This is a genomic window from Solidesulfovibrio sp., from assembly GCF_029978005.1.
Taxonomy (GTDB): Bacteria; Desulfobacterota; Desulfovibrionia; order Desulfovibrionales; family Desulfovibrionaceae; genus Solidesulfovibrio.
Genome location: NZ_JARKOZ010000139.1, coordinates 1 through 54,755, shown reverse-complemented (window position 1 = coordinate 54,755; position 54,755 = coordinate 1). Strand labels below are relative to the sequence as shown.

General features: G+C 69.1%; 52 protein-coding genes and 1 pseudogene (1 of these 53 running past the window's edge). 29 read left to right on the top strand and 24 right to left on the bottom strand.

Annotated elements, in window-relative coordinates; translation table 11 throughout:
- The 3 genes from Q1K70_RS15825 to Q1K70_RS15815 all read left to right on the top strand — a co-directional run.
- Positions 1-970: the 3' portion of a tetratricopeptide repeat protein gene (locus Q1K70_RS15825; RefSeq protein WP_300161475.1), read on the top strand. 197 nt of this gene lie to the left of the window's left edge; only the last 970 of its 1,167 coding nucleotides appear in the window; the start codon falls outside the window, past its left edge; the stop codon is at positions 968-970.
- 114 nt (positions 971-1,084) lie between these two features.
- Positions 1,085-1,399, top strand: a complete 315-nt coding sequence (locus tag Q1K70_RS15820; protein WP_300161473.1) for a hypothetical protein — start codon at positions 1,085-1,087, stop codon at positions 1,397-1,399.
- 570 nt (positions 1,400-1,969) lie between these two features.
- On the top strand, positions 1,970-2,689 hold the full coding sequence (locus Q1K70_RS15815; protein WP_300161471.1) for a hypothetical protein: 720 nt from the start codon (positions 1,970-1,972) through the stop codon (positions 2,687-2,689).
- Here Q1K70_RS15815 and Q1K70_RS15810 read toward each other — a convergent pair.
- Together Q1K70_RS15810 and Q1K70_RS15805 are read right to left on the bottom strand one after the other, a co-directional pair.
- Positions 2,625-2,867 carry a hypothetical protein gene (locus Q1K70_RS15810; RefSeq protein ID WP_300161469.1) on the bottom strand — a complete coding sequence of 81 codons (243 nt, stop codon included), beginning with the start codon at positions 2,865-2,867 and terminating at the stop codon, positions 2,625-2,627. The two genes, Q1K70_RS15815 and Q1K70_RS15810, sit on opposite strands and share 65 nt — an antisense overlap.
- On the bottom strand, positions 2,864-4,231 hold the full coding sequence (locus tag Q1K70_RS15805) for an NAD-dependent succinate-semialdehyde dehydrogenase (RefSeq protein ID WP_300161467.1): 1,368 nt from the start codon (positions 4,229-4,231) through the stop codon (positions 2,864-2,866). Before Q1K70_RS15805 ends, Q1K70_RS15810 begins: the two co-directional genes overlap by 4 nt.
- 224 nt (positions 4,232-4,455) lie before the next feature.
- Here Q1K70_RS15805 and Q1K70_RS15800 point away from each other — a divergent pair, with 224 nt between their 5' ends.
- The gene (locus tag Q1K70_RS15800) at positions 4,456-5,382 is read left to right on the top strand and encodes a LysR family transcriptional regulator (protein ID WP_300161465.1); all 927 of its coding nucleotides are present in this window, start codon (positions 4,456-4,458) and stop codon (positions 5,380-5,382) included.
- On the opposite strand, the gene Q1K70_RS15795 is transcribed toward Q1K70_RS15800, so the two are convergent.
- The gene (locus Q1K70_RS15795) at positions 5,379-6,989 is read right to left on the bottom strand and encodes an NAD(P)/FAD-dependent oxidoreductase (RefSeq protein ID WP_300161463.1); all 1,611 of its coding nucleotides are present in this window, start codon (positions 6,987-6,989) and stop codon (positions 5,379-5,381) included. The genes Q1K70_RS15800 and Q1K70_RS15795 overlap by 4 nt on opposite strands.
- Positions 6,990-7,132: 143 nt before the next feature.
- The gene (locus tag Q1K70_RS15790; RefSeq protein ID WP_300161462.1) at positions 7,133-9,061 is read right to left on the bottom strand and encodes a PAS domain-containing sensor histidine kinase; all 1,929 of its coding nucleotides are present in this window, start codon (positions 9,059-9,061) and stop codon (positions 7,133-7,135) included.
- Positions 9,062-9,210: 149 nt separating this feature from the next.
- Here Q1K70_RS15790 and Q1K70_RS15785 point away from each other — a divergent pair, with 149 nt between their 5' ends.
- Positions 9,211-10,746: a YifB family Mg chelatase-like AAA ATPase gene (locus tag Q1K70_RS15785; RefSeq protein ID WP_300161460.1), complete on the top strand. Its 1,536-nt coding sequence runs from the start codon at positions 9,211-9,213 to the stop codon at positions 10,744-10,746.
- Here the strand turns inward: Q1K70_RS15785 and Q1K70_RS15780 are convergent.
- A complete protein-coding gene (locus tag Q1K70_RS15780) occupies positions 10,743-13,328 on the bottom strand; it encodes a response regulator (protein ID WP_300161458.1) in 2,586 nt (861 codons plus the stop codon). The genes Q1K70_RS15785 and Q1K70_RS15780 overlap by 4 nt on opposite strands.
- A 186-nt stretch (positions 13,329-13,514) precedes the next feature.
- Between Q1K70_RS15780 and Q1K70_RS15775 the strand changes: the two genes are divergently transcribed.
- Positions 13,515-13,664, top strand: coding sequence for a hypothetical protein (locus tag Q1K70_RS15775; RefSeq protein ID WP_300161456.1), 150 nt, complete (start codon positions 13,515-13,517; stop codon positions 13,662-13,664).
- Between the two features lie 158 nt (positions 13,665-13,822).
- Here Q1K70_RS15775 and rfbA read toward each other — a convergent pair whose 3' ends face one another.
- Positions 13,823-14,692 (bottom strand): glucose-1-phosphate thymidylyltransferase RfbA, encoded by an 870-nt coding sequence (gene rfbA / locus Q1K70_RS15770; protein ID WP_300161454.1) that lies wholly within the window; start codon positions 14,690-14,692, stop codon positions 13,823-13,825.
- A 97-nt stretch (positions 14,693-14,789) separates the two neighbouring features.
- Here rfbA and Q1K70_RS15765 point away from each other — a divergent pair, with 97 nt between their 5' ends.
- Together Q1K70_RS15765 and Q1K70_RS15760 are read left to right on the top strand one after the other, a co-directional pair.
- On the top strand, positions 14,790-15,587 hold the full coding sequence (locus Q1K70_RS15765; RefSeq protein ID WP_300161452.1) for a MogA/MoaB family molybdenum cofactor biosynthesis protein: 798 nt from the start codon (positions 14,790-14,792) through the stop codon (positions 15,585-15,587).
- Between the two features lie 102 nt (positions 15,588-15,689).
- Positions 15,690-16,838, top strand: a complete 1,149-nt coding sequence (locus Q1K70_RS15760) for an iron-containing alcohol dehydrogenase (RefSeq protein WP_300161451.1) — start codon at positions 15,690-15,692, stop codon at positions 16,836-16,838.
- On the opposite strand, the gene Q1K70_RS15755 is transcribed toward Q1K70_RS15760, so the two are convergent.
- The 3 genes from Q1K70_RS15755 to lepA form a co-directional block, all read right to left on the bottom strand.
- Positions 16,835-17,884 (bottom strand): AbrB family transcriptional regulator, encoded by a 1,050-nt coding sequence (locus tag Q1K70_RS15755; RefSeq protein WP_300161449.1) that lies wholly within the window; start codon positions 17,882-17,884, stop codon positions 16,835-16,837. The two genes, Q1K70_RS15760 and Q1K70_RS15755, sit on opposite strands and share 4 nt — an antisense overlap.
- Before the next feature lie 121 nt (positions 17,885-18,005).
- On the bottom strand, positions 18,006-18,605 hold the full coding sequence (lepB, locus tag Q1K70_RS15750; RefSeq protein ID WP_300161447.1) for a signal peptidase I: 600 nt from the start codon (positions 18,603-18,605) through the stop codon (positions 18,006-18,008).
- Between the two features lie 108 nt (positions 18,606-18,713).
- A complete protein-coding gene (gene lepA / locus Q1K70_RS15745) occupies positions 18,714-20,516 on the bottom strand; it encodes a translation elongation factor 4 (RefSeq protein ID WP_300161445.1) in 1,803 nt (600 codons plus the stop codon).
- A 289-nt stretch (positions 20,517-20,805) separates the two neighbouring features.
- Between lepA and sat the strand changes: the two genes are divergently transcribed.
- Positions 20,806-22,098, top strand: a complete 1,293-nt coding sequence (sat, locus tag Q1K70_RS15740) for a sulfate adenylyltransferase (protein WP_300161443.1) — start codon at positions 20,806-20,808, stop codon at positions 22,096-22,098.
- 114 nt (positions 22,099-22,212) lie between these two features.
- Entirely contained in the window at positions 22,213-25,398 is a 3,186-nt protein-coding gene (locus Q1K70_RS15735) for a UvrD-helicase domain-containing protein (protein WP_300161441.1), read from the top strand.
- Here Q1K70_RS15735 and Q1K70_RS15730 read toward each other — a convergent pair.
- Entirely contained in the window at positions 25,388-25,531 is a 144-nt protein-coding gene (locus tag Q1K70_RS15730; RefSeq protein WP_300161439.1) for a hypothetical protein, read from the bottom strand. The genes Q1K70_RS15735 and Q1K70_RS15730 overlap by 11 nt on opposite strands.
- A gap of 151 nt (positions 25,532-25,682) precedes the next feature.
- Between Q1K70_RS15730 and cbiR the strand changes: the two genes are divergently transcribed.
- From cbiR to Q1K70_RS15715, 3 genes are read left to right on the top strand one after another with little or no spacing between them, the layout of a single operon-like run.
- Entirely contained in the window at positions 25,683-26,468 is a 786-nt protein-coding gene (gene cbiR, locus Q1K70_RS15725; RefSeq protein WP_300161437.1) for a cobamide remodeling phosphodiesterase CbiR, read from the top strand.
- The gene (locus Q1K70_RS15720) at positions 26,465-26,977 is read left to right on the top strand and encodes a bifunctional adenosylcobinamide kinase/adenosylcobinamide-phosphate guanylyltransferase (protein WP_300161435.1); all 513 of its coding nucleotides are present in this window, start codon (positions 26,465-26,467) and stop codon (positions 26,975-26,977) included. Before cbiR ends, Q1K70_RS15720 begins: the two co-directional genes overlap by 4 nt.
- Positions 26,978-26,996: 19 nt before the next feature.
- The gene (locus Q1K70_RS15715; protein ID WP_300161434.1) at positions 26,997-28,001 is read left to right on the top strand and encodes a DHH family phosphoesterase; all 1,005 of its coding nucleotides are present in this window, start codon (positions 26,997-26,999) and stop codon (positions 27,999-28,001) included.
- A gap of 10 nt (positions 28,002-28,011) precedes the next feature.
- Here the strand turns inward: Q1K70_RS15715 and Q1K70_RS15710 are convergent, their stop codons facing one another.
- The 11 genes from Q1K70_RS15710 to Q1K70_RS15660 form a co-directional block, all read right to left on the bottom strand.
- Positions 28,012-29,352: a protein kinase gene (locus Q1K70_RS15710; RefSeq protein WP_300161432.1), complete on the bottom strand. Its 1,341-nt coding sequence runs from the start codon at positions 29,350-29,352 to the stop codon at positions 28,012-28,014.
- A gap of 82 nt (positions 29,353-29,434) precedes the next feature.
- Positions 29,435-29,737: a type II toxin-antitoxin system RelE/ParE family toxin gene (locus tag Q1K70_RS15705; protein ID WP_300161430.1), complete on the bottom strand. Its 303-nt coding sequence runs from the start codon at positions 29,735-29,737 to the stop codon at positions 29,435-29,437.
- A 5-nt stretch (positions 29,738-29,742) separates the two neighbouring features.
- The gene (locus Q1K70_RS15700; RefSeq protein ID WP_300161428.1) at positions 29,743-29,961 is read right to left on the bottom strand and encodes an addiction module protein; all 219 of its coding nucleotides are present in this window, start codon (positions 29,959-29,961) and stop codon (positions 29,743-29,745) included.
- A 60-nt stretch (positions 29,962-30,021) separates the two neighbouring features.
- The gene (locus Q1K70_RS15695; RefSeq protein ID WP_300161426.1) at positions 30,022-30,747 is read right to left on the bottom strand and encodes a metallophosphoesterase family protein; all 726 of its coding nucleotides are present in this window, start codon (positions 30,745-30,747) and stop codon (positions 30,022-30,024) included.
- Positions 30,748-30,890: 143 nt separating this feature from the next.
- Entirely contained in the window at positions 30,891-31,241 is a 351-nt protein-coding gene (locus Q1K70_RS15690; RefSeq protein ID WP_300161424.1) for a DVU0772 family protein, read from the bottom strand.
- A gap of 297 nt (positions 31,242-31,538) precedes the next feature.
- Entirely contained in the window at positions 31,539-31,973 is a 435-nt protein-coding gene (locus Q1K70_RS15685; protein ID WP_300161422.1) for a hypothetical protein, read from the bottom strand.
- Between the two features lie 64 nt (positions 31,974-32,037).
- Complete coding sequence (locus tag Q1K70_RS15680) at positions 32,038-32,742, bottom strand: DVU0298 family protein (protein WP_300161420.1); 705 nt, start codon at positions 32,740-32,742, stop codon at positions 32,038-32,040.
- A 101-nt stretch (positions 32,743-32,843) separates the two neighbouring features.
- The gene (locus Q1K70_RS15675) at positions 32,844-33,473 is read right to left on the bottom strand and encodes a tetratricopeptide repeat protein (RefSeq protein WP_300161418.1); all 630 of its coding nucleotides are present in this window, start codon (positions 33,471-33,473) and stop codon (positions 32,844-32,846) included.
- 16 nt (positions 33,474-33,489) lie between these two features.
- A complete protein-coding gene (locus tag Q1K70_RS15670) occupies positions 33,490-33,849 on the bottom strand; it encodes a hypothetical protein (protein WP_300161416.1) in 360 nt (119 codons plus the stop codon).
- Positions 33,850-33,859: 10 nt separating this feature from the next.
- A complete protein-coding gene (locus Q1K70_RS15665; RefSeq protein ID WP_300161414.1) occupies positions 33,860-34,690 on the bottom strand; it encodes a YkgJ family cysteine cluster protein in 831 nt (276 codons plus the stop codon).
- Positions 34,691-34,825: 135 nt separating this feature from the next.
- Positions 34,826-35,014, bottom strand: a complete 189-nt coding sequence (locus Q1K70_RS15660; protein WP_300161412.1) for a ferredoxin — start codon at positions 35,012-35,014, stop codon at positions 34,826-34,828.
- A gap of 474 nt (positions 35,015-35,488) precedes the next feature.
- Here Q1K70_RS15660 and Q1K70_RS15655 point away from each other — a divergent pair, with 474 nt between their 5' ends.
- Positions 35,489-36,373 carry a glycosyltransferase family 2 protein gene (locus Q1K70_RS15655; RefSeq protein WP_300161410.1) on the top strand — a complete coding sequence of 295 codons (885 nt, stop codon included), beginning with the start codon at positions 35,489-35,491 and terminating at the stop codon, positions 36,371-36,373.
- 89 nt (positions 36,374-36,462) lie between these two features.
- Here the strand turns inward: Q1K70_RS15655 and Q1K70_RS15650 are convergent, their stop codons facing one another.
- From Q1K70_RS15650 to Q1K70_RS15640, 3 genes are all read right to left on the bottom strand, one after another.
- Positions 36,463-37,830 carry a trypsin-like peptidase domain-containing protein gene (locus Q1K70_RS15650; RefSeq protein ID WP_300161408.1) on the bottom strand — a complete coding sequence of 456 codons (1,368 nt, stop codon included), beginning with the start codon at positions 37,828-37,830 and terminating at the stop codon, positions 36,463-36,465.
- A gap of 60 nt (positions 37,831-37,890) precedes the next feature.
- Positions 37,891-38,316 (bottom strand): Hsp20/alpha crystallin family protein, encoded by a 426-nt coding sequence (locus Q1K70_RS15645; protein WP_300161406.1) that lies wholly within the window; start codon positions 38,314-38,316, stop codon positions 37,891-37,893.
- A gap of 82 nt (positions 38,317-38,398) precedes the next feature.
- Entirely contained in the window at positions 38,399-38,602 is a 204-nt protein-coding gene (locus Q1K70_RS15640) for a Trm112 family protein (RefSeq protein WP_300161404.1), read from the bottom strand.
- Between the two features lie 11 nt (positions 38,603-38,613).
- Here Q1K70_RS15640 and Q1K70_RS15635 point away from each other — a divergent pair, with 11 nt between their 5' ends.
- The 15 genes and pseudogenes from Q1K70_RS15635 (at position 38,614) to Q1K70_RS15570 (ending at position 54,624) form a co-directional block, all read left to right on the top strand.
- On the top strand, positions 38,614-39,609 hold the full coding sequence (locus Q1K70_RS15635) for a PHP domain-containing protein (protein ID WP_300161402.1): 996 nt from the start codon (positions 38,614-38,616) through the stop codon (positions 39,607-39,609).
- Between the two features lie 32 nt (positions 39,610-39,641).
- Complete coding sequence (gene rplU / locus Q1K70_RS15630; RefSeq protein WP_300161400.1) at positions 39,642-39,950, top strand: 50S ribosomal protein L21; 309 nt, start codon at positions 39,642-39,644, stop codon at positions 39,948-39,950.
- A gap of 24 nt (positions 39,951-39,974) precedes the next feature.
- Positions 39,975-40,256: a 50S ribosomal protein L27 gene (gene rpmA / locus Q1K70_RS15625; RefSeq protein WP_300161398.1), complete on the top strand. Its 282-nt coding sequence runs from the start codon at positions 39,975-39,977 to the stop codon at positions 40,254-40,256.
- A gap of 209 nt (positions 40,257-40,465) precedes the next feature.
- Positions 40,466-41,503: a flagellar motor protein MotB gene (locus tag Q1K70_RS15620; RefSeq protein ID WP_300161396.1), complete on the top strand. Its 1,038-nt coding sequence runs from the start codon at positions 40,466-40,468 to the stop codon at positions 41,501-41,503.
- Positions 41,504-41,527: 24 nt separating this feature from the next.
- Positions 41,528-42,394, top strand: coding sequence for a flagellar motor stator protein MotA (gene motA / locus Q1K70_RS15615; protein WP_300161394.1), 867 nt, complete (start codon positions 41,528-41,530; stop codon positions 42,392-42,394).
- 448 nt (positions 42,395-42,842) lie between these two features.
- Positions 42,843-43,043 (top strand): annotated as a pseudogene (locus Q1K70_RS22180) (SPASM domain-containing protein); the annotation flags it as partial.
- 27 nt (positions 43,044-43,070) lie between these two features.
- Positions 43,071-43,856, top strand: a complete 786-nt coding sequence (locus Q1K70_RS15610; RefSeq protein WP_300161392.1) for a radical SAM protein — start codon at positions 43,071-43,073, stop codon at positions 43,854-43,856.
- Between the two features lie 1,024 nt (positions 43,857-44,880).
- Complete coding sequence (locus tag Q1K70_RS15605; protein WP_300161390.1) at positions 44,881-48,192, top strand: PAS domain S-box protein; 3,312 nt, start codon at positions 44,881-44,883, stop codon at positions 48,190-48,192.
- Positions 48,193-48,252: 60 nt separating this feature from the next.
- Positions 48,253-49,413 (top strand): aminoacetone oxidase family FAD-binding enzyme, encoded by a 1,161-nt coding sequence (locus Q1K70_RS15600; protein WP_300161388.1) that lies wholly within the window; start codon positions 48,253-48,255, stop codon positions 49,411-49,413.
- A gap of 197 nt (positions 49,414-49,610) precedes the next feature.
- Positions 49,611-50,426, top strand: a complete 816-nt coding sequence (locus tag Q1K70_RS15595; RefSeq protein ID WP_300161386.1) for a transporter substrate-binding domain-containing protein — start codon at positions 49,611-49,613, stop codon at positions 50,424-50,426.
- 109 nt (positions 50,427-50,535) lie between these two features.
- Positions 50,536-50,919, top strand: a complete 384-nt coding sequence (locus Q1K70_RS15590) for a hypothetical protein (protein WP_300161384.1) — start codon at positions 50,536-50,538, stop codon at positions 50,917-50,919.
- The gene (locus Q1K70_RS15585) at positions 50,916-51,677 is read left to right on the top strand and encodes an amino acid ABC transporter permease (protein WP_300161382.1); all 762 of its coding nucleotides are present in this window, start codon (positions 50,916-50,918) and stop codon (positions 51,675-51,677) included. The genes Q1K70_RS15590 and Q1K70_RS15585 overlap by 4 nt, the downstream gene beginning before the upstream one ends.
- Before the next feature lie 19 nt (positions 51,678-51,696).
- Positions 51,697-51,960 carry a glutaredoxin family protein gene (locus Q1K70_RS15580; RefSeq protein WP_300161380.1) on the top strand — a complete coding sequence of 88 codons (264 nt, stop codon included), beginning with the start codon at positions 51,697-51,699 and terminating at the stop codon, positions 51,958-51,960.
- Positions 51,957-52,298, top strand: a complete 342-nt coding sequence (locus tag Q1K70_RS15575) for a ferredoxin-thioredoxin reductase catalytic domain-containing protein (protein ID WP_300161378.1) — start codon at positions 51,957-51,959, stop codon at positions 52,296-52,298. The genes Q1K70_RS15580 and Q1K70_RS15575 overlap by 4 nt, the downstream gene beginning before the upstream one ends.
- 229 nt (positions 52,299-52,527) lie before the next feature.
- The gene (locus tag Q1K70_RS15570; protein WP_300161375.1) at positions 52,528-54,624 is read left to right on the top strand and encodes a PAS domain-containing hybrid sensor histidine kinase/response regulator; all 2,097 of its coding nucleotides are present in this window, start codon (positions 52,528-52,530) and stop codon (positions 54,622-54,624) included.
- The last annotated feature ends 131 nt before the right edge of the window (positions 54,625-54,755 follow it).

Below are 54,755 nucleotides of genomic sequence, written 5' to 3'. Positions count from 1 at the left end.
CCTGGCCAAGCTCGGGGCCGGCCGCCCGGAGGAGGCCAGAAAGCTCCTGGAAGCCTTGGTCGCCGCCCGGGGCGACGACCTGTTCGCGCTGTGGACGCTCGGCTGCCTGGACCTGCTCGAAGGCAAGCCCGAAGCGGCCGGGACTCGGTTTACGGCCATGGCCCAGGCCGATCCGGGCAACGCGCGAAGCCTGGTCGGCCAGGGGCTCGCGGCCGCCGCCACCGGGCGCACGGCCGAGGCCATCGGCCTTTTGGCCAAGGCCCAGCAGGCCGACAGCGCCGACGCCCTGGCCAGACTCCTTTCGGGGCTGGCCTTCTGGACGCTCGACGCCCCGGCCAACGCCCGCCTGGAGCTGGAGGCGGCGCTCGAGCTCGAACCCCGCAACACCGCCGCCCTGGACCTGCTCGGACTCGTGTACAAGCGCCTGGGCAAGGTCCCGCTGGCCAAAAGCGCCTGGGAGCAGGCCCTGGCCGTGGACGCGGGCGACGCGCGGGCCCGTTTCTTCCTGTCCCGGCTGGCCCAGGACGAAGGCTTGGCCGCCGCCTTGTCCGACCGGCCCGACGAGTCCCGCCGGGCCTACGAGCGGGCGCTTTCCATCGACCCGACCAACGCCGCCGCGGCCAAGGCCCTGGGCGTGCCCATCCCCATGGCCGCGCCGCCGGCCCTGGCCGGCCGGCCGACGGACAGGCCCGGCGGCGAGCCCGAGCGGACCGTCCGGCCCAAAGCCCGGAAAGCGGCGAAACAGCCGGCGGCTGGCGAGACGCCTTCGCCCGCCGCTCCAACGCCTGAGGCGGCGCGCCCGGACGGACAAGTCGCGCCGGCCGCCACGGAACACAAGGCGGCGGACAAACCCAAAAAAAGCCGCAAGAAAGCCGCGCCCGCGCCGGCGCAAGGCCCGGCGGCGACGGAAGGCGTGCCTGCGCCAGGCGCGCCCGTCCCGCAGGTTACGCCGACCCAGCCCGCGCCCTGACGAGGCGCGCCGGCGGCAACGACCCCATCCCGGCCCGAGCCCGGTTGACGCCCCGAGCCGGTTCGCGCAACCTGTCCCGGCCAACCCCGGAACACCTCACGCAAAGGAGGAGGCATGCACCGTTTGCTCATCCCGGCGGCCCTGATCCTGGTCCTTGGTCTGGCGGCCACGGCCTCGGCCCAGGGCTTCGCCCCCAAAAACTATGCCGACTGCGTCATGCTCAACGCCAAGCGCGCCGCCTCGCGCGACGGCGGCATGCTCATGCGCCGGGCCTGCAAGTGCCGCTACCAGGACGCCAAGGCCGAGGAATGCCGCGTCTATTCCCCGGCCGCCCTGGATTGCATGATCAGCAACCTGATCACGGCCGAGCGCGACGAGCAGGCCTGGGGCGTGGAGCGGGCCTGCCGCACCAAGCACCCGGCCCAGTGAGCCCCGTCGCACCAATGCGAACGGCCGCCCGGCATCTGCCGGGCGGCCGTTTTTTTTCCGGCGCACAACAAGAAAGCGGCTCCAGGTCGCCATCCCGGAGCCGCTTTCTGAAATGTCCTTTTCGGAGGAAGGATGCCTTGCCTATAGCAACTGGCGTGCCAAACACTCAAAAAATATAAAAAATACCATTATTACAGCATATTATAAAATATTGCACCCCATAGCCGCTTATCCGACCGCCTTCCGGGGGGCCTTTTTCGGTACAAATGCTTTTACCCGCCCCGGGAACTGCCTGGAAGCCCGTTCAGGTTTTTGTACAGCTCCCAGCAATCTTCAAATACTCGTGCAATTCAAGACAGATAGGAATCCGCTCTCGATACTCCGTCGCCCCCTGCCCCCTGGGCGACGGCCTGGCGGGGCGCGGCCGGAAAGGCGCGGTACAAATCCTTGTCCCCGCATGCCGCGGGCGTCCTGGGCGACCGTTGCGCCATGGGCGCGAAGCGGCGCAACCATCCCGGCGCGACGGGCGACACATCGGCAGGCACGCCTCATAAGGACAAGGAGCGTTTCATGGAATTTCACGTCGCGGTCGCGGGGATGCCCGTTTTCCATTTCTCCACGCCGGACCTGCCCATCCCCATGCCGACGATTCCCTGCCGCGACGGCGCGCCGTGCCTGGCCGCGCAGCTGACCGGCGGCTGTCTGGTCAAGGCGGCCGTGGCTCCGGTGCTGACGCGCCTTTCGGGTGTGGTCTCCCATGAACGCGCCATGGTCCTGTGCAAGGCGGGCGGGCGGACGCATTATTTCGAGGAAACGGGGCAGCGAGCCGTCTTCCGGCTGCTGCTGGCCGGGATGCAGTATTCGGGCTGCCCGTTTTTCAGCCTGTTCGCCAGGGTGCCGGCCGACGCGCCGCTTCGAAGCGCCTACGCGGCCTTCGCCAGACTCCTGCGCGCCCTGCCGCGAAACGGCGGGACACGCTCTCCGCTCTGCCCGGAAGAATTCGCCACGAGGCTGGAACGGGAACTGGAAAACCACCTCGCCCCCGTCCTGGAGGAAGCCAGGCGTCACGTGCGGGGAGACGCCGCCGTCAACGCCGTGATCCTCATGCTGAGCGGCATCCGCCTGGCCGCCGACTGGGCGCGGCGCAAAGAGGCAAGCCGGGCCGCCCGTTCCCGCGAAGCGGCCCGCGCCTTCCCTCCCGGCGCGTTGGGGCCGCCCGGGGCGGCTACATCCCCTGGAGCAGGCGGTTGCGGCGGCGGCGGGCGATCTCGTGCCGGGTCTCCAGGGTGAGCTTCTCCTGCTTGGCAGCGAAGATCTCCTGGGCGTAGCACACGCCGGCCCTGGGGTCCTCGGCGTCCATGAGTTCGCGCACGCGCTTGGCCACGGCGGTCTTTTCCGCTTCCAGGGAGGCCAGATCCGCCTCCAGGGCCTCGATCTCGGCCGCCATGTCCTGTTCCTGGCCGCTCATGCGTCCTCCACGATGATGGACTTGATGTTGCAAAATTCCGTAAGCCCCCAGCGGGCCAGTTCCCGGCCGTAGCCCGAGCGCTTGACCCCGCCGAAGGGCAGGCGGAAATCCGAGCGCGGCACGGCGTTGACCGCCACCATGCCGGCCTCGATGCGCCGGGCCAGGGCCAGGCCGCGCGCCGTGTCCGCCGTCCACACGCTGGCCCCCAGGCCGTAGGCCGAGGTATTGGCCAGGGAAAGCGCCTCCTCTTCGTCCCGGGCGGCGACGATGGCGGCCACCGGGCCGAAAAGCTCCTCGTCGAAGGCCGGCATGCCCGGCCGCACGCCGGTCAGCAGCGTGGGCGCGTAGAAAAAGCCCGGCCCGGGCAGGCGATTTCCGCCGAGGACGCAGCGCGCGCCCATGGCCACGGATTCGCGCACCTGGCGGTCGAGGTTTTCGAGCAGGTCCAACCGGGCCAGGGGGCCGACGGTGACGGCCGGATCGGTGGGGTCGCCCGGCACATGGGCGGCCAGCCGCCCGGCCAAGCGGTCGGTGAACTCGGCCAGAAGCGGCGCTTCGACGATGAAGCGCTTGGCCGCGATGCAGGCCTGGCCGCAGGCGCGCATGCGGGCCGTCTCGGCCGCGGCGCAGCAGTCGCCGAGCGCGGCGTCGGCCAGGACGATGAAGGGGTCGGCCCCGCCGAGCTCCATGACCGCCTTTTTCACGGCCGCGCCGGCGAGCCCCCCCACGGTCGCGCCGGCCCGGGCCGAACCCGTGAGCGTCACGCCGCGCACGGCCGGATGGTTCACGGCCTCGGCCACCAGGGCCTCGGGAACGCGCAGCAGGGAAAACACGCCGCCCGGCAGGCCGGCTTCCTCAAAAAGCGCCTCCAGGGCCAGGGACGCGCCGGTGACGTTGGCCGCGTGCTTGACGGCCACGGCGTTGCCGGCGGCAAGGAGCGGCACGGCGGCGCGCAGCACCTGCCAGTAGGGGAAATTCCAGGGCATGACCGCCAGGATGACCCCCAGCGGTTCGTAGACGACCATGCGCCGGCCGGTCTCGGAGGGCAGCGCCTCGGGCGCGAGCCAGCGCGGGCTCATCTTGGCGTAGAACCGGCAGGCCCTGGCGCAGCGGCGCACCTCGGCCCGGGATTCGGACAGGAGCTTGCCCATTTCGCGCGTGGCCAGGCCGGCCAGAAACTCCACCCGCTCCTCGAGCAGGTCGGCCAGGCGCGACAGCACGGCCAGCCGCCCGTCCAGGGGCACGTCGCGCCAGCGCGCCTGGGCCGCGGCGCACTCGTCCAGCACCTGCCTGGCGGCCGGGGCGTCGAAGGCGGGATAGCGGGCCAGGGTCTGGCCGGTTGTCGGATTGATGCTGACGAACATGGGGTTTGGCTCGCGGACGCCGGTGCGCCGGGAGGAGAGACCTCTACCGCTTTTGCGCCCCCAAGCCAAGCGCGCCCAAGCGGCGGCCGCAAGGGCGCGGGACCGGGCGCGCGCCCGGCCGCCCGCCCGGCGTTCGGGAACCGCGAACGTTGCGGGGGCCCCCGATACGGGCTAGTCTTGCCGCGACCGCCAATACCGGCCCAACGCATTCCGGGAAACCGAACATGCTCGACCCCTGGCAATTGCGCACCTTCCTGGCCGCGGCCGAGAGCCTGTCCTTCCGCCAGGCGGCCAAGGAGCTGTCCCTGGCCCCGTCCACGGTCACGGCGCAGATCAAGGCCCTGGAGGACGCCCTCGGCGTGCCGCTTTTCCGGCGACGCCGCGGCGGCACGGCCCCCACCGAGCACGGCCGCCGGCTCATGGGCCTGGCCCGCCGGCTGCTCGACCTGGAAGCCGAGATCCGCCGGGACGTGCGCCGGGACGGCGAGGCCTGCCCGGAACTGGCCGTGCGCCTGTCCGAGAGCCTGGGCCTGGCCGTGGCGCCCCAAGCCGTGGCCGCCTTGCGCAAGCGCTACCCCCATACGCGCCTGGTCCTGGCCACCCATTCCCGACAGGGGCTGGCCGGGGAGCTGCGCCAGGGCGTCATGGACATGGGGCTGCACCTGGGCGAGCCCTTCGCCGCCGAGGGCGTGGTCATGGAGGAAATCCACCGCGAGCCGCTTTGCGTCGTCGCCCCGCCGGACGCGCCCGAGGCGCGGCTGGGGGCGGTGGGGCCGCGTGAACTGGCCGGACGGGAGCTTTTCGTCACGCGCCACGTGTGGAACGTCCGCCGGCGCATCGAGGCCGCTCTGGAGCGGGCCGGCACGCGCCTTGGCGCGGTGGTCGCCTGCACCAGCCTGCCGGTGATCCTGCGCTGCGTGGCCGCCGGACAGGGCTTCGGCGTGGCGCCCTGGCTGGCCGTGCACCAGGCCCAGGCGGCGGGGGAGCTCGTCGCCCTGCCCTGGGCCGAGGAGGCGCTTTTCGCGCCGGTCCTGGTCGTGCGCCGCCAGGGCTCCCGGCCAGGACCCGCCGCCGAGGCCTTTCTCCAGGGCGTAAGGGAAGCCCTGGCCGCCCTGCCCCCGCCGCCCCAGGCGCTCGTCGCCCGTTCCTAGGCCAATATTTCGCCCATGGCCTGGTAGGCCTGCCGGCCGGCCATGAGCGCGCCGGTGTAGCCGCCGCCGGGGCTGCCCCAGGCGCTGGCCAGGAAAAGCCCGGGCACGGTGGTGGCATTCGGCAGGCGGCTGAGAAACGCATTGTCGGGCGTGGGCGCGAAGCCGTAGATCGCGCCCCGGGCGTTGCCCGTGAAGCGCCGGTTGGTCAGGGGCGTCGCGGCGTCGCGCATGACGATCCTGGCGGAGAGCCCCGGCAGCACGGCCTCCTCGGCCCGGCGGATCAGGATGTCGGCCAGCCGGCGCTTCTCGGCCACGTAGGCCGCCTTGCGCCCGGAAAGGTAGTCCGCCTCGAAGGGCCGCCAATGCTCGTAGCCGCACAGGCACACCAGGCAGACCGTGGAGCAGCCGGGCGGGGAAAAGCCGGGGACCAGGTTGTCGTAGAGCATCATGGAGAAGGAGGCCTTCTCGAAATCGCAGGCCATGGCCGCGGCGTAGTTGGCCTCCATGTCCAGGCTCGGATAGACGGACAGTTCCGGTTCGCCCAGGACCTCGGTGACGTCGCGGTCAAGGCCCAGCCAGACGATGACGCTCCCCGGACTGGGGTCCAGGCGGGCCATCTTTTGCCGCTCGCCGTCGGCCGCGCCCCCCGGAAGGAGCAGACCGTCGAAAGCGGCCGGAGCGCAAGCGTTCAGCGCCACGGCCCGCGCGTAGGCATCCCGGCCGTCAGCCGTGCGCACGCCCACGGCCCGGCCGTTTCGCGTCAGGATGGAGGCCACGCGCGTGCGCAGGCGCACCTCGCCCCCGGCGGTGGCGATCACGTCGCCCAGCGCGTCGGACAGGGCCTGGGAGGTGCCCCGGACGTAATAGCCGCCGGATTCGAGGTACTGGCCCGTGGGCACGAGGTAGTAGAAGGCCGACAGCCGCGAGGGCGGCAGGCCGTAGTAGCCGCAGCTCTGGGTCAGCACGGCCCGCAGCCGGGGGCTTTGCACGAAGGGCTCCAGCACCTGGGCCACGGTCTTGTCCCGGATGGCCCACAAGTGGGGAAAACGCCGGGGAAAGTCGCGGCCGTCGCCGCCGAGCCGGGCGGTCTCGTCCATGACGGCCCGCCACAGGGCGAAATAGCGCCCCAGGCCCTCGGCCTCTCCGGGGAAAAGCGCCGCCAGCTGCCGCTCGAAGCCGCCAAGGCCGGTCTTCGCCGGAACGTCCAGGGGAAAGCCCGGGAAGCGCGAGGCCCAGGCATGGGGATGGGCCGCCAGGCCGATCCTGTCCCACAGGCCCAACGCTTCGAGCATGGGCCGGGTGTTCGGCGTGTCCAGGGCCGAGGCGTGCAGCGACACCTCGCAGGCGAACTCCCGCCCGTTGCCGTCGCGGCGGGCAAAGGACGTGGCGTAGCCGCCCAGGCGATAGTGCTGTTCGAGGAGCAGCGTCCTGTGGCCGGCCCTGGCCAGGTGCGCCGCGCAGCAAAGCCCGCCGAGCCCGGCACCGACGACGACGGCGTCATAGTTTTCCGACGACGACGACGATGTCGCGGCCTCGGCAAAGCGCAAGCCGGACAGTCCCGATGCGGCGGCAAGCGCGGCCGCGCGCAGGAAGCCTCTGCGATTCATGCCCTACCTCCGTGTCGCTCCTGGGTCGCTTCTATCCGTTTCGCGGCCGTTGCGCCAGGGCGCGTCCGCATGGTCACAAAGATGCAATGCAGGAAACGGAAATTCCTGCCTTGCGGAATCATGCAACGGGGTGGCGGCTGGTCTCAGGCGTCTTTGCGGAGGTAGGGCAGCTCCAGAATGAAGGCGCTGCCGCGTCCCAGTTCGGATTCGGCCCAGATGCGGCCGTGGTAGTGCTCCACGATCTGGCGGCAGATGGCCAGGCCCAGGCCCGTGCCCTTGCGGCGCTGGCCCTCGGTCACGGTGTCGCTGACTTGCGCCTGGTGGAACTTGTCGAAGATCTTTTCCAGGGATTCCCTGGGCACGCCCTGGCCGGTGTCCGTCACCTCCACCCGCAGCATATCGCCCGCGACGAAGGCATGCAGGCGTACGGCCCCCTCGTCCGTGAACTTGGCCGCGTTGCCGAGGAGATTGACCAGCACCTGGGTCAGCCGGTCGGGGTCGATGCGGAGGGACGGCAGCCCGTCCGCCACATCCATGGCGAAGGACACCTCGGGTTTGGCCGCGAAATCGGCGCTGACCGCGTCGGCCGCCCGGGCGACGGCCTCGGCCACGTCCACCACGACGTCGCGCCAGTCGGCCCGGCCGGCCTCGATCTTGGACAGGTCCAGGAAGTCGTTGATGAGCCGGGTGAGGCGTTCGCCCTCGTGCTCGATGATGGAAAGGTTGGCCGTGATGCGCGTGGCCTGGGCGGTCAGGCGTTCGTGGCCGGCGGCGAAGGGGGCGAAGAACTTGCCGAAATCCCGGCTGATGAGCTTGGCGAAGCCCATGATGGAGGTCAGGGGGGTGCGCAGGTCGTGGGAGACGGTGGCCAGGAAGCCGGACTTGAGCCGATCGAGCTCGGTGAGCCGGACGTTGGCCGCCTCGAGCTCCCGGGCCTTCTCGGCCAGCCGGCCCGTGCGTTCCTCCACGGCCTTGCGCAGGTGGCGGTTGAGGATCTCCAGCCGGTGCTCGGCCCGGACCCGGGCCGTGACGTCGGACAGGGTGCCCTCGGTATAAAGCGGCGCGCCCGCGGCGTCGCGCACCAGGCGGATATTGAGCAGCACCCACATGGTCTGGCCGTCGCGCCGCCGGAAGCGCAGCTGCAGGCCGGCGATGGCCTCCTCGCGCAGCAGGCGCTCGAGCATGACCTGGCGATCGTCGGGGGAATGGTAGAGCCGCACGCCGACGTCGTCGGCGGCGTCCATGAGCTCGGTCGGCGAATCGTAGCCGAGCATGGCGGCCATGGCCGCATTGGCCGAGAGCATGCGGCCTTCGAGGGTGGTCTGGAAGATGCCTTCGGTGGCGTGCTCGAAGATGTCGCGGTATTTGCGTTCGGTGGAGGTCAGGCGCAGCACGGTCTCGTGCATGGTCCGGCCGAGGCTGGCCAGCTCGCCGCGCAGGCCCTCGGGCTCCGTGGCGCACGACGGGTCGCCCAGGCGCACCCGGAGGGCGTAGCGTTCGAGCCGGGCCAGGGGCGCGATGACGCGCCAGCGCACGACGAGGATGGCCGCCAGGCCGAGCGCGGCGTTGAGGCACAGGATGCGAAAGACGATGCGCGCCAGGGCGGCGTCGAGCTCCCGGTCCATGAAGCGCCGGGTCAGCTGCACTTCCACCGTGCCCACGGGCCGGCCCTCGAAGCGGATGTCGCGCTTCTCGGACAGGACGCGATCCAGGGCGGGATGGGTGGTCAGGGGCGCAGGCTGCCAGTCGCGGTCCCGGCCCCGGCCGTCGTAGGGCTTGCCGGAATCGCCTTCCGTGACCACCACGGCGGCCACGCGTTCGTTCTGCATGAGCCCGTCCATGAGCTGGACGATGTTCTCGCGTTCCAGGAACCACAGCGGCCGGGACAGGTTCTCGGCGAGCTGGGAGGCGGCCAGGCTCGCGCCGACGCGCAGCTCGGTTTCCAGGCGGTGCTTCTCGCCGATGTAGTCGAGCACGCCGAAGGCGGCCAACAGCACGGTGTTGACGCACACGAGCGTCACAACCACGGCGCCGCCGACGGAACGCGTCAGGGAGAAACGGGGCAGGAGCATGCCTTGAGGTTCCCGGTGGAGGGTGGGGCCGCCGGCCGGATCGGGCCGGCCAGCGTCAAGGCTACCACCTGCCGCGGCGGATGGAAAGCCCGCCCCGGCCAAAATCCTTGCGCCCGCCGCATACCCGGGCTATCGATCCATGAAATATCATGAGCCTTTCCCGAATCACCACCGGCGCGCTTCTCGGCATCGAGGCCCATCCCGTCACCCTGGAGGTCGATCTCTCCAGGCAGGGCATGCCGTCGTTCACCATGGTCGGCCTGGCCGAGGGCGCGGTGCGCGAGAGCAAGGAGCGGGTGTTCGCGGCGCTCAAAAACGCCGGCCTGCGCCTGCCGCCGGCGCGCATCACCGTCAACCTGGCCCCGGCCGACATGCGCAAGGAAGGCTCGGGCTACGACCTGCCCCTGGCCCTGGCCCTGCTCGCCGCCGTGGAGGCCGTGCCGCCGGGGTCCACGGAGGGCTATTTCCTGTGCGGCGAGCTGTCGCTTTCCGGCGAGCTCAAGCCCGTGCCCGGGGTGCTGCCCCTGGCGGCCCGGGCGCGGCGCGAGGGGGCCAGGGGCCTGGTCGTGCCCCGGGCCAACGCCGACGAGGCGGCCGTGGTCGCGGGACTTTCCGTCTACGCCGCCGACGACCTGGCGCAGGTGCTGCGCTTTTTTTCCGGCGAGGAAGCCCTTTCCCCGGCCGCGGCTCCGCCCTTCGCCGCCGTGGGCGAGGCGGCCCCCTTCGGCGAGGACTTCGCCGAGGTCAAGGGGCAGGCCCATGCCAAGCGGGCGGTGGAGATCGCGGCGGCGGGCTCGCACAACCTCCTTTTCATCGGCCCGCCGGGCTCGGGCAAGACCATGCTGGCCAAGCGCCTGCCCACGGTGTTGCCGCCGCTGTCCTTCGAGGAGGCGCTCGAGGTCACGACCATCTACTCCGTGTCCGGCCGGCTGGACGGGGCGGGGCTGCTGACGGCCCGGCCCTTCCGCAGCCCCCACCACACCATTTCCGACGCCGGGCTCATCGGCGGCGGCTCCTATCCCCGCCCGGGCGAAGTGTCCATGGCCCACCGGGGGGTGCTGTTTTTAGACGAGCTGCCGGAATTCAAGAAGTCGGTGCTGGTGGTGCTGCGCCAGCCCCTGGAGGACGGCAAGGTGACCATCGCCCGGGCGGCCGTGTCGCTTTCCTACCCGGCCGACGTCATGCTCGTGGCGGCCATGAATCCCTGCCCGTGCGGCTATCTCGGCGACGAGCGCCACGCCTGCGTGTGCGCCGACGGGGACGTGCGGCGCTACCGGTCGCGGCTTTCCGGGCCGCTTCTCGACCGCATCGATCTGCAGGTGGAGGTGCCGGCGGTGCCGTACAAGGAGCTGCGGGCCGAGGCCTCGCCCGTGACCTCGACGGTCATGCGGGACCGGGTGCTGGCGGCGCGCGAGACGCAGGCGGCGCGCTACGCCGGGCTGCCCTTTTCGGTCAACGGCCGGCTGTCGGGAAAGTGGCTGTCGAAATTTTGCGCCGTGAGCCAGGAGGGGCACGCCTTCCTGGACGGCGCGGTGCGGCGGCTCGGGCTTTCGGCCCGGGCGCACACGCGCATCCTGCGCATCGCCCGCACCATCGCCGACCTCGACGGCGACGCGGAGCTTCGCGTGGAGCATCTGGCCGAGGCCGTGAACCTGAGGAACTTGGACCGGCAGAGGCTGGGCTAGGACGCCCCCTCCGCCGCGCTCTTGACCCCGACCACCTTGGCCACGGCCCGCAAGAGCTGGTCCATGTCGCAGGGCTTGGTCACGAATTCGTCCATGCCGGCGGCCAGGAACCGTTGCCGGTCGCCATCCAGGGCGTAGGCCGTCAGCGCCACCACGGGCAGCTTGCGGCTCGTCCCCGGCACTTCGCCGTTGCGGATGTGGGCCACGGCCGTGAGTCCGTCCATGACCGGCATCTGGATGTCCATGACCACCACGTCCACCCGCGTCATGGAGAGCTTGCGCAGCGCCTCCTCGCCGTTGGCCGCCTCTTCCACCTCGTGGCCGAGCTTGCGAAGCCCCCGCGCCAGGGCCAGGCGGTTGATGGCCTCGTCCTCCACCACCAGGAAGCGAAGCGGCGGCAGGGCCGTCGGCGCATGCGCCCCGCCGTCCTCCCGCTCCGGCGGAGCCACCGGCCAAAGGGGCACGGCCAGACGGAAGGTGCTGCCGAACCCCGGCCGGCTCTCCACCCAGATGCTGCCGCCCAGAAGCTCGGCCAGCCGACGCGCGATGGAAAGGCCCATGCCCGTGCCGCCGAAGCGCTTGGTCAAAAGCTCCTCGCCCAGGGTGAAGCTCTCGAAGATCGTCGTCTGCCGGTCCTTGGGAATGCCGACGCCGGTGTCGACCACGGAAAAAACGAGGCTCAACCCGCTGAAGTCCTTGGCCACCAGCACCCGCTCCCGGACCGACTCCGGGTCCAGGCGGTCGGCGCGCAGGGAAACGGTCCCGGTCGGCGTGAAGCGGATGGCGTTGTCCAGAAGGTGGGCCAGGATCTGGCGCAGCCGGAAGGAATCGCCCATGAGCTTGTCCGGCAGGGACGGCTCGACCAGCACGTCGAGGCCGAGCCCGGCCAGTCCCGCCCGCACCGAATAGGCCGAACGCAGGGATTCGAGCAGCCGGCGCAGCGAGAACTCCCGCAGCATGGGGGAGAACGATCCGGATTCGACGCTGGCCAGCTCCAGCAGGTTGTCCACGATGTCCACCAGCCGGTCGGTGGATTCGCGCACCGTGCGCCAGTACTCGGCTTCGCGGCCCGAGGCTCCCTCCAGGATGGCCAGCTGGGCCATGCCCATGATGCCGTTTATGGGCGTGCGCAGTTCGTGGCTGATGTTGGCCAGGAACTGCGTCTTGGCTTGGTCGGCCGCCTCGGCCCGGCGCTTGGCCGCGACCAGGTCCGCCTCGACGGCGAGACGCGCCGCGCCCATGTCGAGCAGCGTGGCCAGCCGCTGCGCGAGCCGCACGTCCCGGTCGGCGTAGCCCTCCGGGGCGTCGGCCAGCAGCAGCAGCCCCCCGGGGCCGCCTCGCACGCGGCGAAGCGGCACGGCCAGAAACCGCCCTACCAGGCCCTGGCCCGGAAAGGCCGGCCCGAAGGCGTCCAGGGGATAGGGGCCGTTTTGCACCACGTGCGCGTCGCCGTTGAGGGCCGCGGCGAACGGCCCGACATAGACGCCGGAAACTTCGGGATAAAAGCCGCGCGGTCCGCTCGGATCGTCCGCGATGGGGCCCGCCGGGCCGAGGGTCGCCAGCCAGTCGAGCCGCCCCAGCCGCCGCTCCACCAGGCCCACCGCCCCGAGGAGACTGGCGGTCGCCTCCATGGCCCGGCAAAGGACCAGCCTGGCCATGCCCGCCATGTCCAGCTCGCCCGCGACCAGGGCGCGGGACGTGGCGGCCATGACCGAACTGGCCCGAAGCGCCTGGCGCAAAAGCCCCAACGCCCTTTCCCGGGTGACCGACAACCGCAGGACATGCAGCCCGTGGGACACGTCGTCGGCCATCTGGGCGAGAAGCGAAATTTCCTCCTCGCCGAATTCCCGGTCCTGGCGGTCGTAGATGCTGAGCGCCCCGGCCACCCTCGCCCCCATGCGCAGGGGAAAGGCGATGCCTGAACGGTACCGGTCAAGGGCCTTGGGCCGGTTCGGCCACTCCTTGAAGAAACGTTCCTCGGAGAGCCTGGGCATCAAGACCATCCGCCCTTCTCGGATGGCCGTGCCGACCGGCCCGTGCCCTCGGACGCCGTCTTCGTAGCGGACGTCCAGGGTGTCGAGCCATTCGGACCCCTCGCCGGCCCGGCCGGCCACGAGGACCTTCTTGCCCGCGCCGGGGTCGGCCATGCCGACCCAGACGAGGTCGTAGCCCGCCTTGTCCACCAGCGTCCGGCAGATGCTCCCCAAAAAGGTCTCGCGGTCCTCGGCGTGGATCAGCTCGTGGTTGACCGCCCCCAGGGCCACCAGGGCCCGATTGCTGCGCGAAAGCTCGGCCTTCACGACGGCCGCTTCCGCTTCCTGCCGCCGCAGCGCCGCCCGCAGGCGATGGTGACGGTCCACGACCAGCCCGACCAGAAGCGCGGGAAACACAGCCAGGAAAAAGGCCGTCGCCACCAGTCCCGGCGTGGCCAGGCCCGGAAAGGAAGCCGCCAAGACTTCCCGGCAACCCAGGGCCAGCAGGATCATGCCGCCGCCCCCGAGGACGAACGTCAGCAGTCCCGCAGTCAGCGCCTGGCGCAACGGCGATGCGGTTTCGGAAATCTGGGGCTGGTTCGGATGCACAACGCTTCTCCCGTATCGCCTCATCTACAGCCTGTCGGCAAAAAACGAAAGCGCATTTCACCAAGCGGCAGGTCCCCGACCGCCGGACAGGCAGGGAGAAACGGCCGCCCCCCTTGACGCCCTCGCCCGTCCTGACGTAGGAATCTTCCGCGTCACCGCGCCAATCGACCCGAAGGAGAAGAGGCTATGAGCATCGTATCGGAACTCGTCACGAACATGGGCCATTCCACCGAGCAGGGCTTCTTCGGGGTCACGGCCATCTATATCTACATGGCCATCATCGTCGCCACGGCCCTGGTGCGCATCCGCCACAACATGAAAAACGACCACCACTAGGCCGGCCGCGGCCATCGCCGCGCCACGCCGTTTCTTTTCGAGCCGCCTGCGGGCGGCTCTTTCATTTTCCCGGCCGCCGAAACGCAGCCGCGCCCGTAAACCGGGGAACTAATTCCGGGCGCGACCGGGAAAAGGGGCTTGCGGGACGGGAAACGGCCCTAGCTTTCGCGGATCATTTCCATCAGGTACTGGCCGTAGGCGTTTTTGAGCATGTCGCCGGCGAGCGATTCCACCTGGCCGGCCGTGATGTAGCCCATGCGGTAGGCGATCTCCTCAAGGCAGGCCACGAGCACGCCCTGGCGCTCCTGGATGGCCTGGACGAAGCTCGCGGCGTGCAGCAGCGACTCGTGGGTGCCGGTGTCGAGCCAGGCGTAGCCCCGGCCGAGGAACTCCACCTTGAGCCGGCCGCGCTTCAGGTACACGTTGTTGAGGTCGGTGATCTCGAGCTCGCCGCGCGCCGAGGGAGCGAGCCCGGCCGCGATGTCGGCCACCTCGTTGTCGTAGAAATAGAGCCCGGTCACGGCGAACTTCGACTTGGGCTCCTTGGGCTTTTCCTCGATGCTGATCACGTTCCTGGCCGCGTCGAACTCCACCACGCCGTAGCGGTGCGGGTCGCGGACCTTGTAGCCGAAGACCACGCCGCCCTCGGTCAGCCCGGCGCAACGCTGGAGCACCGAGGCCAGCCCCTGGCCGTAGAAGATGTTGTCGCCGAGCACCAGGCACACGGAATCCGAGCCGATGAACTCCCGGCCCAGCAAAAAGGCCTGGGCCAGGCCTTCGGGCCTGGGCTGCACCTTGTAGGAAAACGACATGCCGAGGCTCGCCCCGTCGCCGAGCATCTCCTGGAACCGGGGCAGGTCGGTCGGCGTGGAGATGATGAGGATCTCCCGTATGCCGGCCAGCATCAGGACCGAAAGCGGATAGTAGATCATGGGCTTGTCGTAGATGGGCAACAACTGTTTGCTCACCACCCGCGTGATGGGATAAAGACGCGTGCCCGACCCGCCGGCCAAGATGATCCCCTTCATGCCTTCTCCTCGCTTGATAACCCGCCCGCCTCGGACGTATCGTTGGCACGCTTTTGACCCAACGCCACCAAAACCGCAAGGCCCAAAGGGAGCCGCCATGCCACAATCCATCCGCCTCGCCGCCGCCGGCGACACGGCCCTGGCCGCCGGCGACAGGCTGCATGTCGTCGCGGGCCCCGCCCCGGAATACGGAACCTGCCTGCACGCGGCCGAATGCCTGCCGCGCCTTGGCGTCGGCACGCGCCTGACCCCGGCCGACGGCGGGCCGGCGCTCCTCGTGGTCGCCGTGCTCTCCCGCCCCGGGCGCGGCGACGCGCCGGCAAGCCCGGCCTTTCTGGCCGAGGCCCTGGCCGACGGCGTGCTGCCGGGCGGCGACCGGGAATACCGCGCCGAAAAGGAAGGCCTGGCCCTGGCCTGGATCACCCTGAGCGACAAGGGCAGCCAGGGGCTTCGCGCCGACGCCGCCGGCCCGGCCATCGCCGAGGCCTGCGCCGCCGCCCTGCCCGTGGCCCTGGCCCTTGGCCACATCATCCCCGACGAGCCGCGCGAGCTGACCGCCCTGCTGGTCGACCTGGCCCTGACCCAGGGCTTCGACCTCGTGGTCACCACCGGCGGCACGGGGCTCTCCCCGCGCGACACCACCCCGGAAGCCACTCTTCGCATCATCGAGAAGCGCCTGCCCGGCTTCGAGGCGGCCATGCTCGCCGCCTCCCTGGCCAAGACCAGGCACGCCATGCTCTCCCGGGCCGTGGCCGGCACGCTGGGCCAGGCCATCATCGTCAACGTGCCGGGATCGCCCAAGGCCGTGCGCGAAACCCTGGCCGCCATCCTGCCGGCCATCCCCCACGGCCTGGACAAGCTGCGCGGCGACCCCGCCGACTGCGCGCAGGCGTAGCGGAGCGGGAAGAGGGAAGACGCCTCCGGCGGCCAGGAGGGGGTGACCCCCTCCTGGACCTCCCCATTGGGGGAAGGCAGGGCGCGTAGCAAGGAGAAATACATGTCCACGAGAGTATTTCAGACGACGCCGCGCATCCATTACGGGCCGCGCGCCATCGAGCAGGCCGGCCCCGAGGCGGCGGCGCTGGGCAAGGTCGCCCTGGTGGTGACCGGACGGTCCGCTTCCACCAAAAACGGCAGCCTGGAGCGGCTGTGCGGCCTGCTCGAACACGCCGGCGTCGCCGCCGTGCCCTTCCCCCGGGTGGAGCCCGACCCGAGCCTGGACACCGTGGTCGCCGGCACGAAACTGGCCCGGGAAAAAGGCTGCGACGTCATCGTGGCCCTGGGCGGCGGCTCGGCCATGGATGCGGCCAAGGGCATCAGCTGCCTGCTGGCCAACCCGGGCGAGCTGGCCGCCCTGGAAGGCGCGGCCGGCCTGCGCCAGGGGCCGCCCGTCATCGCCATCCCCACCACCGCCGGCACGGGCAGCGAGGCGACCAAGGTCAGCGTCCTGACCGACACGGCGCGCGGCTACAAGATGCTCCTGGTCGGCCCCACCCTGCTGCCGGCGGCGGCCATCCTGGACCCGGAGCTCACGGCCAGCATGCCGCCGGCCGTGGCCGCGGCCACGGGCATGGACGCGCTCACCCACGCCGTGGAGGCCTACGTGTCCAAGCTGGCCAACCCCTTTTCCGACGCCCTGGCCCTGGCGGCCATCGCAACCATCGGCGAAAACCTTCCCGTGGCCGTGGCCGCCCCGGACAACTGCGACGCCCGTGCCGCCATGCTCTACGCCCAGGCTCAGGCCGGCCTAGCCTTTTCCAACGCTTCCGTCGGGCTCGTGCACGCCATGTCCCGGCCCATGGGGGCGCGCTTCGGTGTGCCCCACGGCACAGCCAACGCCATGCTGTTGCCCCTGGTCACGGCGTTTAACCGCCCGGCCTGCCCCGGGCGCATGGCCCGGGTGGCCGAGGCCCTGGGCCGGCGCACGGACGGCCTGGACCTTGGCGCCGCCTCGCGCCTGGCTGCCACGGCCCTGGCTGAGCTCGCCGCCGGGCTGCCCCTGCCCCGCACCCTGGCCGCCGTGGGCGTGGACGCCGAGGCACTGCCGGACATGGCCCGCGAGGCGGCGGAAAACGGCAGCAGCCGGGTCAACCCCCGCCGCGCCGAAGCCGAGGAGATTTTGGAACTCTACGGGAAGCTCGTCTAGCCCCGCTTCGCCGCCTTGCCGGCCAGGAACCGGGCCATGGGCGGCGCCAGCAGCACCACCAGGAAGAAGCGCATGGTCTGGAGCGTCATGACGAAGGGCATGTCCACCGGCGCGGAGGCGGCGATGATGGCCACCGAATCCAGCCCGCCGGGGCTGGCCGCCAGGTAGGCGGTGAGGGGATCGACCCCGGCCGTGCGGGCCAAGAGCACCGACAGGCCGCCGCAAAAGCCGATGAGCACGACGATGGTGGCCAGGATCATGGGCAGGGCCCGGGCGGCGTGGGCCACCACGCTTCGGGTGAACCCCAGGCCGATACGCCAGCCGATGGCCGCGTAGGACGCGGCCAGAAGCCAGGGCGGCAGCTCGATCTCCACCACTCCGGCCAGACGCAGGCCGCCGCCGAGCAGCATGGGCGCGAGCATGGCCCCGCTGGCCAGCCAGTTGCGAAGCCCGACCAGCGCGCCGAGGACGATAAGCGCCGCCGTCGGCAGGTTGGCGATCCCCAGGGGGGGGAACCAAACCGTGGCCGCGGCGGCCCCTTCCGGAGCGTCGGTCCAGATGTGGGCCACGCCGGCCGCGGCCAGGGCCACGCACAGCACGCGCAGGTATTGCATGAAGGCCACGAGCCGGGCGTCGGCTCCGTAGGCGTCGGCCAGGATCACCATGGCCGCCGCGCCGCCGGGCGAGGTGCCCCAGATGCCCGTGGCCCCGGGCATGACGTGGAGGCGGAAAAGCAGCCAGCCCATGGCCCCGGCCGCGAGGATGCTCGACAGGACCACGGCCGCGAAGAGGTGCCCGCTGCCGAGCAGGGCCGGCAGGATGTCCGGCGTGGCCGCCCGGGCCACGAGGCAGCCGATGACGGCCTGGGCCACGATGTAAGGTTGTTTGGGCAGCCGCACGGACGCCCCGCCAAGGGCCAGCAGGATGCCCGAGAGCATGGGGCCGAGCAGCAGGGACGCCGGCATCTCCAGGAAGCGCAAGACCGCCGTGACGCAGGCCGTGACCACGGTCAACAGCGTCCACTGTCCGAGCTTTCCCCTCGCCATGGCTCCCCTTTCACGACTGCCGGCCACGCACGCGAATGCGGCCGCCGGGTTCATCCCAAATCGGGAGGTCCAGGAGGGGCCTCGCCCCTCCTGGACGCCGGAGGCGTCTTCTCTCCTGCCGCTACTTCACGAGGTTGCCGATGCGGCTCCAGCGGATGTCGGCCGGGCCGTCCCAGGACCAGTAGATGACCCAGGCCTTGCCCCGGATCTTCTCCTTGTCCACGAAGCCCCAGAAACGCGAGTCGTAGGATTCGTCGCGGTTGTCGCCCATGGCGAAGTACTTGCCTGGCGGCACGGTGATGGGGCCGAAGTTGTCGCGGCGGGACTGGATGTTGGGGTCGGTGTGCTTGACGTAGGGCTCGTCGAGCTGCTTGCCGTTGCGGTAGACGACCTTGTCCTTCATCTCCAGCACGTCGCCGGGCGCGCCGATGATGCGCTTGATGAAGTCCTTGGAGGTGTCCTCGGGGAACTCGAAGACGATGACGTCGCCGTCGACCGGCTCCTCGATGGGCAGGATCACCTTGTCGGTGAAGGGGATGCGGGTGCCGTAGAGGAACTTGTTGACGAGCAGGTGGTCGCCGATCAGCAGGGTGTCGAGCATGGAGCCCGACGGGATCTTGAAGGCCTGGACCACGAAGGTACGGATGACGAAGGCGAGCACCAGGGCGACGGCCAGGGCTTCCAGATATTCCAGCAGCATTTTTTGCCATCTTGGATTCATCGGCGTGGTTCCTTGTCGTTGGGGCGGGCCGGGCGGCCTGGCGCGGACGTTTCGCGCCGCCGCCGGCCGTGGCGGGAGGTTGGGGTTGAGAAAGGGCGTGCCGGCCGGCTAGTCGTCCCCGGCCTTGAGCGCCGCCAGGAAGGCTTCCTGGGGCAGTTCGACGTTGCCCATGCGCTTCATGCGCTTCTTGCCTTCCTTCTGCTTTTCCAAGAGCTTGCGTTTGCGCGTAATGTCGCCGCCGTAGCACTTGGCCGTGACGTTCTTGCCCATGGGGGCGTTGCGCTCCCGGGCGATGATCTTGGTGCCGATGGCGGCCTGGATGATGACCTCGAAGAGCTGGCGCGGGATGACGCGCTTGAGCTTGAGCGCCAGGGCCCGGCCGTAGTGGTAGGCGTTGTCGCGGTGCACGATGACGGCCAGGGCGTCCACGGGGTCGCCGTTGATCATGATGTCGAGCTTGACCAGGTCCGAGGCCCGGTAGTCGATGATCTCGTAGTCCAGGGAGGCGTAGCCGCGCGTGGCGGACTTGAGCCGGTCGAAAAAGTCGTAGACGATCTCGGCGAAGGGCAGCTCGTAGGTGATGATGACGCGGGTGGCCGTCAGGTAGCGCACGTCCTTCTGGATGCCGCGCTTTTCCTCGCACAGCTTGAACACGCCGCCGACGTACTCGTTGGGCGTGTGGATCTCGAGCTTGGCGTAGGGCTCGTAGAGGGCGGCGATCTCCTGGGTCTTGGGCAGCTTGCTCGGATTCTCGATGGAGATGGTCTTTCCCGACAGGGTCTCGACCTTGTAGATGACCGAGGGCGCGGTGGCGATGAGGCTGGCCCCGAACTCGCGCTCCAGCCGCTCCTGGATGATCTCCATGTGGAGCAGGCCCAGAAAGCCACAGCGGAAGCCGAACCCGAGCGCCTGGGACGTCTCGGGCTCGTAGGTGAAGGCGGCGTCGTTTAAGCGCAGCTTCTCCAGGGCGGTTTTGAGGATCTCGTACTCGGCGGCGTCCACCGGGTAGAGGCCGCAAAAGACCATGGGCTTGACTTCCTTGAACCCCGGCAGGGCCTCGGCGGCGGGGTTGTCCGCCAGGGTGACGGTGTCGCCCACCCTGGCGTCGGTCAGGGTCTTGATGTTGGCGCACAGGAACCCGGCCTCGCCCGGGCCAAAGGACGGGATGTCGATGGGGCCCGGGGAAAACGCGCCCAGGCGCACGACCTCGAAGTCCACGCCGTTGGACATCATCCTGATGCGCTGCCCGAGCCTGACCGTGCCGTCCATGACGCGGAACAGGACCACCACGCCCTGGTAGGAGTCGTAATAGGAGTCCACGACCAGGGCCTTGAGCGGCGCGTCGGCATGGCCCTTGGGCGGGGGGATCTTGGCGATGATCTGTTCGAGCACGGCCCCGACGTTGATTCCGGTCTTGGCCGAGACGGACACGGCGTCGGCGCAGGGCAGGCCGATGGCCTCCTCGATCTCGGCCTTGACCGCTTCCGGGTCGGCGCTCGGCAGGTCGATCTTGTTGAGGACCGGAATGATCTCCAGGTCGTTGTCGAGGGCCAGGAACACGTTGGCGAGCGTCTGCGCCTCCACGCCCTGGGTGGCGTCGACCACGAGCAGCGCGCCCTCGCAGGCGGCCAGGCTGCGCGAGACCTCGTAGGAGAAGTCCACGTGCCCCGGGGTGTCGATGAGGTTGAGGATGTACTCGTTCCCGTCGGCGGCCTTATAAGGAATGCGCACGGTCTGGGCCTTGATGGTGATGCCGCGCTCGCGCTCGAGGTCCATGCGGTCGAGGTATTGCTCGCGCATCTCCCTGGCGGTGATGACGCCGGTCAGTTCGAGGATGCGATCGGCCAGCGTCGACTTGCCGTGGTCGATGTGCGCGATGATGCTGAAATTTCTGATGCGCGAGATATCCATGCGTGGGGGGGCCTTTGGCGAAACGCCGCTTAGGGTCGGCAAGGCACATAATGGAAGGCGGGGGCAAGGTCAATGCGGGCGAGGCAGGGTGCGCGACCGGACACGAAATCCGCCCTTTCGCACGGGGCTCGGGGACAATTTCGTGCCCTTTGATACATTTTTCACTTGGTATTCCCCTCTCCGTGGTGTATACCGGCTGCACTCATGGGCACGGTCGGCTCCGGACTCCATCCGACCACCCAGGTGCTACGCGGAAACTTCAACAAAATCACCGGTAAGGAGGCGCTACATGTCCAAATTGGTTCCGCCGCATGGAGGCAAAGGTCTGGTCATTCGCCTGCTCGAGGGCGCTGCCAAGGAAGCCGAGCTGAAGAAGGCCGCCGGCCTCAAGAAGGTCGAGATCACCGCCCAGGAAAAGGGCGACCTGATCATGATCGGCATCGGCGGTTTCTCGCCCCTGGACGGCTTCATGACCAAGGCCGATTGGAAGAGCGTCGTCGAGAAGATGACCCTGGCCGACGGCACCTTCTGGCCGGTTCCCGTCGTGCTGGCGGTGACCAAGGAAGAAGCCGCCGCCATCAAGGACGGCGAGGAAATCACCCTTGAGCGCAAGGGCGAAATTTTCGCCACCATGAAGGTCACCGAGAAGTTCGAGCTGACCGAGGCCGACAAGAAGTGGGAATCCGAGATGGTCTACAAGGGCCATGGCGACGATTCCGCCGACGACAAGTTCTGGAAGGTCGCCCTGGAAGACCACCCGGGCGTCAAGATGGTCATGGACCGCAAGGCCATCTGCCTGGCCGGCCCGGTCAAGGTCCTGTCCGAGGGCGAGTACCCGACCAAGTACAAGGGCGTGTACCTGCGTCCGGCCGAGACCCGCGCCATCTTCGACGAGCGCGGCTGGGCCAACGTCGCCGCGCTGCAGCTGCGCAACCCCATGCACCGCTCCCACGAATACCTGTGCAAGATCGCCATTGAGGTTTGCGACGGCGTCATCATCCACTCGCTGATCGGCAACCTGAAGCCCGGCGACATCCCGGCCGAAGTCCGCGTCGAGTGCATCGACACCCTGGTCAAGCACTACTTCGTGGAAAAGAACGTGGTCCAGGGCGGCTACCCCCTCGACATGCGTTACGCCGGTCCCCGCGAAGGCCTGCTGCACGCCACCTTCCGCCAGAACTACGGCGTCAACAAGATGATCATCGGCCGTGACCACGCCGGCGTCGGCGACTTCTACGGCATGTTCGAGGCTCAGGAGATCTTCGACCGCATCCCCTACGCCGACGGCAAGGCTCCCAAGCCCGGCCAGGCCCTGCTCTGCCAGCCGCTGAAGATCGACTGGACTTTCTACTGCTACAAGTGCGACGGCATGGCTTCGCTGCGCACCTGCCCGCACACCAAGGAAGACCGCGTCATCCTGTCCGGCACCAAGCTGCGCAAGATGCTGTCCGAGGGCGGCGAGATCCCGGATCACTTCGGCCGCGACGAGGTCCTGGTCATCCTGCGCAAGTACTACGAGGGCCTGACCGAGAAGGTCGAGATCAAGATGCACGGCGCTGCTTCCGGCGAATCCGCCAAATAAGCTGCCGCGCAATCGCATGATTGCCAAGGGGGGACGCGAAAGCGTTCCCCCTTTTTATTGCGCCGCCGCGGCCGGCCCTTGCCGCCTTTTGGCAATCTCTGTATGCCTTGGCCCATGGAGCAGTATCTCGCCGACTTGCATATCCATTCCCGCCACTCCCGGGCCACGAGCAAGGGGCTCACCCCGCGAAACCTGGCCGCCTGGGGCGAGGTCAAGGGCCTGACCGTGGTGGCCACGGGGGACTTCACCCACCCGGGCTGGCTTTCCGAGCTCCAGGAAGCCCTCGCCCCGGACGCTTCGGGGCTGTTTCGCCTCAAGGACCCGGCCCACCTCGGCCGGGAACTCCCCTGGCTGCCCGACGCCAGCCCCTCCGGGCGCGTGCGCTTCCTGCTCTCGGCGGAAATCAGCTCCATCTACAAGCGCGGCGGCAAGGTCCGCAAAGTCCACAACCTCGTCTACGTCCCCACCTACGAGGCGGCCGAAAGCCTCAACCGCAAGCTGGCCAAGGTCGGCAACCTCGCCTCGGACGGCCGGCCCATCCTCGGCCTCGACAGCCGCCACCTGCTGGAGATGGTGCTCGAAACCGACCCCATGGCCTTTCTGGTGCCGGCCCACATCTGGACGCCGTGGTTTTCGCTGTTCGGCTCCAAGTCCGGCTTCGACTCGGTGGAGGAATGCTACGGATCGCTGGCCAAGGAGATCTTCGCCCTGGAGACGGGGCTGTCCTCGGACCCGGAGATGAACTGGACGCTGTCGGCCCTGGACCGCTTCCGCCTGGTCTCCAACTCCGACGCCCATTCCGGCGAGAAGCTCGGCCGCGAATGCAACCTCTTTTCCGGCGACCCCTCCTACGAGGGCATCTACCGGGCGCTGCGCGGCCAGGGCCTGGGGCCCCGGTTTTGCGGCACGGTGGAGTTCTTTCCCGAGGAGGGCAAGTACCACCTGGACGGCCACCGCGAATGCGGCGTGGTCATGGAGCCGGCCGAGGCCAAGGCGCGCGGGGGGCTTTGCCCGGTGTGCGGCAAGCCGCTGACGCTCGGGGTGCTGCACCGGGTGCTGGAACTGGCCGACCGCACCGAGCCCGTCCGGCCCGAGGGCATGCCGGGGTTCACCTCGCTCATACCGCTTGACGAGATTGCCGGCGAGGTCATGGGCGTGGGGGCCAAGACGGCCAAGGCCCGGGGGCTGGTGGCCCGGCTGCTGGCCAAATTCGGCGCGGAGCTCACGGTGCTTCGCGACGCGCCCGTGGAGGACCTCGGCCGGGTGGACGCCATCCTCGGCGAGGCCGTGGCCCGGATGCGCGCCGGCCGGGTGCTGCGCCGCCCCGGCTTCGACGGCGAATACGGCCGCATCTCGGTCTTCACCCCCCAGGAGCAGCGCGAGCTCAAAAGCGGCCGCTACCTGGCCGTGCCGCCCCCGGCCGCCAAGGCGGCCCGGCCGCGCGACCCGGCCGGCGGCGACGACGCCTCCCCCGAGCCTCCCCCCGCCCCGCCGCCCCGGACCGCGCCGCCCGCGCCCGTGGTCACGCGCCGCAGCCTCAACCCCTCCCAGCAGGCGGCCGTGGAGAACGGCGGCCGCCACGTGCTGGTGGTGGCCGGCCCCGGTACGGGCAAGACCCATACGCTTCTGGCCAAGATCCGCGCCCTGCTCGCGGCCGGCATCCCGGCCGGCGACATCCTGGCCGTGACCTTCACCCGCCGGGCGGCCGAGGAGCTGCGCCAGCGCCTGGCCGGCGGCGACGGCGCGCAAACCGCCCAGAACCTGCCCCGGGCCGACACCCTCCACGCCCTGGCCCTGGAGGCCTGGACCCGGGCCGGCGGCCAGGAGCCGGTGCTCCTTTCCGAGGACGCCGCCCGGCGGCTCTTCGCCGCGGCCAACCCCGAACTGACCGGGGCCAAGCTGCGAAGCGCCTGGCGCGACCTGTCCCTGGCCCGGGAGCGCCTGCAGGCCCCGAAAGACGCCGCGACCGTGGGCCCGGGGCTCTACGCCGCCCGTTACGCCCGCCAGAAGGCCGACTGGAACCTGCTGGATTTCACGGACCTGCTGGAATACTGGCTGGAGAAGCTCTCGGCCGGGGGCGAGCGGCCGCCCTACTCCCACGTGCTGGTGGACGAGGTCCAGGACCTGACCGCGCTGCAACTGGCCGTGGTCGCGGCCCTGGTCGGCCGGGAGCGGGCCAGCCTTTTCGCCATCGGCGATCCGGACCAGGCCATCTACGGCTTCCGGGGCGCGACGGGCGCGGCCAGGGCCGAGCTCACGGCCCTGTGGCCGGATCTGGCCGTGGCCACGCTCGCCGAAAACTACCGTTCCACCCAGCCGCTCCTGAACCTGGCCGCCGGCCTCTTTCCCGGCCGCGCGCCGCTGGTGTCGCGCTTAAGCCGCGACACCACCGCCACCACGGAAATACAGCTTTTCGAGGCCCCCACCGCCGCCGGCGAGGCGGGCTGGATGGGCGAACGCATCAGCGCGCTTCTCGGCGGCACCTCGTTGACCCTGGCCCGGGACCTGGCCGCAGACACCCTGTCCCCGGCCGACATCGCCGTGCTCGTGCGCGTCTCGGCGCTCATCGGCCCCATCCGCAAGAGCCTGGAGCGCTTCGGCATCCCCTGCGCCGCGCCCGAGGCCGACGCCTTTTTCAACGAGCCGCGCGTGCGCCTGCTTCTGGCCGCCGCCGGCCGGCTGCTGGGGCTGCCCGTGCCCGAAGACGTGGAAAAGCCCCCCACTCTGCCGGACCGGGTGCTGGCCAAGGGGCCGCTCGGGCTTTCGGCCTATCTCGAGGACATCGCGCCCTTCGACCGGCTTTTCTGGCAGGGGCCGGAATTTCGCGAGCTGTGCCGGGCCTTCGACGCCCACGGCGGCTGGGCCGGCCTGCTGAACTACGTCGCCGGCGAAACCGAGCTGGAACTGGTGGGCAGACGGGCCGAGAAGGTCCGCATCATGACCCTGCACGCGGGCAAGGGGCTGGAATTCGCCGCCGTGTTCCTGCCGGCCCTGGAGGACGGACTTTTGCCCTTCGCCGGTGCGGACTTCCTCACGGGCAAGCCCGGGCACCTGGCCGGCCAGATGGACGAGGACGAGGAGCGCCGGCTTTTCTACGTGGGTCTCACCCGGGCCAAAAGGCGGCTGTACCTGTCCCACGCCGTGCGCCGCGACCTCTACGGCCGGCGGTTCATGCTCAAGCGTTCGCGCTTTCTGGAAAACCTGGATCTCGGGGGGGTGCGGCGCTCGGCCCTGGTGGCGCGCACCGTGAGCCAGGCGCGCCAGCTGCCGCTGTTCGGGGTCGAGGATTCTACCAGATGAAGCGCCAGAGGTAGCGCTCGTAGGCCCTGGTCATCCGGTGGGCCGTGGGCGTCTTGACGCCCATGTCCTTGAGCCGGCAATACACGTGCAGCGGATTGAAGAAATGCTGCACGAAGTCTCGAATCTGTCGCATAACGCCATCACTTTGAAAACGGCGGACCGCGGTCCGCGAAACCGGCGATGCTGAGCCGTCGCCCTAAAAACCCTTACGACCGGGATTCCATACTCCCGGGGAAACCTTTCCTCAAGTTTTCCATCCAACTTTTATCCCTAACGATTTTATAATGATACAAAAATGCAACCCCGCCGTATCCTGGCGCGTCGCCGCCCCGAGCTGCGTGTGGCCCGACACCGCCGCCGCCAATTGCCGCCTGCTCTCCCGCACCGTGGACGAGGTCGGCCTCTATCTCCTGGAACTCGAAAGCTGCCTGGCCTACGGCCCGGACGACCTGCCGAAGAAGGACTTCGGCCTGCGCTACCACCTGCACCTGCCTCTGGACCTGCCCTGGCGGCACGGCGGCGACGCCGCCTTCTTCGCCATGGAGGGGCTGCTCAAAAGCACGGCCCGCCTCGTGCCCTGGGCCATGGTGCTCCATCCCCCGGACAGCCTGGCCGCCCTGGAGGCGTTCCTGGCCGCCCTGGCCGCAGCCGGCCGCGATCCGGCCACCGTGCTTCTCGAGAACACCGAGGGAATCTCGCCGGAAGACGTCACGGCCATGGCCGCCGCGGCCGGCTGCGGCGTGTGCCTGGATCTCGGCCACATGCTGGCCATGGGCCACGCCCTGCCCGCCCACGACCCGGACCTGGCGCGCCTGACCCGCATGCTCCATGTCTACTCGCCCTTCGGAGCCGAGGGGCCGCCGCCCGGACGGCGCCACAGCCACCGCACCCTGGGCTGCCTGTCGCCCGAGGGCCGGGAGGTCCTCGTCTGGATGCTGGCCAACCTGCGGCCCGAGACCGTGGTGGTCGAGGTCTTCGCCCCGGTCCACCTGATGGAGAGCCTGCACGTGCTGGACGCCCTGGCCTGCGGCGGGCAGGCGTCCACCGCCTGTCCGGCGGAGAGGGAATGATCCGGCTGCTCCTTGGCGGCGTGCGCTCCGGCAAGTCGGCCCTGGCCGAGGGGTTGCTGCTGGCCGGCGCGGCCCCGCGCCGGGTGCTGGCCACGGGCCGGGCGCTCGATTTCGAGTTCCGGGAGCGCATCGCCGCCCACAAGCGGGCCCGGCCGCCCGGGGTGGCCGTCATCGAGGCCGGGGCGACCGCCATGGACGTGCTCGCCGCCGAGGCCCCCCGGGGGGGCACTCTTCTCTTCGACAGCCTGGACTTTTGGCTCTTCGCCTGCCATGACGAAAATGCCATGCGATCGTGTCCCGAAGCGCTTACGGAAGCCCTGAGCCCTTATGCCGCGGCGCACGGACCGGAACTGATCGTGGTGAGCACCGAGGTCGGGCTGGGGGGACTTGGCGCGAGCGCGGCCATGCGGCGCTTCGCCGACGCCCTGGGCGGCTGCAACCAGACCGTCGCCGCCCTGGCCGGCGATGTGCGCCTCGTGGTCGCCGGCTGCGCCCTGACGCTCAAGTGACGCCCAAGGGAAACGCCTCATGAGCTATTTTCGCAAGCTGACCCTGGAAACGGCGCGCCTGGCCCACATGCTCGGGCGCGAGGACAAGTGGCTCATCGTGATAAACGCCGACCCAGACGCCATGGCCTCGGCCATGGCGCTGCGGCGCATCATGGTCCACCGCGTGGCCGAGGTGGGCATCGCTCACGTCAACGAGGTCAAGCGGCCGGACAACCTGGCCATGATGCGCTTCCTGCGCATCCCGACGCAGATGCTCACGCCCGAACTGCGCGACCGCTACGACCACTTCGCCATGGTCGATTCCCAGCCGCACCACCACCCGGACTTCAAGCAGTGCTCGTTCAGCATCGTCATCGACCACCATCCGGTCAAGACCGACAGCCCGGTCAAGGCGCCCTTCGTGGACATCCGGCCGGGCTACGGCTCGGTGAGCACCATTCTCACGGAGTATCTCTACAACATGCGTATCCGGCCGGGAAAGCTCCTGGCCACGGCCCTGGTCTACGGCATCAAGGCCGACACCCAAAGCTTCGAGCGGCATTTCCTGGAGGCCGACGTCAAGGCCTTCAGCTATCTCACCAAGTTCGCCGACATGCTGCTTATGCGCAAGATCATCCACAGCGAGTACCACCGGCGCTGGCTGAAATTCTTCTCCAAGGCCTTCCGCAAGATGCGCTTCGTCGGCAGCAAGGGGCTTTTCGTGTACATGGACGCCATCGAAAGCGCCGACCTCCTGGTCATGCTGGCGGACTTCTTCACCCGCGTGCACGGCCTGTCCTGGAACATGCTCTCGGGGGTGGTCAAAAAGCAGGTGGTGGTGATCTTTCGCGGCGACGGCATCGGCCGCAACATGGGCGTCATGGCCTCGAAGATGTTCGGCGACGTGGGCTCGGCCGGCGGCCATCGCGGCGCGGCCCGGGCCGAGATCGACCTGGCCCGTTTCGGCGACAAGCCCATCGAGGAAGCCCTCTACAAGCGCCTGACCGGCAACAAGCTCCCGACCAAGGAGAAATGCCCCCTCTGATCCAGGCTTTTCAAGCGTTTCGCACGGCCCGGGCCGCCACCGGGCAGCGGAAATCGACGCTGGTCACGTAGCCGAGCTCCACGTCGGCCGCGTAGGCCCTGGCGTAGTTGGCCCGGTCCGCGCTCCAGACCCGGCGCACGGGCTGGCCAAGCGCCGCCGGCTGGCAGTAGCCCTCGCCCGTGGGTTCTGGCCGCAGCAGGGTGACGAGCTCGGCCACGGTCGGCAGCCGCCAGTCTCCATGGCCGCCGCAGCCGGCCGCGTTGAGCCCGGCCACGTACTCACCCGCTTCCTGCCAGGTCACGGGATAAGGCGCGGCCTCGCGCAGCCAGCAAAGGCCCGTGTCCGGGTCGCGCAACAGGCCTTTTCCCTGCGCCTCCAGCCCTCCCGGCCAGTAGGCCGTCGGCCGCCACAGCGCGTCGAGGCCGAAAGCCGACCTGGCCTGGCGCAGGCCGACCATGACCGGTTCGCTTCGCGGCCGTGCCGCCCCCGCCGGCGTGCGCGACGAGGCAAGGACCGCCCCGGCGCAGACCCCTTCGAGCCGCCTGTCCCATTCCCGGCGGCAAGCGGCCAGGGCCTCGCCCATCTCCCGGGCGCTCCCGAAGCGCTTTTGCGGCGATACGGCCAGGGCCCGGGCGAAAAAGCCGTCGAACACCTCCCCGCCCGAAACGAGAGGGTCGTCCAGGGCGGTCGTGCCGGGCTCGGGCAGCCGGCCGGACAGCATGCGGAAAAGCGTCACCCCGGCGGCGTAGAGGTCGGCCCTGGCGTCGGCGGCGTCGGGGTCGTCCTCCTGCTCCGGCGCGGCGTAATAGGGCGAGCCCACCTTGAGGTTGGCCGGGCCGTCGAAGCGCTCGCCCCGGGCCTTGGAAAGCCCCAGGTCCGTGATCTTGACCACGTTGCGGTCCGTGACCAGCAGGTTGTAGGGCTTGACGTCGCGGTGGACGATGCCGGCGTGGTGGAGCCTGGCCAGGCCGGCCAGGAGCTGGGCGGCGTAGCCTGCGGCGCGCGGCACGGGCAGCCGGCGGCTGGGCTCCTCCACCCGATAGGTCTCGCCGATGATCGATCCCAGGGACTCGCTGTGGAAATCCATCACGAAATAGGGCCAGCCGTCGATCTCGCCGTAATCGAACACCCCGGCCACGTTCTCGTGGCAAAGCCCGCCAAGCCGCGCCGCCTCCTCCCGAAAGGCCCGCACCACCCGCTCGCGGCCCCACAAGGCGAGGGTCAGCTCGTTGGGGTGCAAAAGCTTCACCGCGACGACGCGCCCCACGACCGGCACCCTGGCCTTGAACACCGCGCCCATGCCGCCCCGGCCCAGCACGCCGAGCAGGGGATACTTGCCGATGGTCCGCATACGTGAAAACGCCTCCGGCGGCCGGGGGGAAACTTTTTGAAAAAAGTTTCCCCCGGACCCCCTTTCAAAAACTTTCAACGGGTCAAGGACGACGCGCTATCCGGTCGCGCCAGTGGGCAGGGTGGCGACGCATGTGCATGACGGCGACGACCACGACGGAATCACTGCCTTGCTGGTAAATGATCCCATAGGGAAATCCCGGCACGCGACAGCGACGGGTGCGAGGCGAAAGCGAATGCCAAGCGTCTGGATGAGCGACGATGCGGGAAAGCGTCTTTTCCACAGCCGTAGCGAAAGTAAAGCCCAAACCGGAGCATTCGGCATTGTAGTAGGAAACGGCGTCCTCGAACTCGCGGACGGCCGGCTCAAGAAAAAGGACGTCCACGCTGGCTAGCCGACGATTTTCCCGAAGACGTCGGCCGCGCGCACCGCCCGGAGCGATCCGGCGGCGTAAGCGTCCAGCCGCGACTCGGCCTCATGCCCCCAAGCCGCCTCCATGGCGGCGTCGCCGGCCTCGTCGAAGCTGGCTTGCAATACCTCGATGAGTTCCGCCCGTTCCAGCGGCCCCAGATCGAGCACCTGCCGCACGAGTCGCGCATCGGTCTTCATGGCTGCTCCTTTGGCTCCAAGGTAATGGGCCGCCAGCGCCTTGGCAATACCGCGCGGCACTCAAAGCAGCCTGTCGGCATAGCGGCGCGGCAGGCCTCGGGCCACGATCTTTTCGGCCGTGGGCCGCGCGTCGTAGGGCACGGCCCTTATGGTCAGCACGTCGCGCGCGTCGTCGTAGAGGCCGTACTTGGCCCGGCGGTCGCCGTCGCGGGGCTGGCCCACGGAGCCGACGTTGAGGATGTGGCGCTCGCGGGCATCCAGGGGGTTGTCGCCCAGGGACAGCTCGAAGCGCTCCACCTCGCGGCCGCGCAGGCTCGCCGCCTCCAGCATGTGGGTGTGGCCGACGAAGGAGACCCGCTCGGCCGTGCGGGAAAACGCCCGGCGCAGGGTCACGTCGCCGGCCTCGAAAAGGTACGTGTTGGTGTCGTTGGGCGGCAGGCCGTGCACGAAGCGGCAGCCGTAGAGCGAAAGCGAAGTCGGGAAGGCGGCCACCCGGGCGACGAGTTCCGGCGAGAGGAGCTCCCGCGTGCGCGCCACGGCTTCCCTGGCCTGCGCGTTGAAAAGCCGCTCCCGCGCCGGGTCGGCCACGGCCCATTCGTGGTTGCCGCGAACGCTCGGGATGCCGCGGGCGGCGAGCGCCTCCAGCACCGCGGCCGGGTCCGGACCGTAGCCGATGTCGTCGCCGAGGCTCACCGTCACGGCCGGGCCGGCCGTGTCGAGGTCGACCAGCACGGCCGTCAGGGCCTCGAGGTTGGCGTGGATGTCGGCGAGGACGGCCATGAGCATGGGCCAGCATCGCAGCTTCGCCGACCAAGGGCAAGACCGGCGGCATGCCGCAAAAGAAGGACGCGACCTCGGGGCCTATCCTCCCGGGGTCGCGTCATGGGTGAGGGGCGTTGTGCGGGGGTTGTGGGTGTTCAGCGGAAATTCTAGTTGAAGTGAGTCTCTTGCAGCCACTTCTTGATGGCGTCGCTCGGGGCGTAGACGCCCTTGTTGAAGCCGCTTTCCTCCATGAAGGCCCGGGCCAGATCCTCGGGCAGTTCGAAGGAGGCCAGTTCCACGCAGTCCTCGGAGTTGCGGCGCACCAGCGTCAGTTCCGGCCGTCCCGACCAAGTGTTGACCACGAAATAGGTGGAATAGTCGTTCTTGGACGTCACGGGCTTATGCTCGGCATGCCAGGAGTTGTTGCCCCACTCGAGATACAGGGTCACGGCGTCTTCGGGCGTCATGTTCCAGTCGATGACCAGATCGGACAGATCGGTGTGCGTCTGCGTCTGCATGGCAATTCCTCCGTCGTGCGGGTGTGCCGCCTCATTTGGTGCGCGGGCTGATTGAGGACAAATTTAATCCTTTTAGTTCTCTGGTCAAGCGCCACAGTGTTTTTTCTCCGGTCCTTTCCCCTGAAATCGTCCTAACCCACCAAATTTACAATTACTAAATCTCCAGGCGGGAGGTCCAGGAGGGGGCTCGCCCCTCCTGGCCGCCGGAGGCGTCGCCCCATAACAAAAAAGGGCGCGGCCGGGGGGATAGCCGCGCCCTGCCGTAAGGGAGGGACTCGGGAACCAGGAGAGCTTCGATCAGCCGTCGACGCCGGCCTGGGCGATCTGCCGGGGCGAGGACTTGTCGTTTTCCGGGGATTGTTCGCGGTAGGCGCGCACCTGCTCCATCTTTTCCGGGGGCAGGACGGCGGCGAGCTTGTCGTCGGTTTCCCGGGACACGGCGCGCATGTCCTCGCGAAGCGCCAGCACGCCGGCCAGCCCCGGGTTGACGGCCAGGCGGGCCCGGGCAACGTCCCGGCGCTTGATGGTCTGCTCCACCAGGATCGGCCGCACGGCGGCCAGTTCCTCGGCCGTAAGGGGCACCTGGGCAGTAAGATCGCGGAGATACGCGTCGGCGGCCTGCTCCGGAGGCAGGGACCACCGCGACGGGGGCTCGCCGGCATGTCCGGCGGCCGCGGCCAGGGCCAGGACGGCCATGAAGAGCAGCGCGGTGAGGCAGGGTTTCAGGTTCATGCGGACCTCCATGGGGACGGCGTCCCCGTTTCTGCGAGGGAGGTCGCGGGATGTGAACAGGTGGTTACATGCAGCTGCGGCAGGCGGCCAGGGCTTCCCCGGCGGCCTCGGCCACGGTCGTGGCCGCAAGCTCCCAGCCGTCGTAGCGATCGAAGGCGGCCGTGTCGGCGGCAAGGGCCGCGAGCCCCTCCAGGAGCGTGCGCGAGGGGTCGGGCCCAAGCCGGGCCAGGGCCAGGCAGGCCAGGCCCCGGGCGGCGGGGTCGCAGTCGGCCAGGGCGGCCGTGATCTCGGGCAGGGCCGGGAGGCAAAGCTCCGGCGCGGTCCCGGCCAGGCGGGCGACGGCCCACCAAGCCCCGCGCCGCAGCGGCGCATGGTCGATGTAGGTGCAGTCGCCGGGCAAGTCCTGGACGTAGGAAATGAGGATGCGGTGGTAGTCGCGGGCAAGCACCGGGCACACGGCCAGGGTCTCGCCCATGCATTCGGGAATGCCCCAGGCGATGTTGCCCGACTCCTCGTTGACCCGCCACATGAGGTTGCGCCAGACGTCGCGGGCGTCTTCCGGGCGCGCGGCGGCGATTTCCGCCATGGCCGCGCCGAAGGCCGTGACCGCCCGCCAGCGCACGAGCGGCTCCCTATCGAGGAGCAGCGAGAAAAGCGGCCCCAGGCGCGTCTTGGCCGGCACGACGGCCAGCACGGCCAGGGCCGCCTCGCGGTCGTCCCCGCCCAGGGCCTGGCGCATCTCGCCGAGCAAATGCCTACGCGACGCCATCCGGATATATCCATCCCTTGGCGGGGGTCCGGGGAGCATGATGCCCCCCGGCGGGGCTCGGGGCAGCGCCCCGATTCCTCATTTCCACACTCTTCCCCAGCCTACTTGGCCAGGGCGGCCTCGATCTCGCGGACCATGTCCGGATGGGGTTCGAAGCCGGTCTGGCGGGCGCGCTCCACGAACTCCCTCGCCTTGGCAAAATCGCCGCGCTCCATGGCCACCAGGGCCAGGTTGTTGAGGGCCGGGCCGAACATGGGTTCGACCTCCAGGGCCTTGGCGCTGTGGAACTCCGCGCCGTCCACGTCGCCCTGCATAAAGAGGCAGCTCCCGAGGGAGGCCATGGCCTGGACGTACTTGGGGTCGATCTTGATGGCCCGGCGCAACGACTTCTCGGCCTTTGCCACGTCGCCGCGCTGGAGGTGCACGAAGCCGATGTTGCCGAAGGGCACGGCGAAAAGGGGCCGGGCCCGGCTGGCCTTCTCGTTCCACTCCAGGCAGGCGTCCAGGTCGCCCTTGTTCATGGCCAGGCCGCCGAGCTGCACGTAGGCCTCGGCCAGGCTCGGCGAGCATTCCACGGCCGAGAGGAACTCCGCCTCGGCCTCGACGAGCCGGCCCTTGGCCACGAAGGCCGTGCCCAGGTTGTAGTGGGACACGCCGCAGCCGGGGTTCTGGGACAGGCGCTTTTTCAGTTCGTCGATGAATTCGTCCGGGGTGCGGGCGGTGTATTCCATGAATGCTCCTTGCAGCTTATTTGGTCGGGCCGAGTTCGGCGTCGATGCCTTCCCGGGCCAGCAGGTCCTTGTACCATTTGCAGAAGGCGTACATGCCCCGGTGCTTTTCCGAGCCGCTCATGACGCCCATGCAGAGTTCCCAAGCGCCCTTGGCGAACTCCTCCGAGGCTCCGGGGTTCCCGGCCAGAAATTCCGAGACCAACTGCTGGCCGGTGCGGCGCGAGGCGTCCTCGCGCATGTCCAGCGGGTCGTTGGGCTCCTGAAAGGGATCCCAGGCGTCGTAGCCGATCTTGTCGATGAACCGCCGGCGGCGGGGCTTGAGCTTGTCGTAGATGGCGCGCTTGAGTTGCGCCAGTTCCTCGGGGGAATGGGCCACGCACGCCTCCTTAAGGTTTGCCTTCGCCCTCGGGCGAGCCGTCCGGGCCGGGCAGGACCCAGGTGGTCTGCCCGCCGGCGCAGGAGGCGCAGGCCGAGGAGCCGGCCTCCTCGCCGCAGGAGCCGCAGGACGCGCCGAAGGGCGAGGCCGGCGGCGCTGGGGGCTCGGGAAGGCGCACCATGTCGTCCTCGGTGAGGATGCCGAGGTATTCGTCGTCGTATTCGGTGATCAGCGCCATGGAGACCGGGACCAGGGACTCGCCCATGAGCGGCAGCTTGGTGGGCATGGCGGCCACGACCTCCTGGGACAGTTCCATGAGCCTGTCCTGGAGCTTCTCGATCTTGACCGTGGGGTAGCGCCCGCCCTGCTCGAAGCCGGCGGCGCCGCAGATGTGGGCCGCGCCGCCGATCTCCAGCGGCACGCCGTACAGCCGGCAGGTCACGGGGCGGTGGGCGTAGAGCACGCAGCGGGCGTCGTCGCCGAGCAGCGGGCAACGGATCCGCTCGCGGGCCAGGTCGGCCAGGATCTCGGCCGTGGGCACGCCCTGCTCGCCGGCGCGGAAGGCCTTGCGCTTGAGCTTGTAATGGTCGCGGTCGGCCTTGTTGGCCCGCTCCAGGATGGCGTCGCGCTCCGGCCCCGGGGGAAAGGCCTCGTTGAACCGGTGGTTGAGGTACAGCGCCTCGATGAAGCTCAGGTCGAACAGGGCGTGGCAGCAGTCGCTGCATCCCTCGCCGCAGGACACCATGCCCGGACAGGCGGTCGAAACCTTGGCGAAGGCGGCGTCGGCCTCGGCGGCGATGGCCTCGTAACGGGCGAAAGCGGGGGAGAAATCCAGGGGCATCAAGGGACTCCGCGACCGTCCCGCGCCGTCGTCCCTCACGCGGCCCCGCGCAGGGTCAGGCGGCCCGGGCCGGAGACGGCAGCGGGAGCGGACGGCGACCGTCCGCTCCCGCTGCCGGTTAATATTTTTGAATTATTACTCTTCTTCGACGATGATGGCGTCCTGGTCGCAGACCTCGACGCAGGATTCGCAGCCCAGGCATTCTTCCATGTTCACGGCCACGGCCTTGCCGTCGCGCATGGCATAGACTTCCACCGGGCAGACGTCCACGCATTCGCCGTCGCCGATGCACTTCTGCACGTCGACGATCACCTTGTATCCCATGCCAAACCTCCGAACAGACGCTGACAAAGGCTCGTTTCACGAAGCATCTCAGGCTATTGCAGCAAAGACCCCACACCGCCTCCGGCAGCTTACGCAGCCTTAGCCCCGGCGTGTTTCCGTGTCAAGGGAAGCGCCCCGGACGCCGCGCCGGGGCCGGCCGAGCCCGGCGGGCGAGGATGTCCCGCGCCGGTCGGGGGTGAAGACGCCGCAGGGGAAAAATCTCCTTTTTTCGTCCAACGCTTCGGGGAAATGGTCGCCATGTAACCGGCACGCCCTTACCCCGTCGCCTATCTCCCTTGAAAGAAAGAAGAAATTTTTCAATTTTGGGGCTAAAGTTCCTGGAGCGTTTTACCGAAAAGGGGGATGTAGGCGGAGTTTAACCTTTTACGCAGGGATGCCTGAAAGCCAGGGACGGCCATGGGCAAGCTAACCTATTTACGCCCGCGTCGCGGAGACATTCGGCCGGTTCTGCTGTTGCTTACCTCGCACAGACTCGACTGCTTCCTCATCTGCATACGCTGCCTGGAACGCTTCACCGATTTCACGCGGCTCAAGCATGTGTACGTGGTGGCCAACGCCGTAAGCCCCGAGCACTTGGCCGTGGCCAGGCGCTTCGTGGGCCGCCACGCCAACGCCACGCTCCTCGACCGGGGACCGCGCGGCCTGGTGCCGGCCGTGCACGCCGCCCAGAACGAGATCCTTTCCGCCCACATCGAGGACGTGGTCGTCAAGATCGACGAGGACCTGTTCGTCACGCCCCACTGGCTCGAACAGCTGGTGGACGGCTACCTGGACCACGCCGACCGGCCCGACGTGCCGCTGGTCATGCCGCTGGTGCCCATAAGCCCCCCCGGCCGCCACGTGCTCAACCGCTTCCTGCGCGTGTCCTACCCCTCGGAGCGCCAGATGTATTCCGGGCCGCCCATCGAGGAGAACTGGGTCTACCACCGCTGGATGTGGGAAAAGCTCCTGCACGAGAACCTGGCCGAGGTGTACCTGCGCGACGCGCCGGCCAAGTACGGCTACGTGGGCTACCTGACCATCAACTGCGTCATCTTCGACGAGCGCATCATGCGCCGGGTGCTGCCCTTCCCCACGGTCCCCACGGCCGGACAGCCCACCACCGACGAGAAGGCCTTCAACCTGGCCCTGGCCCGGGACAAGATGAAGGTGGCCGTGCTCGGCAGAAGCCTCGCCCATCACTACAGCTTCTCCAAATGCGAGGACTACCTGCGCTCCCACGTGCCCCTGGACGAGGTCTGGCGCTACATGCAGGAATTCACCGGAGCGGTCGCCAAGCGCGGCTGCCGGGTCGCGGCCGGGAACGGCGAACTGACGCTTCTGCGCGCCGGCGGCTGAGGCCGCGACGCGGGATCCCCCGCAGGCGTCGCCGGGACGGCGGGAAGTCGCCGCCGCCCGGCTTTTTTTGCGCCTTGCCGGGGCCGCGCTCAGTCCACGCCCATGCGGGCGTAATAGCCACGGCCGCCGCGCTCGATCATCACCAGCACGGTGCGGTGCATGCGACTCAGGTACACGGCCCGGGTGAACTCCTTTTGCCCGGAGAGCTTCTCGCCGCCGATCTGCACCAGCTGGTCGCCCTGCTTGAGCCCGAGCCGGGCCGCCGGGGAACCGGGGGCCACCCCGGCGACCGTCGCCCCGCCCCGGGAAAAGGCCACGTTCAAGCCCCAGCGCCTTCCGGCCACCTCGGCCGCCTCCCGGTCGGAAAAGGCCGTGGGCACGGCCGACAGCCGCTCCTCGCCCCGGCCCCGGCGCAGGCGAAGCGTCAGCGCCTCGCCCACGGGCGAGGTGCGCAGCACCCCCAGGTACTGGTCCTTGTCGTCGAGTTCGGTGTTGCCGATCCCCAGGAGCAGGTCGCCGGGCTTAAGCCCCGCCCGTTCGGCGGCCGAGCCCGGCAGCACCTCGGTCACGAGCAGGCCGCGCGGCCGGTCCAGGCCGAAATAGCGGGCCGTGCGGGCGTCCACGTCCTGGCCGGAAAGCCCGAGCCAGGCCGGGGTCACCCCGGCGCCGGAAACGATCTGCTCCACCACCCGGCGGGCCTTGTTGATGGGGATGGCGAAGCCGATGCCCCTCGCCTCGGCCTGGATGGCCATGTTGATGCCGATGACCTCGCCGGCCAGGTTGACCAGCGGGCCGCCGCTGTTGCCGGGGTTGATGGCCGCGTCGGTCTGGATGAGGTCGGCGTAGGCCCCTCCCTCATGCTTGAGGGACCGACCCACGGCCGAGACCACGCCCGTGGTCACGGTGTTGGTGTAACCGAAGGGGTTGCCGATGGCGATGGCCGTCTCGCCGATCATGATGTCGGTCGCGTCGCCCATGGCCGCCTGAGGCAGGGTCTTGCCGCCCGTGTCCAGGCGCAGCACGGCCACGTCGAAGTCCGGGTCCGAGCCGACCAGGGCGGCGGGGAGCTCCCGGCCGTCGAGGAGCCGGGCCGTGATGGACGTGCCGCCGGCGATGACGTGGGCGTTGGTCAGCACGAGCCCCTTTTGCCCGTCGATGATCACGCCCGAGCCCAGGCTCTCCTGGGTCTCGCGCCGGGGTTCGCCCGGGGCTCCCCCCAAACCGGGGCCGAAGCCCGGGCCGAAGAACTGGCGGAAGAACTCGTCGTCGAGCAACGGTCCCCGGCCGGCCCGGCGTTCCACGGTCCGGGCCGAGGTGATGTTGACCACGGCCGGGGCCACGGCGCGCACGGCCGTGACCACGGGCGTCAGGCGCGCCTCGCGGCCGGCGCTGCAAGCGGCCGAGGGGGCGCAGAGAAGGAAAAGGCAGCACAAAGCCCACGGGCCGAAACGTCCCATGTCGCGCCTCCTGGTGCGGTTGGTCGGAGAAAAAGGGGAAAGGGCGGGCGGCGCGGCGCGTCAGCTGATGGGGATGCGGCGGCGCAGGCGCTCGGGCCGCGCCTTGGGCACGACCACCAGCAGCAGGCCGTCCTTCATCACCGCCGTGATCTCGGCGCGCGACACGCCCTTGGGCAGCTCGAAGCGCCGGGCGAAAGGACCGTGGGAGCGTTCCACGGCCTGGTAGACCCCGCCGGGCTCCTTGACGAAGCGGCGCAGGCCCGAGACCACGAGGTAACGCCCGCGGGCCTCCACGTGCACGTCCTCCCGGGCGATGCCCGGCAGTTCCAGGGTGAGGCGGAAATCCACCGGCGTTTCCAGCACGTCGGCCACGGGCTGCCAGGCGTAGCCGGCGTCGTGGGCGAGCCCGCCCTCGCCGGCGAGTTGCTCGGCCTCCTGGGCCAGTTCCGAAAACGCCACCCAGGGCGTCCAATGCACTTTGGCCATATGCGGCTCCTTGAGGCAGGGCCGGGCGCGGCTGTCGCGTCCGGCCGCCCCGTCGCGCCCCTTCGGGGGAAATGTCGCGGCTCTAGTCCTTGACCGAACGCTTGCCGGCTTCCCAGTCCGCGGTCGGGACGGCCTCCTCCACCAACATGATGGGGATGTCGTCGCGCACAGGATAGACCACGCCGCAGGCCGCGCAGGCAAGGCCCTCGCCGGCGGCGGGCTTGGTCAGTTCGCCCTTGCACTTGGGGCAGGCCAGGATGGCGAGCAGGTCGGGATGTATGGTCACGGGCGGTCTCCTTGGCTTTGTCGCTGGGCACAGGTGATAGCCAAATCGGGCCGGGCGCGCAATGGAGGTTCGACAACACGCTCCCGGCGCGCTACCTTGCCGGCATGGCGCTCATCGACCTGCACACGCACTCCACGGCCTCGGACGGCAGCCTTTCCCCAGGCGAACTGGTGGCCCTGGCCGCGAAAAAAGGCCTGGTCGCCGTGGCGCTGACCGACCACGACACCCTGGAGGGCCTGCCCGAGGCCCGGGCGGCCGGGGAAGTCCACCACATCGACGTCGTGGCCGGGGTGGAGCTCTCCGTGGCCGACGGCGAGCGCAGCGTGCACCTCCTGGGACTCTTCCTGCCCGACCGGCCCGGCCCCTTGGCCGAAGCCCTGGCCTATCTGCGGGAGCGCCGCCACAACCGCAACCGGCGCATCCTCGAAAAACTGCACGCCCTGGGCGTTCCCCTGGAATATAAGGCCGTCACGGAACTTGCCAAGGGGGCCGTGGGCCGGCCGCACATCGCCCAGGCGCTTTTGGCCATGGGCGCGGTCACGAGCTTCAAGGAGGCGTTTTCCCGCTACCTCGGAGCCCACGGCCGGGCCTACGTGCCCAAGGACAAGCTGACCCTCGAGCGCGCCGTGGAGCTCATCCACGCCGAGGGGGGCCTGGCCGCCCTGGCCCATCCCTATATGCTCGGCCTGGCCGGGCCGGCCCTGGCCGCGGCCGTGGAGCGCTGCCGCAACGCGGGCCTGGACGCCATCGAGGCCCTCTACACCGAGCACTCCCAGGCCCAGACCCTGGAGTATCTGGCCCTGTCGCGGCGCTTCGGCCTGGCCGTCACGGGCGGGTCCGACTTTCACGGCGCGGCCAAGCCCGAGGTGGAGCTCGGCCGGGGGCGCGGCAACCTGCGGGTGGACATTTCCGTGCTCGACCTGCTGCGGGCCAGGCTCGCCCGGCAGGACGCCGGCCGCGTGGCCGGGAGCGAAAAAGGGCTTGACCCCAAGGGCGAGCCAGTGTAGATGGCACCTCTTCCCTATCGGAGGTCAAACCCATGTACGCAATCGTTTTGGCTGGCGGCAAGCAATACAAGGTCCAGGAAGGGGCCACCATCACCGTGGACCTCCTGCCCGCCGAAGCCGGCGCGCAATACGTTCTCGACAAGGTGCTGCTCGTCGGCGGCCCCGAGGTCAAGGTGGGCGAGCCCTACGTCTCCGGCGCTTCCGTGACCTGCGAAGTGGCCGGTCACGTCAAGGGCAAGAAGATCGTGGTCTTCCACAAGCGCCGGCGGCAGGATTCGCACAAGAAGCAGGGCCATCGCCAGAGCTACACCCAGCTCACGGTGAAGTCCATCCAGGCCTAGCCCAAGCATTTCAAGGAGTCCGACATGGCACATAAAAAAGCGGGCGGCAGCTCCAGAAACGGCCGCGACAGCGCCGGACAACGGCGCGGCGTCAAGCGCTTCGGCGGGCAGCAGGTCCTGGCCGGCAACATCCTCGTGCGTCAGCTTGGCACCAAGTTCCACCCCGGCGAGGGCGTGGGCATGGGCCGCGACTACACGCTGTTCGCGCTCATCGACGGCGTGGTGAAGTTCGAGAAGTACCAGCGCAACAAGAAGGTCAAGACCCGCGTCCTGGTCCTTCCCGCCGGTTCCGAGACCACCCAGTAGACATTCCCGGAGGCCGGCTCGCCGGCTCCGGACAGGCGACGCTTCAGGGCGAAGGGAATCCTCCCTTCGCCCTTTTCGTGTTTCCCGGACGTCCCTGCCCGCGCCAAAGCCTGTTGCCCTTTGCCGTATCGATGCGTAATTTCCGCAAAACACGCCCGTCTCCCTAAACCGGCGCTCCAACCGGTCGATAGGCACAGGGCGGAGGTTCCATGGCGGAACAGGGCCACAAGGCCAACATCATCATCAAGCGGGTCAAAAAGGTCGCCGGCGGCGCGCACGGCGGTTCGTGGAAGGTCGCCTACGCCGACCTCGTCACGGCCATGATGGCCTTTTTCCTGCTCATGTGGCTGCTCAACATGACCCCCCAGGAGAAAAAGGAGCAGCTCGCCGCCTATTTCAACGACTTCAGCCTGTTCCAGAACCCCGGCCCCTCGGCCCAGCTCCTCGACACCGGGGGCCTGGGACCGCCGGCCGCCGTGGTCGGCAGCCAGGACGAACGGCCCGACGTGGCCATCGACCGGGGCGGCAAGGCCCCCACCGGCGGCAAGGGCCAGGACACGGGCGACCTCGACGGCGGCCGCAACTTCGACGCCAAGGCGAGAGCCGAGGCCAAGGCCCGGGCCGAGGCGCAGGCCAAGGAACAGGCCGCGGCCGAAGCCCAGGCCAAGGCCCTGGAAGCCCAGGTGGAGTCGGCGCTGGAAAAGGCCGTGCCCGAGCTGGCCGGCCAGGTGTCGGTCACCCAGGAAAAGGACCGCGTGCGCATCGAGATCATGGACAAGGCCGAACGGCCGCTGTTCGACCTCGGCGGCGTGTCGCTGACGCCCGACGCCCAGCGCATCCTGGCCGCGGTCACGGACGTCATCCGCAAGGAAGGGGTCAAGGTGGCCATCGAGGGCCACACCGACGCCTACCGCTATTCCGGGACCTACACCAACTGGGACCTGTCGGCCGGCCGGGCGCTCTCGGCCAGGCGGCTGATGATCCAGCAGGGGCTGGCCCCGGACCAGGTGGCCGCGGTGACGGGGTTCGCCGACACGCGGCCCTACGTGCCGGGCAATATTTACGATCCGAGAAACCGGCGCATCAGCCTTCTGCTCTACCGCCCGGCCAGGGCCGGAGAGAAGGCGGTGGGCGGCGGGTCGGGTGCGGGCGGGGCCGTGGTCACGCCCAAGACGCCGGACGTGGGCGAAGTCCTGGAGCAGCAGATAAACAACCTCTACGACAAGTCGACCGACAGCCAGTTCTAGGCTGCGGCGGCTCATGGCGAGGCTATGTTCGCGATCATCGGCATCATCATCGTCATCGGCTGCATCCTGGCCGGCTTCATCCTGGAGAAGGGCAACTTCGACCTGCTCATCTCGGCCGCCCCCCCGGAAATACTCATGATCCTCGGCGGGGCCCTGGGGCAGCTGGTGATCAGCGCGCCCAAGGACGTGCTCGGGGCCACTTTCAAGGGGGCGCTCTCCATCTTCGGCGGCATGCTCACGAGCAAGGCCTACTACCTGGAGCTTCTGACCACCCTGTCCGGGCTTTACATGAAGATCCGCCGCGAGGGGCTGGTCGCCATCGAAAAAGACGTGGAGCGGCCGGCGGAAAGCCCGATCTTCAGCAACTTCGCCAAGAACAAGAAGAACCACGAGGTGCTGGCGTTTATCTGCGACACCATGCGCATCTTCTCCACGGTCAACATCGAGGCCCACGAATTCGAATCCATCATGGAGGCGGACATCGAGGCCACGGTCCACGAGGCCCTGGTTCCCTCCCACGCCATCTCCAAGACCGCCGACGCCCTGCCGGGGCTCGGCATCGTCGCCTGCGTGCTCGGCGTCGTGCTCACCATGGGCAAGATCAACGAGCCGGCCGAGGTGCTCGGCCACAGCATCGGCGCGGCCCTGGTCGGCACGTTCCTGGGCGTTCTGGCCGCCTACGGCTTCGTCGCGCCCATCGCCACCAACATCGAGCACCGGGCCAAGGAAACCGAGGCCATCCTGCTCGTGGCCAAAGCGTCGCTGACGGCCTTCGTCGGCGGCAACCCGCCGCCCGTGGCCCTGGAAGCGGGCCGCCGGGCCATCCCCATCCACAAGCGCCCGTCCTTCGAGGAACTCGAGGAAGCCATCAAGGCCAGCAAGGGCAAGTAGGCCGCGGGCGAGCGAGCCGGGCCGGGACGCCGGGGCGCCCGGCCGCCCTGCCCCAGGCCACGGTGCTCGCCGTGGAGCCCTCCCCCGGCAATTTCGAGCTTCTCCGGCTCAATGCCCTGCCCTATGGGAACATCCTGCCCGTCAACGCCGCCGTGGGCCCCCAAGCGGCGCGGCGCACCCTCTACGACCGCCGCACCGGGCCCTGGGGGCATGCGCTGCATCCCATCCCGAGGACTGCGACGCCCAGGAGCCCCTGGCACCGTCGACGTACTGCCCCGGGCCGCCATCCTGCAGCGCCACGCCCCGGAAGCGGGGGACAAGGACAAGCGGCCCTCGCGCGGCGCGCACACGTCGCAATCAAATCGTCTTGACAACAACGCCGGCCTCTCGTCTATGATCTGAAGCGGCATTTCCTGCATCGTTCCACAGCAACCAAGCCCGCCACAAAATGAGTCGTCCGTCGTATACGAAGTTCTGCACGAAACCATGGGAAGAGCTCGTCATCTATCCGAATGGTGCCTATTCGATATGCAGCGGCGGGCCACCTGTCGGGATGATACGAAACATCTCCGAGATAAGAGACCTCTGGAACAACAAGACCATCCTTCAATACAGAGAGAATCTGAACAATGGCTTCGAGTTCGGCATATGCTCAAATTGCGTCTTCCATGGAACCTTGCGCAATACGAGCGATCTCAACAGACAGAGAAAATTCCGTGAAGTTCGTCAAAAAAGCATACCCGTCATTTCGCTGGGCGTGACGGACCAGTGCAACCTCTCGTGCTTCATGTGCGGCATCGCCAAAAAGTATGAAAACACCAACAGGAAACGGCAGGCCGACAGGCTCCCCTTGGAATACTGCCGGGAATTCGCCGAGCATCATTTCGCCAAAGCGCAAATAGTCAACAGCAATTGCTATGGCGAGCTGTTTCTCTATCCAAGACTGAAAGCCTACCTGCAACTCCTCAAGCAGTACCGCCCGGCAAGGTATACGACGACGACGACCTCAGGCAGCCTGCGCGTTCCGGAAAAACTGTGGCGCGATGTCCTCGAGTCGCACGACGAAATCCTTTTTTCCATAGATTCCATCGACAGGACCATCCACAGAATCATTCGCGGCTTCGATTACGCCATTGCCGACAAGAACATCCGTACCGTGCAGCGGTTGGCCGCGACGGATTATCCGAAGTTCAAGCACGGCTGCTCCGTCGTCCTGATGAAGCTGACCATCGCCACCCTGTTCGACACCCTCAAGGCCTCCCATGAGGAGTACGGCTGCAGGCTTTTCCATTTCCAGCACATCGCCGACACTCCCGCGCAATCCCTCGCCACGGAAAAGCAGTGGCGCGTGCTGTTCAACGACGTTCTCCTCAAGTGCAGGGAATACATGAAGCGGCACGGCATCACCTCCAACGGCGACATCGGCCTTTACCGCGACGCGGCGGGAAACCTGGAATCCTGAGCCGCGCCCTCCGGCAGCCCGGTCCTCGATGTGACGCCCACGCCACGTCGGCAACAACAGGGCCGACGCCCGCGACGTCCCTCCCCGGCGACGGGGGAAGGAGCGCCGTGGCATCGGCCCCAGGGCCGGATTCGATCGACTGCCCCGAAGCGCGGCGTTTCCCTTTGTCCGGATGCCGCGCTCGGACCATGACGCGATCCGTTCGGTACGGCTCGGAATTCCCCTTGTCCTTGTCGTCGTCCATGCGGATGACCGCGCCGCCGAGGAACCGCTGGCCCGGGGTCGTTCGGCCGGTCAGCCTGGGCCGGGGCGCGCCCTGGCGCGGCGGGAAGGGCCTATGCGCCGCCGGGGGTTCCCCGCCGTCGGGCAGTTGGAAAAAGGAGCTCGTCTGCGGGAGCTGGGCGGCCTGGGCCGAGAGTCCCTCCGAGGTGCAGGCGATCTCCTCGGCGGCGGCCGCGTTTTGCTGGATCACCTGGTCGAGCTGTTGCAGGGCCTGGTCGAACTGCCCGGCCATCTGCTTTTCCTCGGGCGTGGAGGTCAGGGCCTTGTTGGATTGCGACATCGTTTCCCCCTGTTGCTTCCCGGTCTTCGCACTTCCGCGGCAGTTTCAACCGTCTCGAAAGGCCCGAACAATGCTGCGGCGGCGTGAAAAAATACAGAGCCCTTGGACAGGCATGGACGGCAACTTGGATTCCGATGCATTTCAATGTCACGCGGACCGAGGCCGAAAAGGAGTCTGGACAGGAAGAAGGTACCGGAGTTCCATTGTCTGGAATAGGCCGGACAGGTCTTGCCCCGTACCCCTGCCTGAGGCTATGCTTCCTCTTGCGCGTCCCACGCCGGAACCTCCGGTATCCGGCCGGCGCGACCGCAGCCCAAAGCGAGGAATGTCCCGTGAACGACGTCAGCCGCGCCATCGCACGTCCTTCCCGCCGTCCGACCGCAACGTCCCGTTGCTTGCTCTCCATGGGACCCGGCCGCGGCAACCGGCTTCCGCGCTAGCGCAACCGCCCGGTCCCGCCCCATGCACGGCCCCGGTCCCGACCCGATCTCGCGCCCACGGCCGCCAGGCCGACGATGCTTCGCGCCCGGACGGCTGGCCTGCCTGCTGCCCATCCTGGTCCTTTTCCTTCTGGCCGCCGCCCCCGTCCCGGCCCCGACGCCGTCCGCCCAGTCCACGTCCACCCCGGCGACGCCAGCCCCGACGCCGCCCAAAAGCCTCACCGTGGTCCTGGACCGCGACTATCCGCCCTACATCTTCCCCGACGCCCATGGCGCGCCCCAGGGCATCCTCATCGACGCCTGGCGGCTGTGGGAAAAGATCACCGGCGTGCCCGTCTCCATCATCGCCCAGGACTGGAACACGGCCCAGGACCTCATGCTGCGCGGCAAGGCCGACGTCATCGACACCCTGTTCGAGAATGAGGAACGCAGAAAAAGCTACACGTTTTCAGAGCCCTATGCCACCATCGAAGTGCCGATCTTCGTGCACAAGGACCTGGGCGGCATCCGCGATCCCGACTCGCTCAAAGGCTTCGCCGTGGGCGTCAAAAAGGGCGACGCCAGCGTGGCCCGCCTCGAGGCCCTCGGCATCAGGCCGCTGCTCCCCTACGACGACTACGAGGACGTGGTCCGGGCGGCTGGGGACGGCAAGGTCAAGGTCTTCTGCGTGGACAAGCCCCCGGCCCTGCACTACCTCTACAAGTTCGGCCTGGCCGACGACTTCCGCCTGGCCTTCGACCTGTATTCCGGCCGGTTCCACCGGGCCGTGCGCAAGGGCGACGAGGCCCTGTTGCGCTTCGTCGAATCGGGATTCGCCCGCATCCCCCCGGAGCAGCAGGCCGCCATCGAGCGCAAATGGCGCGGCGAAGCCCTGTTCCCGGCCAAGGGCCTGCGCTACGCCCTGTGGGCCGTGGCCGCCCTGGCCGTGGCGGCCGGGGCGCTTCTGGCCGCCAACGCCTGGCTGCACCGGGTGGTGCGCCGCCAGACCGCCCGACAACACGACCTGCTGGACGCCGTGCGCCAAAGCGAGGAACGCTACCGCGAACTGGTGGAAAGCGCCGCCGTGGCCATCGTGCGCCTGGACGCCCTGGGCCGGGTGGTCTTCGTCAACGCCTTCGGCCAGCGTTGCCTGGGCCAGCCCAGGGAACGCCTGCTCGGACGCGAACTCGACCTCTTCGACGCCCCGGCCGACGCCAAGCCCCAGGAACCCTGGCGGGACGTCCTGGCCGGCGTCGCCGACAGCCCCGAAGACACCGGTTTCCTGGACAGGCGGCACGCCGGCCCCGAAGGACGGACCGTCTGGATCGCCTGGACCATCCGCCGGCTGCACGGGTCGGACGGCGGCCAGGACGCCTTCCTCGGCGTCGGCGCGGACATCACCGAACGCAAGCGGGCCGAGGCGGCGCTTTCCGCCAGCGAAGCCCGCTACGCCCTGGTCTCCCGGGGGACCAACGACGGCATATGGGACTGGGACCTCGTCGCCGACACCCTGTATTTCTCCCCGCGCTACCGCGAGGTCCTCGGCCTGCCGGACGACGACGCGCCCCTTCGCCTGGACGCCTGGACCAGCCGGCTGCACCCAGACGACGCCGAAGCCGCCGTCAGCGAGCACAATCGCTGCGCCGAAGGGGAAATCGACGCCTACACGATGCAGTATCGTCTGCGCCACGCCGACGGCGGATACCGCTGGATCAGCGAGCGGGGGGCGAGCCTGGCGGACGCCACGGGCCGCGTGATCCGCATGGCCGGCGGCATCGCCGACGTCACCCGCCGCAAGAAGGACGAGGACGCCCTGCGGGAAAGCCAGGACCAACTGGCCAAGATCTTCCGTTCCTCCCTGGTCGGCATCTCCGTCACCTCGCGCCGGGACGGCCGCATCGTGGACGTCAACGACACGGGCGCGCGCATGTTCGGCTACCGCAAAAGCGAGGTCGTGGGCGCGACGAGCCTCGACATCGACCTCTGGAAAACCCCGGCCGAGCGCCAGGAGTTCGTGGAGGAACTGGCCCGTTCCGGTGCCATCGTGGGCAAAGAACTGGAACTGCTCCACAAAAACGGCTCCGTGGTGGTCGTCCTGGCCTCGGCCGTGCCCATCCAGACCGCCGGCGAGACCTGCATCCTGACCGTGCTCGTGGACATCACCGAGCGCAAGGCCATGGAGCAGGCCCTGCGCCGCGCCAAGGAGTCGGCCGAGGCCGCCAGCCGGGCCAAGAGCGAATTCCTCTCCACCATGAGCCACGAGATCCGCACGCCCATGAACACCATCCTCGGCATGGCCGCCGCCCTCACCGGGGCCGACCTGCCGCCGGACGAGGCCCGGGCCCTGGCCGCCATCCGCATCGCCGGCGCGAACCTCATGGCCCTGCTCGGCGACATCCTGGACCTGTCCCAGATCGAAGCCGGCGGGCTCATCATGGAGGAAAAGCCCTGCGACGTGGTGCGGCTCGCCGCGGACCTGGTGGAGATGCTGCGGCCCGACGCCGCCCGCAAGGGCCTGGACATCCGCCTCGACGTCCAGGCGGATCTGCCGCCGCGACTGGTCCTTGGCGCCGACCGGGTCCGGCAGGTTCTCGTCAACCTCCTCGGCAACGCGCTGAAGTTCACCGAGAAGGGCGGCGTCGTGCTCGAGGTCGGGCGCATGGAGGTCCCCGCCTCCGGCCCCCTCGTACGCCTGGCCGTTCGCGACACCGGCATCGGCATCCCCCCGGAACGGCAAAGCGAAATCTTCGACCGCTTCACCCAGGTCGACGCCACGGCCAGCCGCCAGTTCGGGGGCGTGGGCCTGGGGCTGGCCATCTGCCGCAAGCTCGTGGACCTCATGGGCGGAAAGCTGCGCGTGGACAGCCGCCCCGGGGCAGGCTCCATCTTCACCGTGACCCTGCCCCTGCGCCCGGCCGGTCCGGCCGACCAGTCCGCCACGGCCCCGGCCGCCGCCGGCGCGTCCGCCCGACGCGGGGCCGTGCTCCTGATCGAGGACAGCCCCGGCAACGCCGAGGTGACCCGGCTCATGCTCAAGGACGCGCCCTACGACCTGACCTGGGCCCCGAGCGGCGAGGCCGGGCTGGCCCTTTTGCGCGAGCGCCGCTTCGACGTGGTGCTCATGGACATGGAGATGCCGGGCCTCGACGGCTGCGAGACGACCGACGCCCTGCGCCGGCTGGAAGCGGAACAGGGCCGGCCCCGCACCCCGGTCGTCGCCCTGACCGCCCACGCCTTCGAGGAGCACCGCCAACAGTGCCTGGTGGCCGGCTGCGACGACTTTCAGGTCAAGCCCATCGCCAAGCCCAGGCTCCTTGAGACCCTGGCCACCTGGATGGCCCTCGGCCCGGCCTGAGCCCGGCCCGCCCCTGGCCCTCGCGGCCTTATCCGTGTAGGCAACGGCCGGGAGGAACGCATGCGCGTCGACGTCGCCATCCTGGGTGCCGGGGCCTCGGGCCTGACCTGCGCCGCCGCCTGCGCCGCGCGCGGGCGCGCCACCCTCGTCATCGACCACGGGGAAAGGCCCGCCCGCAAGGTGCTGGCCTCGGGCGGCGGACGCTCGAACATCACCAACACGGACGTCGGTCCCGCGGACTACGTCTGCGCCAATCCCCACTTCGTCAAATCGGCCCTGGCCCGGTTCGGGCCGGGCGACCTGCTGGAAAGCCTCGCCGCGGCGGGCGTGGCCACGGACGTGGAGGACGGCGGCAAGGTCTTCTGCCGCGACGGGGCGAAAAGCGCCGTCCGTTTCCTGGTCGGCCGGGCCGAGGCCGCCGGCGCGAAGACGCTGCTCGGGACGGCCGTCCTCGACGTCCGCCGCGAGGGCGGCGGCTTCACGGTGGCGACGAGCGCCGGCCCGGTGGATTGCGCCGCCCTGGTCCTGGCCCTGGGCGGCCGGTCCTGGCCCGCGCTTGGCGCGTCGGGCCTCGGCCACGACCTGGCCCGGCGGCTGGGCCTTGGCGTCACAGCCCTGCGCCCGGGGCTTGCGCCGCTTCTGGCCGGGCCCCAGGATCTGGAGCTTTGCCGCGAACTGGCCGGCGTGTCCCTGCCCGTGGCGGTGTCCGGCCCCTGCGACCTGGCCGGCGACCTCCTTTTCACCCATAAGGGCGTCTCCGGCCCGGCCGTCCTCGACGCCTCGCTTTTCTGGCGCGAGGGGCGGACCCTCTTCCTCGACTTCCTCCCCGGGATCGACGTCGAGGCGGCCCTGGCCGAAAGCGGCCGCCAGGAGGTCAGAAACATCCTGGCCCGCCGCCTGCCCCGCCGCCTGGCCGCCGCCCTGTGCGCCAGGCTCGGCGTCGCCGGCCCGGCGGCCGGCCTGGCAGCCGCCGCCCGCCGCCAGCTGGCCGCGACCTTGCGCGCCTTTCCCTTCGCCCCGGCCGGGACGGCCGGCTGGGCCAAGGCCGAGGTGACGCTTGGCGGCGTGGACACGGCCGCCGTTTCCTCCAAGACCATGGAAGCCTCCGCCGTGCCGGGTCTCTACGTCGTGGGCGAACTCCTCGACGTCACCGGCCGCCTGGGCGGCTTCAACCTCCACTGGGCCTTCGCCTCGGGCCTGGCCGCCGGCCAGGCGGCCTGAACCCCGAGCGTCGCGTCTCCGAAACGGCCTGCTCCGTATTCCATAGACAACATACTTGAGTAGTTCTATTTTTCTCAAAAAATACGCTCGTATTTTTTGAGGGACGCCACACGGGGCGGCCGCATTTTGGGTGGCCGTGCCTCCCGCGATGGGATAGGCTTCGCTCCAATCGCCATCCCCAGCAAAGGAGAACGCCCATGGTCCGCTTCATCCGCGTCATCTGCCTGGCCTTCGTGGCCCTGACGATGTGCTGCGGCACGTCCTCGGCCGCGTCCACGCCCTTTGACATTTACGAGGGCAGCAACCTGCGCAGGATCGTCGCGCGCGGCACCCTCGTCGTCGGCATGGAACTCAAATTCTGGCCCTTCGAATACGTGGACGAACAGGGCAAGCCCGTCGGCTTCGACGTGGACATCGCCCAGGCCCTGGCCGACCGGCTGGGGGTCAAGCTCGAGATCAAGGACATGGAGTGGACCGGGCTCATCCCGGCTCTGACCGCCGGCAAGATCGACCTCATCATCTCGGGCATCACCGGCACGCTGGAGCGGGCCAAGTCCATCACCTTCACCTCGCCCTACTTCACCACCGGCCTGTGCGCCCTGACGAGCGTCGCCAAGGCGGCCGACGTGACCGACGTGGCCGCCCTGGACGCCCCGGGCCGGGTGCTTGCGGTCAAGACCGGCACCACGGCCGACCTGGTGGCCGCCAAGCGCTTCCCCAAGGCCACCATCAACCGCTACAAGGAAGAGACCGCCTGCGTGCAGGAAGTGGCCGCCGGCCGGGCCGACGCCTTCTTCTACGACCAGCTTTCCATCGCCAAGCACCAGAAGCAGAACCCCGAGACCACCCGGGCGCTGCTCACCCCCTTCACCTACGAGCCCTACTGCATCGCCCTGCAGAAGGGGGACTTCGACTGGTGGCAGTGGTTGGAGATGTTTCTGGGCACCATCAAGGCCGACGGCACCCTCGAAACCCTTCGGGCCAAGTATTTCAAGGACATCCTGGGGAAATAGCCTTCGCCCCGGCACATGAAGCCCAATCCCGCCGCCCGGGGCCGGCGGTTTCTCCGGCGCGCCCGCCGGGGACTGCGCCGGCCTCGTAGCGGCGGCCAGGGAGAAGAACATGCTTCGAGCCACCTTGCGCCTTCTGTGCTGCCTCGCCCTGGCCTCGGCCTGCCTGGCCGGCACGGCCCGGGCCGAGAGCCGCCAGGTCTTCGCCCACCTGTTCACCGTGCCCGCGGACCTGCCGGCCGGCGGCGATGCCTCGGCCAGGATCCCGGCCCTGGAGGAGTGGCTGGCCGGCTCCTTCGGCGGCTTCACGCGCCTGGGGTCCGGCGACGGCGGCTGGAAGAACGAACAGGGCAAAATCGAGATCCAGGGCAACGTCGTCTACCTGGTCACGGCCAACCGCGACTACGCCAAGGAGATCGCCGCCCGCCTGGTCGCCGATTTCGGCGAGCGCATGCCCTACATCCTGGTCTTCGCGGCGGACCAGTTCCTCAAATGAAGCGCGCCCCGTCGCCGCTGACGGTCCGGACGCTGCTGTTCGCGGGGCTGGCCGGCCTGCTGTGGCTCGTGCTGTCGCGCATCCGCTACCACTGGGATTTCGGCGCGGTCTGGGCCTACCGCGACATCTTCCTGGCGGGATTCGGCATGACGCTCGCCGTCTCCGTGGGGGCCATCGGCCTGGGTCTGGTCTGCGGCCTGGCCTCGGGCCTGGCCTCGGTGTCCGGCGACGTCTGGCTTTCGGAACTGGCCGCCCTGTACGTGGGCGCGTTTCGCGGCACGCCGCTTCTGGTGCAGGTCCTCATCTTCTACTTCTGCGTCGGCGTGGTCGTCCACGTGGACAGCCCCTACCTGATCGGCACGGCGGCGCTGGGCTTTTTCTCCGGGGCCTACATCTCGGAGATGGTGCGGGCCGGGGTGGAGTCCGTGGACCGGGGACAGTGGGAGGCGGCCCTCTCCTCGGGGCTCACCCGGCGGCAGGCGCTCCTCCACGTCGTCTTCCCCCAGGCGCTGCGGCGCATCGTGCCGCCGGTCACGGGCCAGTTCGTCTCCTGCATCAAGGACTCGTCCCTGCTTTCGGTCATCAGCGTGCGCGAGCTGACCAAAGCGGCCGAGGTGGTCAACGCCACCACCTATAGGACCTTCGAGGCCTACCTGCCCCTGGCCCTGTTCTACCTGCTGCTCACCTGGCCCCTTTCGCACTTGACCGGCCGCCTGGAAAAAGGAATACGAAACGGAGCCGCTTCTCCGCCGCGCTAACTTCTTCAAGGAGCGTCCCATGAGTTCGGACATCAAGGTTTACGCCCTGTCCACCTGCGTGCACTGCAAGCACGCCAAGGAATACCTGGAAGAGCACAAGATCCCCTACGACTGCGTCCATGTGGACTTCCTGTCCGGGGAGGAGCGCACCCAGATCATGGACATCGTGCGCAAACTCAACCCGGCCCTGTCCTTCCCCACCATCGTCATCGGCAACAAGGTCATCGTGGGTTTCCGCCGCGAGGAAATCGAACAGGCCCTCGACCAGTGCGAGAAGAAATGAACGCGAAGTCCCTCTACGAAACCCTGCGGCCCATCCAGGAAGCCAAGGGGAACTTCTTCAATCCGGACATGGGCATGACCCTGGACCTGCTCGGCAACCTCCTCGTCAACAAGGAGCGCTACGGCTACATGGCCTGTCCGTGCCGGCTGGCCTCGGGCAAGTTCGAACTGGACCGCGACGTGGTGTGCCCCTGCCAGTACCGCGACGCCGACGTGGCCGAGTTCGGGGCCTGCTTCTGCGGCCTGTACGTGTCGGACGCGGTGCGCGACGGGGAAAAGCCCCTGCCCGTGGTGCCCGAACGCAGACCCCTGGAAAAGACCCTGGCCGCCCTGGGCTGACCGCCTCCCGGCGCGACTTCGCCCGGCGCGTCCGGCCGCCCCTCGGACGGGACCAGGCGGACGCGGCCGGGCCGCGGCAGTCGACCGCTTGTCAGCTTCCCAAACTTCCATTAGTTTTCGTAAGGCGTTGCGTTCTCGCGCCCCGATCCCAGACGCCATGCCCCACAGTGACGGCGCATGGCCTGCCGCGCCCACCGGGACCGGAACTGGAGCCGTTGGAGCCGCCGCCATGGACCCCCTCTGGTTCGCCACGTCCGTCGTCGTCCTCGTCCTGCTGGCGGGCCTTCCTTTTTTGGCCAGGGCGCTGCGCCGGCGCGCCAAGCCCCAAGACCGTTGCGCCGATCCGCTGCTCGCGCGCGTCGTCGAGACCATGCCCGACCCGTTCTACGTCAAGGGGCCGCACGGCCGCTTTCTGCTCGTCAACGACGCCCTGTGCATCCTGGCCGGCCGCGCCCGCGAAGACATCCTCGGACGCGAGGCGGCGGAAGTGTTCCCCGGCCGTCTCGGCGCGGCCTCGCTCAAAAACGACGCCATGACCCTGGCCTGCGGCTTCGAAGACGTGGCCGAGGAGACGGCCATAGACGCCGACGGCCGCCAGCGCACCTTCATGACCCGCAAGGCCCTGTACATCGACGAGGCCGGCCGGCGGCACATCGTCGGCGTCATCCGCGACCTCACCAGCCGCAAACGGGCCGAACGGGCCCTGGCCCGAAGCGAAAGCCGCTACCGGCGCATCGTGGAAACAGCCAACGAAGGCATCTGGGTCGTGGACGCCCGCTGGCGCACGACCTACGTCAACGCCGTGATGGCCATGATGCTCGGGACCACACCCGCCGCCATGACCGGGCGGCCGGTGGTCGACTTCCTCTTCCCCGAGGATGGGGAACTGCACCGGGCCATGCTGCGCCGCGAAGCCCTGCCCCCGGGCGGCGGACTCTACGAGAGGAGGCTCAAGCGCCTGGACGGCCAGGCGCTGTGGGCGCTCATCGCCGTGAGCAGCGAATTCGACGCCTCGGGACGTTTCGCCGGCTCCGTGGGCATGTTCACCAACATCACCGAACGCAAGCGCACCGAGGAGACCCTGCGGCTGTCCGAAACGCGCCTGGCCGCCGCCAAAAGCGCCGCCGAATCCTCCAGCAAGGCCAAAAGCGAATTCCTGGCCAACATGAGCCACGAGATCCGCACGCCCTTAAACGGCCTCCTCGGCATGCTGCAAATCCTCGAGGACACCCCCCTCGACGCGGAGCAACGCGACTGCGTGGTCACGGCCCTGGACTCGGGCCGCCGCCTCACCCGGCTGCTCACGGACATCCTCGACCTCTCCCGCGTCGAATCGGGGAAACTCAACCTGGAAATCGCTCCCTTCTCCCCGCGCGCCCTCATCAGTTCCGTCCAGAGCGTCTTCGCCGTGGCCCTGGAACAACGCAGGCTCCCCCTCCACATCGCCGTCGACCCGAAGATGCCGGGCAGACTCCTCGGCGACGAAGGCCGCATCCGGCAAATCCTGCTCAACCTCGTGGGCAACGCCGTCAAGTTCACCAACCTCGGCTCCATCAACCTGGAGGCCGCCTGCTACCCCGGTCCAGACCCGGACAAAATCCGGCTCGTGCTCGGCGTCAGCGACACCGGCATCGGCATCCCCCGGGACAAGCTCGACAGCGTCTTCGACACCTTCACCCAGGTCGACGGCTCCAATACCCGCATCCACCAGGGCGCCGGTCTCGGTCTGTCCATCGTGGACGGACTCGTGCACCTCATGGGCGGCTCCATCTGGATCGACAGCGAACCCGGCGTCGGCACCTGCATCCTGTGCTCCCTGATCCTGCCCAAGGCCGACCCGGAACCTGCCGCCTCACCGGATGTCCCCATCCAGGCCGTCGCGCCCGGGCTGCGCCTGCTGCTCGTGGAAGACGAACGCGTCAACCGGCTGGCCGTCGGCGCCCTCCTGCGCAAACAGGGCCATATCGTGGTGGAAGCCGCTTCCGGACCGGACGCCATGGAAATCTTCGCCCGCGAACCCTTCGACGCCGTGCTCCTCGACATCCAGATGCCCGGCATGGACGGCCTGGAAACCCTCGCCCTCATGCGCGACCCCGCCATCCACGGCGACAAGGCCGGCACCCCGGCCATCGCGCTCACCGCCCACGCCATGGCCGGCGACAAGGAACGTTTCCTGGCCGCCGGCATGGACGACTACCTGGCCAAGCCCGTCGAAGCCTCGGCCCTGGCCGCCGCCCTGGCACGCCTGACGCGTAGGCAAGGGAAGAAGGGAGAGGAAGGGGAAGAGAAAGAGAAAAGAATGCCTCCGGCGGCCTGGAGGGGGTGACCCCCTCCAGGACCTCCCCGATGGGTGCGAGCGGGAGGGAGGTCGGGAACGGTGGGCGGCGTTGCGGTGAACCATGTGGTCGGGGAATTTCGGGCAACCCGCAGGCCGCAAAGCCGGCCAGCACGTTGCCC

Excerpts from the sequence above, each read along its gene's own strand:
- Q1K70_RS15820 (WP_300161473.1), top strand. The coding sequence starts at position 1,085 with ATGCACCGTTTGCTCATCCCGGCGGCCCTGATCCTGGTCCTTGGTCTG.
- Q1K70_RS15815 (WP_300161471.1), top strand. The coding sequence starts at position 1,970 with ATGGAATTTCACGTCGCGGTCGCGGGGATGCCCGTTTTCCATTTCTCC.
- Q1K70_RS15810 (WP_300161469.1), bottom strand. The coding sequence starts at position 2,867 with ATGAGCGGCCAGGAACAGGACATGGCGGCCGAGATCGAGGCCCTGGAG.
- Q1K70_RS15805 (WP_300161467.1), bottom strand. The coding sequence starts at position 4,231 with ATGTTCGTCAGCATCAATCCGACAACCGGCCAGACCCTGGCCCGCTAT.
- Q1K70_RS15800 (WP_300161465.1), top strand. The coding sequence starts at position 4,456 with ATGCTCGACCCCTGGCAATTGCGCACCTTCCTGGCCGCGGCCGAGAGC.
- Q1K70_RS15795 (WP_300161463.1), bottom strand. The coding sequence starts at position 6,989 with ATGAATCGCAGAGGCTTCCTGCGCGCGGCCGCGCTTGCCGCCGCATCG.
- Q1K70_RS15790 (WP_300161462.1), bottom strand. The coding sequence starts at position 9,061 with ATGCTCCTGCCCCGTTTCTCCCTGACGCGTTCCGTCGGCGGCGCCGTG.
- Q1K70_RS15785 (WP_300161460.1), top strand. The coding sequence starts at position 9,211 with ATGAGCCTTTCCCGAATCACCACCGGCGCGCTTCTCGGCATCGAGGCC.
- Q1K70_RS15775 (WP_300161456.1), top strand. The coding sequence starts at position 13,515 with ATGAGCATCGTATCGGAACTCGTCACGAACATGGGCCATTCCACCGAG.
- rfbA (WP_300161454.1), bottom strand. The coding sequence starts at position 14,692 with ATGAAGGGGATCATCTTGGCCGGCGGGTCGGGCACGCGTCTTTATCCC.
- Q1K70_RS15765 (WP_300161452.1), top strand. The coding sequence starts at position 14,790 with ATGCCACAATCCATCCGCCTCGCCGCCGCCGGCGACACGGCCCTGGCC.
- Q1K70_RS15760 (WP_300161451.1), top strand. The coding sequence starts at position 15,690 with ATGTCCACGAGAGTATTTCAGACGACGCCGCGCATCCATTACGGGCCG.
- Q1K70_RS15755 (WP_300161449.1), bottom strand. The coding sequence starts at position 17,884 with ATGGCGAGGGGAAAGCTCGGACAGTGGACGCTGTTGACCGTGGTCACG.
- lepB (WP_300161447.1), bottom strand. The coding sequence starts at position 18,605 with ATGAATCCAAGATGGCAAAAAATGCTGCTGGAATATCTGGAAGCCCTG.
- lepA (WP_300161445.1), bottom strand. The coding sequence starts at position 20,516 with ATGGATATCTCGCGCATCAGAAATTTCAGCATCATCGCGCACATCGAC.
- sat (WP_300161443.1), top strand. The coding sequence starts at position 20,806 with ATGTCCAAATTGGTTCCGCCGCATGGAGGCAAAGGTCTGGTCATTCGC.
- Q1K70_RS15735 (WP_300161441.1), top strand. The coding sequence starts at position 22,213 with ATGGAGCAGTATCTCGCCGACTTGCATATCCATTCCCGCCACTCCCGG.
- Q1K70_RS15730 (WP_300161439.1), bottom strand. The coding sequence starts at position 25,531 with ATGCGACAGATTCGAGACTTCGTGCAGCATTTCTTCAATCCGCTGCAC.
- cbiR (WP_300161437.1), top strand. The coding sequence starts at position 25,683 with ATGATACAAAAATGCAACCCCGCCGTATCCTGGCGCGTCGCCGCCCCG.
- Q1K70_RS15720 (WP_300161435.1), top strand. The coding sequence starts at position 26,465 with ATGATCCGGCTGCTCCTTGGCGGCGTGCGCTCCGGCAAGTCGGCCCTG.
- Q1K70_RS15715 (WP_300161434.1), top strand. The coding sequence starts at position 26,997 with ATGAGCTATTTTCGCAAGCTGACCCTGGAAACGGCGCGCCTGGCCCAC.
- Q1K70_RS15710 (WP_300161432.1), bottom strand. The coding sequence starts at position 29,352 with ATGCGGACCATCGGCAAGTATCCCCTGCTCGGCGTGCTGGGCCGGGGC.
- Q1K70_RS15700 (WP_300161428.1), bottom strand. The coding sequence starts at position 29,961 with ATGAAGACCGATGCGCGACTCGTGCGGCAGGTGCTCGATCTGGGGCCG.
- Q1K70_RS15695 (WP_300161426.1), bottom strand. The coding sequence starts at position 30,747 with ATGCTCATGGCCGTCCTCGCCGACATCCACGCCAACCTCGAGGCCCTG.
- Q1K70_RS15690 (WP_300161424.1), bottom strand. The coding sequence starts at position 31,241 with ATGCAGACGCAGACGCACACCGATCTGTCCGATCTGGTCATCGACTGG.
- Q1K70_RS15685 (WP_300161422.1), bottom strand. The coding sequence starts at position 31,973 with ATGAACCTGAAACCCTGCCTCACCGCGCTGCTCTTCATGGCCGTCCTG.
- Q1K70_RS15680 (WP_300161420.1), bottom strand. The coding sequence starts at position 32,742 with ATGGCGTCGCGTAGGCATTTGCTCGGCGAGATGCGCCAGGCCCTGGGC.
- Q1K70_RS15675 (WP_300161418.1), bottom strand. The coding sequence starts at position 33,473 with ATGGAATACACCGCCCGCACCCCGGACGAATTCATCGACGAACTGAAA.
- Q1K70_RS15665 (WP_300161414.1), bottom strand. The coding sequence starts at position 34,690 with ATGCCCCTGGATTTCTCCCCCGCTTTCGCCCGTTACGAGGCCATCGCC.
- Q1K70_RS15660 (WP_300161412.1), bottom strand. The coding sequence starts at position 35,014 with ATGGGATACAAGGTGATCGTCGACGTGCAGAAGTGCATCGGCGACGGC.
- Q1K70_RS15650 (WP_300161408.1), bottom strand. The coding sequence starts at position 37,830 with ATGGGACGTTTCGGCCCGTGGGCTTTGTGCTGCCTTTTCCTTCTCTGC.
- Q1K70_RS15645 (WP_300161406.1), bottom strand. The coding sequence starts at position 38,316 with ATGGCCAAAGTGCATTGGACGCCCTGGGTGGCGTTTTCGGAACTGGCC.
- rplU (WP_300161400.1), top strand. The coding sequence starts at position 39,642 with ATGTACGCAATCGTTTTGGCTGGCGGCAAGCAATACAAGGTCCAGGAA.
- rpmA (WP_300161398.1), top strand. The coding sequence starts at position 39,975 with ATGGCACATAAAAAAGCGGGCGGCAGCTCCAGAAACGGCCGCGACAGC.
- Q1K70_RS15620 (WP_300161396.1), top strand. The coding sequence starts at position 40,466 with ATGGCGGAACAGGGCCACAAGGCCAACATCATCATCAAGCGGGTCAAA.
- motA (WP_300161394.1), top strand. The coding sequence starts at position 41,528 with ATGTTCGCGATCATCGGCATCATCATCGTCATCGGCTGCATCCTGGCC.
- Q1K70_RS15605 (WP_300161390.1), top strand. The coding sequence starts at position 44,881 with ATGCACGGCCCCGGTCCCGACCCGATCTCGCGCCCACGGCCGCCAGGC.
- Q1K70_RS15600 (WP_300161388.1), top strand. The coding sequence starts at position 48,253 with ATGCGCGTCGACGTCGCCATCCTGGGTGCCGGGGCCTCGGGCCTGACC.
- Q1K70_RS15595 (WP_300161386.1), top strand. The coding sequence starts at position 49,611 with ATGGTCCGCTTCATCCGCGTCATCTGCCTGGCCTTCGTGGCCCTGACG.
- Q1K70_RS15590 (WP_300161384.1), top strand. The coding sequence starts at position 50,536 with ATGCTTCGAGCCACCTTGCGCCTTCTGTGCTGCCTCGCCCTGGCCTCG.
- Q1K70_RS15585 (WP_300161382.1), top strand. The coding sequence starts at position 50,916 with ATGAAGCGCGCCCCGTCGCCGCTGACGGTCCGGACGCTGCTGTTCGCG.
- Q1K70_RS15580 (WP_300161380.1), top strand. The coding sequence starts at position 51,697 with ATGAGTTCGGACATCAAGGTTTACGCCCTGTCCACCTGCGTGCACTGC.
- Q1K70_RS15575 (WP_300161378.1), top strand. The coding sequence starts at position 51,957 with ATGAACGCGAAGTCCCTCTACGAAACCCTGCGGCCCATCCAGGAAGCC.
- Q1K70_RS15570 (WP_300161375.1), top strand. The coding sequence starts at position 52,528 with ATGGACCCCCTCTGGTTCGCCACGTCCGTCGTCGTCCTCGTCCTGCTG.